Source organism: Colwellia sp. Bg11-28 (assembly GCF_002836245.1).
GTDB lineage: Bacteria > Pseudomonadota > Gammaproteobacteria > Enterobacterales > Alteromonadaceae > Colwellia > Colwellia psychrerythraea_A.
Window position 1 is genome coordinate 230,686 of the sequence record NZ_PJBA01000018.1, and the last position, 57,671, is coordinate 288,356.

Genomic DNA, 57,671 nt, shown 5'->3' on the forward strand with positions numbered 1-57,671 from the left:
AGAACTGATATATTGTCGAGTATAAAACTTTACTTGCTCTTCAGCTTTGGGATCATCGAAATGCAAACTATTAACCGTATCTTGCATCATGTTAGAACTTAAAAGGTAAGACTGTTTTAAATAGTTATAAACAGGATTTTCAGACCATTCACTGTCTTTAAACCTTTTATCATTACGTTCCTCTGACACCACTGACTCAACTTTTGAACCCAATAATGCTTTAGTCGCATTTTGCCAAAGCTCGGCTTGTTGAGTCATAAAAGACATTTGTTTACTAAATAACTCAGCAGTATCAACTTGTACCCCTTTTGATAAAAGTTCAGTTAATTTCTCTGAATCCATCATTGAATTTAAATTTTCTTTATCAGAACCACTTAAAACCTGTTTAACCATGGTGTTAAATATCTCTGAGTATTGCTCTAAAAAATCAGCTACTTCTTTCTGCTCATTCGATTCCATAATATATCCTTGTAAATGGTCTGGTTATAATTTATTTGCCTTTAAAGCAGCCCAAAGTTAAAAATTTTAAATGTTTTTTATAAATTATTAATAAACAATTTACAAACAATAATAATAAGATACAAACTTATTTGATAATTATCTATTTTAACGGCCTTCATCAACCCTAACGATAAACATAGCGTGCGTGTCTAGTGTATGGAGAATACTTAGGATACCTTTATTTTTGACGCGGTGCAGCAAGAAATTATTGACCAAGGTGATTTTGCTAGGTACACTCGCTCCAAACATGAATGCTGCGCTGCAATATAAAAATAACGATTGGAACCTTAATTTACTCTAAATAATGAAAGAGGAACCTTAATTAACGCTAACGGAAACTAATCAATCAGTAATATTAGGGTATTGGCTTTTTTTTAAAATTTTAAGAGCAATACGAAAGATAATACTCGTTGAAAATTTATTTGAAGGATAAAACACATGATGTATCAAACTTACGACCTATATAGTCGCTCCGCCGAAATGATGAATGGTTTTATCTCAGTGAATCAACAATTACTGACTCATCCGTTTAACCCGTTTTCAAACACCCTACTGGGAAAAAGTATCAATGCAGCACTTGATAGTGCCTACCATCATACTAAAGTTTACGATAAACAACCTTTTGACATTAAAACAACAATAATTGATGGTGAAACGGTTAACATTGACGAACAAGTTATTTTAGCAAAACCTTTTTGTAATTTAATCCACTTCAAACAAGATACTAAAGTTCAACAACCTAAACTATTTTTGGTTGCTCCACTTTCAGGTCATCATGCAACGTTATTAAAAGCCACAATAGAGCGTTTAATTTTAGATCATGACGTTTACATAACTGATTGGCTAGATGCTAAAAACGTTCCTTTATCTGAAGGCAACTTTGATTTTGATGATTATGTAACTTACCTTATCGAGTTTATGAAGGAAATTGGCGAAGATACCCATGTATTAGCGGTTTGCCAACCTGCAGTTCAAGCATTAATAGCAACCGCTGTATTGGCTAAAGATAAAGATGCCGCTACACCTAAATCTCTAACAATAATTGCAGGCCCGATTGATACCAGTATCAATCCAAACGAACTCAATAAATATGCCAGTAGTAAAGATTTAAGTTGGTTTGAAAATAACGTCATAATGACGGTGCCTGAGCGTTTTCCTGGTGCAGGAAGAAAAGTATATCCGGGCTTTATTCAATTAACTTCTTTTATGGCGATGAATATTGAAAATCACGTCAAGAAACACACTGATTATTTTGGTCATGTTTTTCATGGCAAAGAAGATAAACAAGAAAGTCACCGTGATTTTTATGATGAATACTTAGCTGTATTAGATCTTAATAGTGAGTTCTATTTAGAAACTCTAGATCGTGTTTTCATTAATCAAGATTTAGCGAATGGTAAAATGACTTACCATGGTGAGCTTGTTGATTTATCAGCAATAACTGATACTGCATTACATACCATTGAAGGGAAAAATGATGATATTTGTTCATTAGGCCAAACTCAAGCAGCACAGGCTTTATGTTCTGGTATTCCAGAGCAAAACAAATTGGATCAAGTTTTTGATGGTGTAGGCCATTTTGGAACGTTTAGTGGCTCGGCTTTCCGTGAAAGAATAGCACCGAGTATTGCAGAATTTATTCAAAAACATAAATAACTCTCCTCTGAGAGAACTATGTTATTAAGTAAATATAAAGTAGGTTTTTATCAAACCTACTTTTTTTATTTTATAATTTAGACAATTAAACTATCTTGCTACCCAACCACCGTCTAATACCATGGTTTGTCCTGTCATATTTTTAGCGAGATCACTGGCTAAATAACTTACTGAACCACATATTTCTTCTATATCAATAAACGCTTTTTTCGGCATTGGCGCCAGCATAATATTATTAACAACTTCTTCTTCACTGATACCATGCTCTTTAGCCGTATCTGCAATTTGTTTCTCAACCAGTGGCGTTTTCACATAGGCAGGACAAATAGTATTAATAGTAATATCTTGATCTCCTGTTTCTAACGCAATAACTTTAGAAAAACCGATAATCCCATGTTTAGCTGCAACATAGGCACTTTTGAATGGAGAGGCGACTAAGCCATGTAAAGAGCCAATATTAATAATACGGCCAAAATTATTAGCACGCATTAAAGGTAATACCGCTTTAGTCATCATTGCTGGGCCAACTAATAGTACATTAGTAATCAACTGCCACTTCTCTGCGGGAAACTCTTCTAATTTCGAAACATATTGAATACCTGCATTGTTAACTAATACGTCAATGCGATTATTAAATTCTTCCGCACGAGCAATAACATTATCAATGTCTGCTTGCACAGTAACATCAAGTTTAAACGCTAACGCATCTCCTCCTGACTGGTTAATACTTTGTGCTACATCTTCAGCCACAGATAAATTTATATCACTAATAAGGATTTTATAACCTTGCTTGGCTAAATCTTTTGCTATTCCTAAGCCAATACCACTGACAGAACCCGTTACTAAAGCCGTTTTTTTAAGTGTCATATTTTATTCCATTAGTTTGTTTGTATTCTAAACAGAATATAACGATAGTTTGTTAATGTTAACTAAACACTTCAATTATTTACTTTCTAACTATACCCATGTTACCTCAAGATGCCGGATTCAGCTGGAATTAGAAACGCCTTTAGGCAAGGCATTGATTGAAGAGAATGGTTCTCCCTTCTCGAAATTAATCACGTAGTATAAAGCGTTTCTAAACCAGCCCTTTGGGGAAGTCCGAGCAAATCATGCTATTCGTTGCATCTGTTTTTAAGGGAACAACCCTTAATAAAAAGATGCTCCTTGATCATGAATCGCTCAGGCATCCTGAAACTCGTATCTTGAAGTATCATGGGTATATACGTTTAAGCTGAAATAGCCTCATACAGTCTAGACAAGAAACGGAATAACTTATACCAATAAATTATATACGAGTGAGGCGTTCACTTATCAACCAGTTATCGTGTACAAAAACAACTCACCCTATAATGAGTACCAACTCCCCCTTTTAAGACAAATAAAAGTCGACTTTACAGCCAAATATAAAATTTAATTTTGCACATACTACGACTAAAGTTAATTAGTTGAATGATTCAGCTTGATATATGATAAAAATTGAGCAAATAGCTCAAAAAATATAAAGTTTAGAAACCTCTATGTACAAATATGAAATATAACAAGGAGCACAGTTATGGGACGCATTGCATTAGTAACAGGTGGAACTCGTGGAATAGGCGAATCAATTAGCATTATGCTGAAAGAGCATGGTTATACTGTCATAGCAAACTACGCTGGCAATGATCAGGCAGCTCAAGAATTTTCAGAACGAACAGGTATCCGAACTTCTAAATTTGATGTCAGTGATTTTGAAAGTGTAACTAAAAGCATTAATGATATAGAGTCTGAAATTGGGTCAATTGATATTCTTGTAAATAATGCAGGAATTACAAGGGATGGCACTATGCATAGGATGGACTTTGAAAAATGGAATGCCGTTATTCAGACCAATTTATCCTCATGTTTCAATACCTCTCGCGCTGTCATTGAAGGAATGAGAGAACGATCATTTGGGCGCATTGTTAATATAGGATCGGTTAATGGACAAGCTGGTCAATACGGTCAAGTAAACTATGCGGCAGCTAAATCTGGTATCCATGGATTTACTAAAGCATTAGCACAAGAAGGCGCAGCAAAAGGCATTACAGTTAATGCTATTGCACCAGGTTATGTTGAAACAGATATGGTTCGCGCGGTACCTGAAGACGTTTTAGCAAAAATTGTTAAAACAATACCGGTAGGACGCTTAGGTCAACCCGAAGATATTGCTCGTTCAGTATTATTTTTAGTGGCCGATGAAGCGGGTTTTGTTACTGGTTCGACCCTATCCATTAATGGTGGTCAGCACATGTACTAACTATAAAAGTATCACCATACTACTTTTATAAAATTAACGTAGATGAGCAATCATCTACGTTTTTTGTTTATACGCCCTTAAACTCTGCAATCTAATCAATAAACTCAGTAATCGGTACCGTGAACGGCCTGTATTACCAATTTTAAGAGCTAGCGTTTGGTTTAGCTTTAGCCAAATAAAGAAAATAAGCAGAGGAGATACCCGCAGAGGCAAAAATCATACACATCACCATGATTTGATATCTTGCGGCAATAAAAGGAGAAACCCCCGAGAGAATTTGTCCTGTCATCATGCCTGGCAGAGAAACAATTCCAACCGCTAATAGTGCATTTACGTTGGGGATCATTGATGCTTGAAAGGCAATATTTCGAGCCTGTTTATAGCTCACCTTATTTGCCAATTCAGAGTAAAAACGCTCTCCAGATAAACTAATACTATTCATGCTACTGGCAAATACCATACCTGCAAGAGGTATAAGTGTTTGGGCGTGATACCAAGGAGATAGTTGTAAAACACCTTGGGTGATAATTAATAACGTTAAAACACTACTAATTGAAATAGCGAATACCGCTCTTTGGAACAGCTCACGTTTAGGTGCTTCGATGTTATTTAATGCTATCCAGCTAGAAAAGAAGACCATTATAATCAGTAACATTAGTACTAACCAAGCGCTATCTGACTCAAATACATAACTAAGAAAAAAGCCTACTAACAATAATTGCACCAACATTCGCGCTAGGGCATGTATTGTTCTTTTTTGTGGTAACGACCAGCTAAATTGTATAAAGATGACCACCAATACAGGAATAAAAGCTAAAGCTAACTGCGGTAATTCAATTATTGCCAGTGATTTTTCCATCAGTAGTTCTCATTACTTTTCAGCTAAATAGCTGTGATATTTTCAACCATGAATTGCACCGTGCGTTTACCACGAAATTCATTAACATCTAATCGGTAAGCTAAATGTACCTGTTTTACTTGAGCGTTCGGCCAAGTCTTAACATCAACATTAAAAGCAATACCATCAAAGATTTCACCCTGTTTTTCTACCACTATTTTAAGATGCTTTTCGCCAACAATACGCTGCTGTACCAATTTAAAAGTGTCATCAAATAATGGCTCAGGGAAGTTTTGCCCCCAAGGACCAGCGTCTCGCAATTTTTCGGCAAAATCTAAACTAAGATGTTCAAGCATAAGCTCGCCATCAGATAAAATAATACTCTGCAAATCTTCTTCTTTTAACCATTTACCCGCTAATTCATTAAATAGTTGCTGAAAACGCGCAAAGTTACCGTGTTTTATAGATAAACCTGCCGCCATTGCATGGCCACCAAACTTAAGAATAATATCTGGGTGTTGACTGTCAATATGCTCTAATAAGTCTCGAATATGCAGGCCAGGAATAGAACGCGCCGAGCCTTTAATTTCTCTCTCGGAAACATCAACTGAGTCATCATCTTTGCCATTAGCAAAAACAATACAAGGACGATGAAATTTCTCTTTTAACCTGCCAGCAACAATACCGATAACACCTTGATGCCAGTCTTGTTGATAAAGGGCAATCGCATTAGGTAGATTATCTTCATCAAACTTAAGAGAAGTAAGTACTTGCTCAGCTTCGGCTTGCATACCCTGCTCTATTTCTCTGCGTGTTTTATTGAGATCATCAAGCTCTGCAGCCATCACACGAGCACTAGACAAATCAGTAGCAAGTAAACAGTTAATACCGTAAGACATATCATCTAACCGACCTGCAGCATTAATTCTCGGGCCGAGGGCAAAACCAAAATCACTGGCAACGAGCCTTTGCTGATTTTTATTCGCAATTTCAATAAGCGCTTGAATGCCAGGTCTAGTTTTCCCTGCACGAATACGCTTCAAGCCTTGCTCTACTAAAATTCGGTTATTAGCATCCAATGAAACCACATCGGCTACAGTACCTAAAGCAACCAAATCTAATAGTTGAGCAATATTAGGCTCAGCAATACCTTGCTCTGAAAAATAGTTTTGCTCACGGCAATACTTTCTTAAAGCTAGCATTAAGTAAAAAGCTACCCCCACGCCGGCAAGAGCTTTACTCGGAAAGTTACAACCATGCTGATTAGGGTTAACAATGGCGTCGGCAATGGGTAATGAATGTCCTGGCAAGTGATGATCCGTAACAATTACCTGCATACCTAAATCTTTTGCACGTTTAACACCGGCAATACAACTGATGCCATTATCCACCGTTATTAACATTTGCGTATTTTGCTGTGCTGCAATGTCAACAATCTCAGGGGTTAGGCCGTAGCCATATTCAAAACGATTTGGCACAATAAAGTCATGATTGTTACTGTTAAACAGGCTCAATGCAGTCATCATTAAAGCAGTACTAGTCGCACCGTCGGCATCAAAATCTCCAACAATAACAATACGTAATTTATTCACTAGCGCGTCATGTAATAACTGACAAGCTTTGTCCATGCCCATAAGCGCTGTTTCATCGACCATACCTTGTAGATGAGCAACATTAAGTTCAAGCTCTTGCGCAGATTCCATACCACGGCTAGCATAAATTTGTTTTATGATTTCAGGTAGGTTATCAGGCAAATGGTCGGTAGCTACTTTCACTCGGCGAACAATTGTTTTACTCATACTATTCGGTCTCAATTTTGCTGGTGATAATTATAATTGTAATAACGTTTATAGCTTATTTTTACTATAAAAAAAGTACTTGGTGAAAATCAGCAAGTACTTTTAAAGGTTTATCTATAAGGAAAATAGATTAAGTGTTTTTCAACAATTCTTCTAATTGCTCTGGTGGTTGGTAACCAGGAACCATCATACCATTTGATAAGATAATCGCTGGCGTACCGCTTACACCAATTTGACGACCAAATTTAAACTGAGCTTCAATTGGTGCTTCACAAATACGATACGCAATACCAGTACCCGATTTAGCTTTAGTTAACGCTGTTGCATTATCTTCACTACACCATACTGAACGTAAATCTTTGAAACCTTGAGTTAAGTTACCGTTTTGGTCTTTAATACCTGCTCGTGGATAAGCTAAATAACGAAAGGTGATACCGCGAGCATTATAGTCTGCCATTTTTTCGTGCATTTTACGGCAATAACCACAGGTAATATCAGTAAAGACTGACACCACGTATTTTTCATTCTCAGCTTTGTAAACGATCATGTTATCTTCAAAGCTTTTCAATCCCTCTAGACGGACTTTAGCTAAGCTCTCTTCGCCTATATCTTTCACGGTAGAGCCTAAATTGTAGACTTTTCCTTGAATGAAAAACTCACCATCATAACTTGCATAAAACAAACCTTGGTTGGTAACGAGTAAAGCAATACCCGGTAATGCTGTTTCTTCAACTTTAACAACAGTTAATCCTATAGAGCTGTTAATTTTTTCTTTCAAAAAATCTGCATCAAGCGCAATTTGATCACTTACTGGCTTGGCCAATGTAGCTGGTACATTAGTTTGTTCGGCTGCATTGGTGTATTGCAACAACAGGGGTAAAGTGAATGTGGCAAGTAGAGCACTAATAATGAATGTTTTAAACATAATGATTCCTAACAACTTCCTAACAGCTTTCGAATAAATGAAAGCAATAAATCGATAATAATGAGTCTAATGGTCGTGTTCATATGAATAGACCTAGATATAAGCAAGGAAATTACAGCCATGAGAGATTATTTGCAACTTAAAATAGCCAGTAAATTGAATTAACTTGTAAACAAAGATAATTGTTTTTGCTAAAATCCCGTTTAATATAGTTCGTATTAAAATAAAAACTGGAAATAGCATAATGAAAATTGGTTTATTTTATGGCTCAACCACTTGTTACACTGAAATAATTGCCGAAAAAATCCAGGCGATAATGGGTGCCGACTTGGTTGATATATTCAATATCAAAGATCAGCCATTAGCCCTTTGTCTTGATTATGACTTTATTATTCTAGGTATATCCACCTGGGATTATGGTGAGTTGCAAGAAGACTGGGAATCGATGTGGAGTGATATCAGTCAAATAGATCTTTCGGATAAAATTATTGCGCTATATGGAATGGGCGATCAAGTTGGTTACACTGAATGGTTTCAAGATGCACTTGGCATGTTACACGATCAAGTAATCGCACAAGGTGGAACGGTTGTTGGTTATTGGCCAAATCAAGGTTATGACTTTACCGCATCGAAAGCATTAACGGCTGATGGTAGCCAATTTGTAGGTTTGTCTTTAGATGAAGATAGCCAATATAACTTGACCGATGAGCGCTTAGATACTTGGTGTGAACAAGTATTACTAGAGTACAGTAGCCTACTTTAGATATTGTCCGTTTATTCAAAATATGTCCTTGGAAAATTTACTCCGTCAATTACTCAGCCCTTGCGATAAATAGTTACAGCAAGGGCTAAAACCACTATAATTGCCGGCATATTATCATTATACCAATCTCACTAATTAATTAATCATTTCTACTGGTTAAAATTACCAATGACTTCGTTATTTATTTAATAATTAGAACAACTAGTTATTTAAATAAATGTCTTGTATTTGGCAATTTTTTCTACGTATAAAGTAGATCAATTATTTAATGAAATGGGTATTATTAACTCTTAGTGAACTATCCCTTATGTTTGAGCAATTCGATCTAGACTCAGAATTATTAGCCAGTATTAATAAAATTGGTTACACCAAACCTACCTCAATTCAAGAACTTGTCATCCCTCAAGCGATGGTTGGCAAAGACGTATTGGCATCAGCGCCGACTGGCACAGGTAAAACTGCCGCATTTTTATTACCTATTGCTCAGCATTTATTAGATTATCCACGTACCAAACCTGGTTTCCCGCGTGTATTAATTTTAACGCCGACTCGTGAGTTAGCGATACAAATAGGTGAAGACAGTGAACAGCTTACCGAGTTAACGAAAATTAAAACCGGCGTTATTACCGGTGGTGTTAACTACGGTAGTCATGCTGATATTTTAACGAGCACAACCGATATTTTAGTCGCCACACCAGGTAGATTATTAGAATATATTGAAAATGAACAGTTTGATGCCCGTGAAATTGAGATATTAGTGTTAGATGAAGCTGACCGCATGCTCGATCTTGGCTTTAGTGAAACCATTAATCGCATTGTTGCTGAAGCACGCTGGCGTAAGCAAACCATGTTGTTTTCAGCGACTCTTGAAAGTCCAGGCGTACAACTTTTTGCCGAAGAAGTGCTTAATGAGCCAGTTTTCTTAGAATCAAAACCATCTCGTAAAGAAAAAGCCGTCATTCATCAGTGGCTTCATTTAGCAGATGATGCGAACCATAAGCTAAACCTACTAGTAAACACCTTAAAACAAGAAGGCGTAGAACGTACCGTTGTTTTTGCTAATAAGCGTGAAACCGTGCAATACCTTTCAGGTAAGCTTTATGCTGAAGAGTTACCTTGTGTTTGGTTAGAAGGAAAAATGCCACAAGATAAGCGTAACAAGGCAATAGAACGTTTTAAAAAAGGTGAAGTTAAAGTGTTGGTGGCAACAGATGTTGCAGCACGTGGTCTTGATATAGATGATATCAGTCATGTTATTAATTTTGATATGCCACGTAAGGTCGATATTTATATTCATCGAATTGGACGTACTGGTCGCGCAGGTAAAAAGGGTACAGCTATTTCCTTAGTTGAAGCCCATGATATGGGTGTTATTGGTAAAATAGAACGTTATACCAAAGAACGCCTGTCACGCCGATTTATTCAAGAGTTAAGACCAAAAAACAAAGAATCTCGCGTGGTAAATAAAAAGGCAAAAATTAAACTTACGACCTCTCAGAAAAAAGCTAAAACCAAAAAACAAGTGAAGAAAAAGGCTAAGCGAGCAAAAGCAGCTAAGTAACCCTTTACCAAGTTATACCCAAGCAACTTCATGTAGCTTGGGTATGTCCCTGCCATACAATAGTTACATTATTGTGACACTTTTATTGCACTTAAGCCTTGGTATGTAATATTTCTGTCATAAAGCAATGCTGTAATAGCGCCGCATTCACTTTATGGATGAAGTTATAGCAAACGCATTAAATAACAACCTAACATTAACTTGTTACTTAATCTGTTTGGTATTGAATAGTCCGACATTTATGAGGGTTTTGCTCAAATGCTGAGTAATGTCCTAATAATTGGGTCTTCAACTTTATGATAGTAATTAATATGAAAAATCAGCCATTAACAAATAAAACATCCCCACGAGTTAAAACAATCATCACACTTGCTGTGGCAACGTCACTTAGTATTTCATTTGCGCATGCAAAAGCGAATGTAGAACGTGAAAACAATGAAATAAGCACGAAAGCAACCCAGGACACTAAAGTAAATAAAAGCACTGAAAGTAGCTTTGAAGATGCTTGGGATTTTACTGACTTATATGATAATGAACAGGGTGATTACCTTAAATTGTCTGGTCGTTTGCAATTAGACTCTACTTGGGTTGATAGCGACCAAGGCGATTTTAACGACACATTATGGCGTCGATTTCGCTTCGGTTTTAAAGGCAAGTACGGAGAATTTAAAGTTGCTTTAGAAGCAGATGTAAATTTAAACGATTCATTAAGTGATGCTTATAATCGATTAACTGATGCCAATGTTAGCTGGTCATTAGATAAAGACACCGAACTTAAATTCTTAAAGCAATCTACCGGTTTCACTTTAGACGGTAAGACTTCATCTAAAAAGCTACTGACACCACAGCGCAACAACCTAACAAATAATTTATGGTTTACCTCAGAGTACTTTACCGGCGTTAGCGTAAAAAGTAAGCTCGCTGATGATTGGTCGTATAAGACAGGGGTATTTTCTAGTGACGGCTCTGATGAAATATCGATTAACGATGCCAGTTACTTCGCTATGTTTTCGACCAGTAAAAAGTTAGCAAAAAATAACCTTTGGGACAAAGGTGAAGTTAGCTTTGATTATGTCTATAACGACACCCATGAAGACGGTAATACCCGTGACTTCTCTCAAGTTATTAGTACTTCAAGTAAGTTTAAACAAAACGACTGGGGGTTACAGAGTGATATATCTTGGGGTAAAGGTGATTTAGGCCAAAGTGATCTCTTTGGTATTGTCGTCATGCCAACCTATCAACAAAGTGAAAAAATTCAGTGGGTTGCTCGTTATACCTACTTAAGTAGCTCAGAAGATAATGGCGTTCGTTTAGGCCGTTATGATAGTAAAGTAGTTGATGATTATGGTCAAAGCAGCGTAGATGGTGAGCGCGGTGACAAATACCAAGAAGTATATGCTGGCGTTAACTGGTTTATAAACGAGCATAAATTAAAACTTCAAGCTGGCTTACAGTATGCAAAAATGGATGATAATGCCAATGATGGTGGCGCTTATGATGGCTGGAGTTTTACCCTTGCTATGCGTAGTTACTGGTAACAATATAAAAATATAAGCACATAAAAAAGACCGGGTTGCTTGTAGCAAACCCGGTCTTTTTTATATTTATACCCAAACTACTTGGAAATACTGAGCTAACTATCCTCTTGTTCTTCTTTCGCAACTAAGCGATATAACTTAGCACCAATAAAACCACCAACAATGGGCGCAACCCAGAACAACCATAATTGCGCTACAGCCCAATCACCAACAAACAATGCAACACCGGTGCTACGTGCAGGGTTCACTGACGTATTCGTTACCGGAATACTGATCAAATGAATTAAGGTTAAACACAAACCAATCGCGATAGGTGCTAAACCTGCAGGGGCACGTTTGTCTGTTGCTCCCATAATGACAAAAATAAACATCATAGTTAATACGACTTCAGCGACAAGGGCAGCTGTCATAGAGTAACCACCAGGTGAGTGTGATCCATAACCATTTGACGCGAAACCAGCTGATAAATCAAAACTTGGTTGACCACTCGCTATAAGGTATAAAGCGCCAGCGCCAAGAATCGCGCCAATGACTTGTGCAATGATATAAGGCATTAATTCATTAGCAGGAAAACGTCCTCCAGCCCAAAGACCTACCGATACTGCGGGATTTAAATGACAACCCGAAATATGACCTATCGCATAAGCCATAGTTAGCACGGTTAAACCAAAGGCGAATGATACACCAAGTAAACCAATGCCTACATCAGGAAACCCTGCGGCTAGTACTGCACTGCCGCACCCACCAAGAACCAACCAAAAGGTACCAATACATTCTGCTATATATTTATTCATTTTCATTCCTTTACCAGTTAATAAATTTATATTTAAGAGCTGTGATAATTAATAAACAAAAAGTCGCGTAAAATACCCTTTCATTGCTCGCTTTAGCGAATATCTACTTTAACCAAATAAATCACCAAGTTTATCTTTCAATTTATCTTTAGCTTTATCTTTAACTTTGTCTTCTAACTTCTTTTGTTGCTGTTTGACAATATCTGAGTTTTTTAAGTCCGCTAACGCTTTATCTGAATCAGTTAATAGCGCTTCAAGGTCAAGCAACTCTGCAGATTGACTATCACCTAGTTTCAAGGCATTGCTCAATTTTTCATTTAGGCCTTTATTAACTTTCTTTTTAAAGCCATCCAGCTTAGCAGAAACCTGCTGTTTGAAAGCACCGGTCAGTGCGTCATTTAATGACGAAGCGATAGTAAAACTTGGCTTGCTAAGCTCGCCATTGACGCCAACATCAACAGTCAAACTATCTAATGATTTAATGGTATCAAGTAACAACTTGGTAATTTTTGACTCAGCCTCACCTTGGTAGCTCGCTTGTTTAAGTGAGAATTGATTAGTTGCCTCAACGTCACCATTAACCACGCTAAAACTGCCTATACCATCAAGTATCCCCGCACTTAGTGATAAGCTTAACGCTTTGCTTTGTGTTAACTCAGTATTAGATAATGTTCTGTTATTAACAAGCCACTCACCGTTCGCGCTAAATTCACCTGATTGCGTTAACTTAAAGTTGCTACTCAATTTAAGCTCACCATTATCAATTGAATTAATATTGATAAGACTATCTTTACCTCTTATCCAGTGTTGATGCGTAAGCTCACTGCCAGTGATTTTGACTTCACCCTGTTCGAGCTTAATTGAGAACAATGCCTTCTTAATTAATATAGCGGGTAATGGAGAATCTTCTTTAAAAAAGATAAAACGTCCGTCAGCGTGAGATTTTACTTCACTCGTTGTGCCATCACTTTTCATATCAGTCATAAGCGGTGATATTTGTTCATAAGCCCATTGTGCTTTTTGTACATAGCCTCTCGCTTTTTCACCAAAGAGAATATGAGCAAAGTCTTCCGTATCAATACTATCTAACTGGTATTTTTTTTCTATTTGTTGCCAATCCTTTGTCGGGGCATTTTTTAACGCATCGATTTGCTGAGCTAATACTTCTTTGCTGTTTAATACTTGCTCTTTAGCTTTTTTAATAAGGGCTTGATCGGTCTTAAATTCAACTTTAATTTTATCAAATTCAGTTTTTATTTTTTCGATATCAGCAAGTGAGCTAACTTTCATTTTACCTAGCGCTTCTACTTTATCTTGGTAAGACTTTAATTTAGCTTTACTGGGTAATTGTGTTTTCAACGCTTTAAGCTTGGCTTGCTCAACTTTATAGCTATTTTTTAATTCATTACTGGCTTTAACCGTTAACAAATTACTGTCATCAAGTAGTGCTTTAATATCAGGTAATTGCATATCCACTTCTGGCAGCATTGCTTTTGCTTGATCTGATAAGCTCTCTTCTGCTTTATCACTTACGTCATCAACATAAACTTTACCCGCTTGAGATCTAACACCAGAAAACGCTAATTGGCTTACTTCGAGTTCATCAATAATAATTTTACCAAATAGGTATTGCCAAACATCAACAGCCGCAGTAGCGCGCTCAAAACTAAATAAGTTCTGTGTGGGGGAATCTTTATCGGTGACTTGCAAACCTAGAACACTTAATTGTAAAGGCGAATATCCAAGTTGTACTTCTGCCACATTCACTTCAGCACCAAAAGCACTCTCTGCAGAGCTCACAATAGCGCTTTTGACTAAGCTTTCAGCAAATAAATACAACAAACCAGCAACTAATGCACTTAATAGAACAAAGGCAACCATTCCTTGCCAACGAATAAACCGTGCCATTACAGGCCTCCTTTAGTTAGGCTAGATTCACCTGTAAAACTGGTATACAAACCATAAAACTTAGATGCTTTTAATGCTTTAACAATTCTAAATTTCTCAAAAAACGTCATGATATGTACTCGATACTTCTCAATAATAAACTTACTGATAAAATATATTGGTGCACATAAAACAGCGCCTAAAACAAACGCACCTAATACATAGGTGTGATGCCAATGTGCTAATTTAAACAAGCTGAGTTGGTATAATGAAGTAAAGAAATCAGTCAAGCTTGATTGTGTTAGTAGGGATTCACCCACTTGAACAATCAAGGGAGATAATAAATAACTCAGACCAGAGAAGAAACCGGCCGCAAGGATAAAACTACCTAAATGCACTCGGATGATTAATACAAAAAATATTATGACAATATTATGCAAGGTTAAGATTGGCGATAAACCAACGATAAAACCTAACGCTATTGCTAAGGCTATTTGCCTAATGGAACTATCACTGTTTAAGGCATGTAGTAGCTTTGCTAGTAAAGTTAACATGTCACCTCCTGTTAAAATGTTTAAAATTTGTCATCATCAATACCAATAAACCCAGTTGGTTATTGTTTTAGATGATTATTAGCTTTCTTTACGAGTAAAAACCCAATCATTGTCTTTAGACATAGCTTCGTTATATTGATAACCCGCTAAATCAAATGTTTTGATTTGCTCTACGGATGTTAGCTTATTCTGAATGATGTAACGCGCCATCAGTCCGCGTGCTTTTTTAGCAAAAAAACTGATTATCTTATATTGACCGTTTTTCCAATCTTTAAAGGTTGGTGTAATTATTGTAGCGTTTAACGATTTTTTCTTTACTGATTTAAAGTATTCGGTTGAGGCAAGGTTAATAAGCACATCATCATCTAGCTCACTCAAGGTTTTATTCAGTTCATCGGTAATAATCTCGCCCCAAAACTGGTATAAATTATCACCTCGACTGTTACCAAGCTTACAGCCCATTTCTAAACGGTAGGCTTGCATTAAATCAAGGGGCTTTAATAAACCATATAAACCTGACAGGATTCTGAAATTTTTCTGCGCAAATTCAAAATCTTCATCACTAAAAGATTGCGCATCAAGTCCAGTGTAAACATCACCATTAAAGCTCAATATAGCTTGTCTTGCGTTATCTTGAGTAAAAGGTGTTGACCATTGCCCAAAACGTGCAGCATTTAAACCAGCAAGTTTATCACTGAGTTTCATCAAGCTTGCGATTTCACTTGGTGAAAGTTTAATGCAGTCATCTATTAATAATTGGCTTTGCTCAAGCAAACCAGGTTGACTAAATTTTTCTGTAGCCAGAGGAGATTCAAAATCTAATTTTTTCGCAGGTGAAACAACAAGTAACATATTTTTAAGCCGATTTTTGGGAGTACTTAATAACACGTAATATATCATAAGCTTTAAGTAAGTTAACAGCGTTTAATCAATGCTAATCTGTGTCTAATTAATGCAATTTGGCGTAACTTACAAACAGAAATACAATATCTTGTTAAAAATAGCGCAATAAAGGGTGCTTTTTTATTTTTATGTTGTAATATTTCACCAGCTACATTCATTATCGAATTTAGAAATACATAGTAATCACATTTCCGGAACACAATTAAGGTAACGCCATGACAAATTCTTCTTCACAGCTTGCACAATTAAAACAAATGACCACTGTTGTGGCTGACACAGGTGATATTGAGGCTATTGCAAAATTTCAACCTCAAGATGCGACAACAAACCCATCGCTTTTATTAAAAGCAGCTTCTTTACCTAATTATCAAGGGTTAGTTAAAGACTCTGTTGCCTGGGCTAAAACACAATCTGACAATGCAGAACAGCAAGTTATAGATGCTGCAGATAAACTTTCAGTATTAATTGGCCTGGAAATTCTAAAAATTGTCCCTGGTCGTATTTCTACTGAAGTGGATGCTCGATTATCTTTTGATACCTCTGCATCTATTACTAAAGCCCACAAACTGATTGCTATGTATAACGAAGCAGGCATTAGTAACGATAGAATTTTAATTAAACTTGCCTCTACTTGGGAAGGAATTAAAGCAGCAGAACAACTTGAGCAAGAAGGTATTAACTGTAACCTAACTTTGTTATTTAGCTTTGCACAAGCACGCGCATGTGCTGAAGCAGGCGCTTATTTAATATCTCCATTTGTTGGTCGTATTTTAGATTGGTATAAAAAAGATACCGGTAGAAATGACTATGCAAGTAATGAAGACCCTGGTGTTGTTTCTGTTACCAGTATTTTTAATTATTACAAGCTACAAGGTTTTAACACCGTAGTAATGGGTGCCAGCTTTAGAAATATCGGCGAGATTCTTGAATTAGCCGGCTGTGATCGTTTAACAATCAGCCCACAGTTAATGGAAGAACTAGCAAACAGCACAGACACGGTAATCCAAAAGTTAACGGCTTGTGAAGCTACGGCAGAAAAAGAAGCCGCTTTAAGCCAAGCAGAGTTCCGCTGGCAGATGAATGAAGACCCAATGGCAACAGAGAAACTTGCTGAAGGTATTCGTAACTTCACCATTGATCAGGTCAAGCTTGAAAAGCAATTAACAGATTTACTCTAAACGGTAGTTAATTACTTTTCCGACATAAATTAGTTATTTTAAGGGCATATTTTATTATAAATATGCCCTTTTTAATTTCAAAATATAAAGTTCCTAGTGAAAAGCTTGGTAAGTTACGTTGGTCATATCAATCATTAAAAGAAAGTTTCGTTAAAAGATCCTGCTATAAGAAATTTAGCTAAAAAAATCTATCTACATTTTCATACTCGCTTGAGCCGTTGTGAGAAGCGTAATAACCAAGTGAATAGATAAGCATGACCAACAAGAGGCATCAAGATACAATCAGCTGAACTTATGTATATCAATGAAGTTTTATATCTGAAAAATAAGAACTTGTTGACAAAATTGAAACACCCGTTTAAATTTTGTGTTCACCTTTATCATCAAATAAACTCAATGCCAAAAAATGTTATAAATTTTGCCCACGCAAATGGATTCCCCGCAGGTAGCTATCAAACGTTATTTAATTACCTCCCTGATGATACACAAGTTATCGCATTGGATAAGTATGGCCATGATCCGAGAATGCCCATTAACCATAACTGGCAGGCCCAAGTTGAAGAATTAATAAATCATGTTGAATCACAACAAGTTGATGGCAATAAGGTCATTTGTCTTGGCCATTCATTTGGTGGTGTGATTTCTTTTATTGCTTGCTGTCAAAGACCCGACTTATTTAAAGGGCTTATTATGCTAGACCCACCTGCATTAAGCGGGGCTGGCGCACTTGCTGCTAGATTATTAAAGAAAACTAAATGGATAGATAAATTTAGTCCTGCAGGTCGTGCTAAAAACCGTCGTAGTCAGTGGCCATTAGGGTCAGATATTGGTGCGTTATTTTCTGGAAGGAAACTGTTTAGATCATTCGATAGTCGCTGTTTAGCTGATTATATAACCCATGGTATTTGTAAGCGTAATAATCAATTAGAATTGAGCTTTGATGCGCAAGTTGAAGCGAATATTTTTAGGAATATCCCTTCGAATTTATCCAGTTATAAAAATAAACTAACCGTGCCAGCAACTTTGGTATACGGTGACACTACCGATGTTTTCCCTCATCACATTTTTAGCCGCTTTGTTAAACTTAATAAGCATATAAAACTTAAAACGGTTACAGGCGGACATATGTTTCCTCTGGAAAGTCCTGAACAAACAGCTTTGTTAATCACTGAGATTATAAAAGATTTTCCTGATACTTAACTATTAAGGTTTAAAACTATAAGCATAAAAAAACGCGACCTAAGTCGCGTTTTTAATATCTAATATTCATCTATTCAAATAGCATTCATAATGATTAATACTGAAGCTAGTGGTTAAAAGAACTAGGCGCTTGCACGGAGCTGACGATAGTCAGTGAGTACATGCTACGAAGTAATTTTATTCACTGGCAAAATATTGAGCATTATTGGCCTTTAACTTCTGACAAGCCGTTAAAGATTGCTTTATCACCTAAGAACTCTTCAATACGTAATAATTGATTGTACTTAGAAACACGGTCAGAACGACATAAAGAACCAGTCTTGATTTGACCTGCAGCAGTACCTACCGCTAAATCAGCGATAGTTGCATCTTCAGTTTCACCTGAACGATGAGAGATAACAGCAGTAAAGCCAGCATCTTTAGCCATTTTGATAGCAGCTAACGTTTCAGTTAATGTACCAATTTGGTTAAATTTGATTAAGATAGAGTTACCAATACCGTTTTCAATACCACGCGCTAAAATCTTAGTGTTTGTAACGAATAAATCATCACCAACGATTTGAACTTTATCACCTAATAAATCAGTTTGGTATTTGAAACCATCCCAATCTGACTCGTCTAAGCCATCTTCAATTGAAACGATTGGGTATTCTTTACAAAGCTCGCCTAAGAAGTCAGAAAATTCGTTAGCCGTAAATTGCTTGCCTTCGCCAGTAAGGTCGTAAATACCTTTGTCCGCATCGTAAAACTCAGAAGCAGCACAATCCATCGCTAACGTTACGTCTTTACCTAATTCGTAACCAGCAGCTTCAACAGCCACTTTGATTACAGCTAATGCATCGGCATTAGATTCTAAGTTAGGAGCAAAACCACCTTCATCACCAACAGAAGTACTCATACCTTTTGAAGATAATACTTTTTTAAGTGCATGGAAAATTTCAGCACCCATACGTAAAGCTTCACGGAAACTTTTAGCGCCAACAGGTTGAACCATGAATTCTTGGATATCAACGTTGTTATCAGCATGTTCGCCACCATTGATGATGTTCATCATTGGTAATGGTAATGAGTAAACACCTGGCGTGCCATTTAAGTCAGCGATGTGTTCGAATAATTGAACTTTCTTTTCGTTTGCAGCCGCTTTAGCATTTGCTAAAGAAACAGCAAGAATTGCGTTAGCGCCAAATTGTTCTTTATTTTCTGTGCCATCTAAATCGATCATGATTTGATCAATGTTAGCTTGGTCTAAAGCACTTTGACCAATAAGAGCTGCTTGAATGTTAACGTTTATTGCTGCAACAGCTTTTAAAACACCTTTACCTAAATAACGTGCTTTATCACCATCACGTAATTCAAGAGCTTCACGTGAGCCTGTTGATGCACCAGAAGGAGCTGCGGCACGACCAAAAGCACCTGATTCAAGATATACATCGGCTTCAACGGTTGGGTTACCACGAGAATCCATGATTTCACGTGCTAAAATTTTGCTAATCTTTGACATTATCATTCCTACTAATTTTGATGACGCTCAAACAAACTGCTGAGCAATAAAGTTAATTTTTAATCTTGCTATGGCCACAGCTAAATATAATTATGCAGCCTAATATTCTTCCTAAACTTAAAACAAAAACCGCAGCAATAGCTACGGTTTTATATGGTTTCTTCGGTTAGCTTTTTTGCAGTTTAAAACTCGCTGCAACAAAGCTTTCGAATAACGGGTGACCATCACGTGGAGTAGAATTAAACTCAGGATGGAATTGACCCGCAATAAACCATGGATGATCCGCTATTTCAATCACCTCAACTAAACTTTTATCTGACGATAAACCCGAGAAAATCAAACCTGCTTTGCTTAATTGTTCTCGGTAGTTATTATTTACCTCAAAACGATGACGGTGTCTCTCATTGATTGTTTCACTACCATATACGTCGCAAGCCTTGGTACCTTTCACCAAGTGGCACAATTGTGAACCTAAACGCATAGTACCACCTAAATCTGATTGCTCATTTCGGTACTCAACTTGGCCTTCTTCGTCTAACCATTCACTGATTAAACCAACCACTGGGTGTGGAGTTTCGCTATTAAATTCAGTACTGTGTGCATCAGTTAAACCGGCAACATTACGAGCAAATTCAATTAAGGCTACTTGCATACCTAAACAAATACCTAAATAAGGTACTTTGTTTTCACGCGCATATTGTGCCGTTAAAATTTTACCTTCAACACCACGTTCACCGAAACCACCAGGAACTAAAATAGCATCCAAGTCAGCTAAGATTTCAACACCTTTGACTTCTACATCTTGCGAGTCAATGTATTTAATATTTACAGTGACTTGGTTTTTAAGACCTGCATGTTTTAACGCTTCGTTTACTGATTTGTACGCATCAGGTAATTCAGTGTATTTACCAACCATACCAATAGTCACTTCACCGATAGGATTTGCTTCATGGTAAAGCACTTCTTCCCATTCAGTTAAGTCGGCTTCAGGTACATCTAAACCAAATCGCTTAACAACTATTTCATCGGTACCTTGAGCTTTTAATAAAGCAGGAATCTTATAAATACTGTCTACATCACGCATTGATACAACCGCTTTCTCTTCAACATTAGTGAAGAGAGATATTTTAGCGCGTTCAGCGTTAGGAATAGCGCGGTCTGAACGACATACTAAAATGTCAGGAAAAATACCGATAGAGCGTAAATCTTTTACTGAGTGCTGTGTTGGTTTAGTTTTGATTTCACCTGCTGCTGCTAAATATGGCACTAAGGTCAAATGCATAAACATAGCACGATCACGACCTACCTCTAATGCCAATTGACGAATAGCTTCTAAGAAAGGTTGTGATTCCATATCACCAACCGTACCGCCTATTTCTACCATGGCGATATCGTAACCTTCAGCACCTTCAATAACACGACGTTTAATATCGTTAGTGATATGAGGAATAACTTGGATGGTAGCGCCTAAAAATTCACCTTTACGCTCGCGGGCTAACACATCTTGGTAAATTCGCCCCGAAGTGAAGTTATTACGTTTGGTCATTTTGGTGCGGATAAAGCGCTCATAATGGCCTAAATCAAGATCGGTTTCTGCGCCATCTTCGGTAACAAAAACTTCGCCATGTTGTATAGGGCTCATGGTACCTGGATCAACGTTAATATACGGATCTAGTTTCAGCATGGTAACTTTTAAACCACGCGCTTCAAGAATTGCTGCCAATGAGGCTGCGGCAATGCCTTTACCAAGAGACGATACTACACCGCCAGTTACAAAAATATATCTAGTTGTCATGTCTACACCGATGTCAGAAAAACAGAATTTTGTGCTTAATTGGTTAATATATATAACTTTATTTCAAGCTAACTTTTATAAATGACTCTATATACTTGCATATTAGTAAGACTAAAACACAGTAATTAGTGTGAATATTAAGTTGTTGAAATAGGAGTTTTGCCAAACAAGCAGGACGGGAAAGTATTATACGTAAAAGCTAAAGGAACAACAATAACAACAAGCCATCACAGCTATAATTTTGTCTATTTTTTATTATTTTTATCGTTAACTTAATTTGCATTGATACTTTTTTATAAGTAGTTGCGTATAATAATGGAACTTACCTGAATTAAGCCTTAGATTGACTTTAAAATGACTATAGAAAATTTAAACAACACCTTATCCGCCATTGACGATATTAATCGCCAAGACCCAAATATAATTTTGCTTAATGGTGAGAACCAAGCAAAAGAGTTAGTTTACGGACAACAAATGACTGACTGTTTAAAACACTATTGGCCTGAAGCGAATGAGTTATTAAAAATAGCAGTTAGAGCACAACATATAAAGCGTTGGCAGCTAAAGCGTACTGAATTTTCTGAAGGAAAAGCCGGTTACTATCAATGGCGAATTGCCCAAGGTAAGTTTCATGCAGAGCTAACAGCAAGCATTATGATTGAACAAGGTTACACTGTAGAAGAGTCTGAGCAATGCGCTGCGATTATTAGAAAAGAAAACTTAGGCACTAATAATGATAGCCAAACCTTAGAAGATGTCGCCTGCTTAGTTTTTCTTATGCATTATTTTGATGAGTTTGCCGCAAAATATACCGAGCAAGATAATGAAGCTAAGATTGTTCGCATTGTGCAGTTAACATGGAAAAAAATGTCTGAACAAGGACATGATATTGCTTTAACTTTAACGCTGCCGGATCATTTAGCTGCCATAGTTACCAAAGCGCTTAGTTAGTCGATTTATTAGCCATGCTCTTGATACTCAAAATGATAATGCTGATTTCTCTAGTTTAATGTATATAGTCATTACAACGGTAGAGTCAGCACCATTTGTTTATCATTAACTTATTAGTTATTTACTCTCAGGTAAGCGCAATAGAAAAATAAACGGACCAATAACCAAAGCGACGACAAGCGCTGTTAACATTACACTTTGCAACATAAAAGCCGACCAACACACTGAGAGAATCATAGTTAATAAAGCGATGCGTTTAGCCTTTCTAGGAATACTCCGATACTTTTGCCAATCATGAATTAATGGCCCAAATGTTTTATTGGCTAATAGTTTGCGCTGCATTGCTGGTGAAGATTTAGCAAAGCAGGCAGCTGCTACCAGTAAAAATGGTGTTGTTGGTAATATAGGTAATATCACGCCTAAAATTGCTAAACCAACAAAAAATATTCCCGTTACTTTTAGAATTAACACTTTACCTTTATTTCCAGCTTGGGCTAATTGATATTCCATTTCTGAACTCAAATAATAACTCCCTTTACTCATTAATTATAAGTGAAAGAATAGAACAAATATTCACCTCATTTAGCCATACATTACATGTGAGCGCTACTTAACTATCGAGGTGTTATTGGTATCACGACTTTTTCGAATCAAAGCATTGTCCGCCAACATTGAATCTTTTTGATTAATCAAGGATTTTGCTAACCTGTCATAAAGCAAAACATTAACCGTTGCCGCTAGGTTCATGCACCCCACCGTTGGCACATAAACAACATCATCCGCTATATCAATGACTTCTTGTTTTACCGAGCTATCTTCAGGGCCGAAAATATAAACAGCCTCTGGGGGATGAATAAAATGCGGTAACGGCGTTGCGCCTTCAACTAAGTCTACACAGATGATTTTAGCAGACGATGGAATACTTTCCAGTGAGTCTTTAATACCTATAAAACTTTCTACCTGCAATAACGGAATTTTATCTTGCATGTTGAAAGTATCAGTTTGTAATGTTTTTTTATGATACTTGGCGGCTTGTGCATATCGATTACCATTATAAATGATTTGATCCGCTTGATAACAACCTGCTGCACGTATCACTGCACCAACATTCGTTGGGGTTTTTGGATTAGTCAACGCTATGGTAACGTGCGCTTTATTTAGTTCGTTTTTCTTAGTCATATTTTCGGTCATATTCATTATCTTATTTCTGGCTATTAACTTGCTTTTCTTGGATTTTAACTTGCTGCCAATAGCTTTCTAATTCAGCTAAGTCATGTTCAGTAAAGCTTTTGCCTGATTGATTTACTTGTTCTTCAACCCCAACGAAGCGCTTACTAAACTTTTTATTCGCCTGGCGAAGTAGCGTTTCTGGATCTTCTTTGGCATGGCGACATAAGTTTACTACCGCAAACATTAGATCACCTAACTCTTCGGCTAATGCTTTCTTATCGAGCGTGTCCGCTTCTAACTCGTCTTTAACTTCTTGTACTTCTTCTTCAATTTTAGCGAAGACATCAGGCATGTTATCCCAATCAAACCCCACATGAGAACAGCGTTTTTGAATTTTAGCTGCTTGTGATAACGCGGGTAAGTTTTTTGGAATATCTGCCAAAATACTCAATTTATCAAGAACCGCATTTTCACCCATCTGTTGTTGATTTTTTTGCTCTCTTTCTAGCGCCTTTTCATTTTCCCAATTGGCTTTAATTTCTTCATCGGTTTGCAAACTTGCCTGAGCAAATACATGAGGATGACGTCGGATGAGTTTTTCACAGATTGCTGCTATCACAGTATCTAAGTCAAAGTGCTGCTGTTCTTTGCCTAATTCGCTATAAAAAATCACCTGAAAGAGTAAGTCTCCCAGTTCTTTCTCAAGCTCGATGAAATCACCCTGCTCGATTGCATCAACCACTTCATAAGCCTCTTCTAGCGTATGACTTGTTATGGAAGCAAAGTCCTGCTTAATATCCCAAGGACATCCTGTTGTAGGATCCCGTAATTGAGTCATAATCCAACGTAATTTTTCGATTGAGGCTTGTTCATTTAGCATTATATTTTACTTCTTCGTTTTATTATATTTGTCATTATTTAATACACCCGATTTAGTTACTTTCCAGAGCAACCCCCGAGTAACTAAAGTCGTCTTACTTGGGTAACATCATCTAATTGACGTAACTTATCCAAAACTCGCGTTAATAACTCACTGCTTTCGACTTCTAATTTCAAGTTCATACTCATCGTCTGTTTCACTTTGTCAGTATGACTATCCATGCCAACAATACTGACTCTTTCATTAGCAATAATGGTTGAGATATCTCGTAACAAGCCCTGTCTATCGCTGCCGATAATTTGTGCGGTGGCTTGGTAACTTATTTTATTCTCACTTCCCCATTGTACTTCAACTAACCGCTCGGGTTGTAAGGTAAGGGCATTGGCCAATTGTTCACAATCCTGACGATGTACAGAAATACCTCGACCTTGGGTAATAAACCCCGAAATTGTATCACCGGGAACAGGCTGGCAACACTTAGCCATATGCGTGAGCAAATTACCAACGCCAGAAACAGTAATACCATTATCGTCTTGCGCTAAAGCTTTACTGGTTGTCGTTTGTTTGACTAAACTTTGCGGATCTATTTCAGGTTTAGGCTTTAATTTACTATCCAGTTGGGTAAAGTGGTTGATAACTTGCTGTAATCTCGCGTTACCACTACCTATAGCAGCATAAAGATCATCAACAGTTTTCATATTAAAGCGTTTTGCTGCCGCTAATAAGTCCGTAGATGCTAAATCATGTTTAGCTATTTCGTTATCAAATAATTCTTTACCCAGTGCAATGTATTTATCTCTATCGAGTAACTTAAAAAAGTGCTGAACTTTTGCACGAGCCCGTGAAGAGTGGATATAATTTAAATTAGGGTTAAGCCAGTCTCGGCTCGGGTTAGGTTGTTTACTGGTAAGTATTTCTATCTGATCACCCGTTTGCAATCGGTGGGTAAAAGGTACTATTTTTCCAAATACTTTTGCACCAATACAGGTATGGCCAACATTAGAATGAATATAATAAGCAAAATCTAAAGGAGTTGACCCCATAGGTAGATCGATAACATCGCCACCAGGAGTGAAGACATAAATTCGGTCCTCAAATACCTGGCTTCGTAATTCATCAAGTAACTCGCCACTTTCAGCGACATCATCTTGCCATTGCAAAATTTTTCTTAACCAGCCAACTTTATCATCAAAACTATTACTTTTACCGCTAGCATTTCCTTCTTTATAACGCCAATGCGCCGCAACACCAAGCTCAGCATCATCATCCATTTGCTTAGTTCTAATTTGCACTTCAACCGACTTACCTTCTGGCCCTAAGACAACCGTATGTATTGATTGATAGCCATTAGCTTTAGGTGTCGCTACATAATCAGAAAACTCTTTTGCAATATGCTGCCATTCAGTATGAACAATGCCTAAAGCTGAATAACAATCTTGAACTTTTTCAACCACCACTCGTACAGCTCGAACATCAAACAGCTGGTCAAAATCAAGTGATTTTTGCTGCATCTTCTTCCAGATACTGAAGATATGCTTAGGACGTCCATAAACCTCACCTTTAATAGCTAAAGCATTTAACTCGCTATTTAAGTGACCAACAAAGCTGGCCATGTATTGCTCGCGTTCCAGTCGAGTTTCATCTAAAAGCTTGGCAATTTTTTTATAGACTTGTGGGTGAAGGTAACGAAAGGAAATGTCTTCAAGTTCCCATTTTAATTGACCTATTCCTAAACGGTTCGCTAACGGTGCGTAGATATTCGCACTCTCTTTTGCCACCAGCACCCGTGTTTCTTCATCACTATTTTTCTTTTCACGTAAATCACATAAGCGCTCAGCTAATTTGATCACGACCGCACGTACATCATCCACCATAGCCAATAACATACGACGAATATTGTCTATATTTTGTGGGGCCTGATCGCTTGACTGACTACTTTGTTGGCGTAATGCTTTAATGGCTGCCATTTGCTCAACACCTTGACAGAGCATTAGGATATCTTTAGAAAAGTGTTCTTTAACAAATTCTATTTCAATAATGTCATTTGCTAATAATGGTGAGATAAAAGCCGCGACTAACGAATCAGCATCGAGGTTCAGACTACTTAAAATCTCAACCATTTCCATACTTTTATGAAGCAATTGCTGTTTCTCAGTACTCTCAGGCTGATAACAGTTCGATACCTGTAACCATAAAGCTGACAAAGCATTTTTTTTGATATCGGTTAACGCTAAATCGGTTAGCCAATGCTCAAAGCTTTGCACTGTTATTTGATGTGATTTACGCACGGAAACCATGGGTATTCCTTTATCTTTGATTGGTTAGCTTAACATTGAAATTTAAGGGTTTTCTGATATATAATGCAAGCTAGTTATGAGTAAACAATACCATAGTCTCAACATGCTTTGTTTGTGAAAACATATCCATGAGCGATATTTTCTCAAGCTTATACCCCTTAGAAATAAGTATTGCACTATCTCTCGCTAAGGTTGCTGGATCGCAGCTAACATATAACACGCAGGGTATTTTTAGTTCAGCGATTTGACTCACCGCTTGTTCTGCGCCCGCTCTTGCGGGATCAAGCAATACTTTATCAAAAACTTGTCCTTGTACCCAAGGCTCTAATAGCCAATAACTATTTAAATCAGCTTGGTAAAACTGACAATTATCAAGTCCATTAACAAGTGAGTTCTGAGTGGCTTTGTCCACCATGGTTTGCATTCCTTCAACACCAACAACGCGTTTTGCGTGTTTTGCCAGCGCTAAACTGAAATTTCCAAGACCACAAAACAAGTCCAAAACATTATCGGTAGCTAAAATATTTAACCAAGCTAAGGCTTGGCTTATCATGGCATTATTAACTTGATGATTAATTTGAATAAAGTCATTACTCGAAAAGTAAATTTTACTGGTATCAGCTAATTCATAGGAAAGTTCAAAAGAGTCTCCCCCTTTGATATCAGCTAGCGGCAGTTGCTTGTTACCATCATCAATAATGACATGCCAACAATGTCGCTGGGCATATGATTGCCAAAGCCCGATGTCAGTATCGTTCATAGATTTTAGCTGTCGAACAACGACTACAACTTGATTATCTTTTTGTATTTTATCTGCTGAGTTTGTATCACTTATATCAGCTTGAATTACTTCTATATGGCCAATGGCAGATTTTACAGTAAGTTGTGCCAATAACTTTTTTAGTAAAGGGAAAATAGCATTAAGCGGTTCAACTAAAACAGGACATGACTTAATTGCTGCTAATTGATTGGTTGATTTTTGCCTAAAACCAATGGTCGCTTGAGCATTTTTATCGAATTGCACGCCTATGCGAGCTTTACGACGATAATGCCATGGAGAGCTTTTAATTGCGGCCTGCCAAGGCAAGTGTGCTGTATTAATTGCAGGAGTCATATTTTGAGTACTAAAGCTTCGAGAAAACAGATCTGCAACTTTTTGTTGCTTAAAAAGTAACTGTTCCTCTAAAGCAAGCATTTGCAAATCGCAACCGCCACAAAGACCAAAGTGCTGGCATTGGGGTATAACTCTACTATCACTTTGTTTATCAATTGAGATAAGTTTAGCACGAGCATACTTACTTTTTTGCTCAATAACTTTTACATCAACAATTTCATTGGGTAAAACGCCCGCTATAAAAATTGGCTTATTTTGCCACCGGGCAACACCTACACCATTCATGTCAAGTTTATCAACGGTGACGGTCAATCGTTGATTAGACGTTTTTGGTTTTACTGCTGCTTTAAAATAATTTGCCATTTTCACCCTAGAACTTACGATAATATAATTAACCAATTAATGCTTATTTTGAAGTAGCTTAGCCATCTACACTATAAATTTATCGCAGCTTATGAGATTATTTATGTTAAGTTGGATAATCATTTAGATAGCTAATTATTTCAGTGGGTATTTTACCCTAAATTCATCACAAAAGTTCAACAAAAAAATGCATAAAATAAGCCTGAAAGACTGGGTTATCATACTCACTATAATACCAACCACCTTAATCGGTTTTGGTTTAGCTAGTTATTTTTCTTATAGCCGCTCTGTTGAACTTAATGACTTTCTCGAACAACGCGCTAAAAGCATTATTGAACCGATTGCCATTGCCAGTAAAGACCCTTTATTGAGCAAGAACAGAGATAAACTTCGTCAATTGATCGGCTTTACTCACCGTAATCAATCAAGCATTGTAAAAAGCATTGTTATTTTTACTGAAGATAACCAGGTTTTTGTTACCAGTGCTTACCATGGTGATACCAATTTAATGCGACTAAAAGCTGGGGTAGAGTTACCACACCACACGAATACTGAAACATTATCTGATTATATAATTTTTAGAACCCCCATTATTGATGAGAACTACAACAATCAAACCAACGCAAATATTACCGCAATGGCCAGTTCTGAATATAATTATGCTACCAATAATTCAAAACCAGTAATTATTGGCTATATAGCCATGCAAATTGATAAAAGCCATCTTAATTTTCAGCAACAAAGCCAATTTATAGTCGCATTTGCTTTTGCCTTACTAGGCTCATTACTTAGCGCTATTTTTGCAATTAGGCTCATTAAGAAAGTAACGAAGCCTATTAACTCTATGGTGCAAGCAATTGAGCGAATAAGAGAAGGGAAATTAGAAAGTAGAGTGAGTGGTCAACTCATTGGTGAGCTGAATTTTTTAAAAAATGGTATTAATGCCATGGCGCAGTCACTCGACGGTTACCAAAATGAAATGCAGGCCAGCATAGATCAAGCAACAATAGACTTACGAGAAAGTTTAGAACAATTTGAAATTCAAAATGTCGAACTCAGTATCTCCAAGCGTAAAGCGCAAGAAGCCAACAGAGTAAAATCAGAGTTTTTAGCTAATATGAGTCATGAGTTGCGAACGCCACTCAATGGAGTAATAGGCTTTACCCGACAAGTACTAAAAACGCCACTCACTGAAAATCAACGTGATTATTTACAAACAATTGACCGCTCTGCAAACAACTTATTAACCATAATTAATGATATTCTCGACTTTTCAAAACTTGATGCCGGCAAAATGGTTACTGAAAACATTCCTTTTTCTTTAAGGGAATCGATTGATGAAACCCTTACACTATTGGCGCCATCAGCCCATAAAAAGAATATTGAATTATCTATAAACCTTCCACAAGAACTACCTGATTCTCTTGTTGGTGACACCATGAGAATAAAACAAATTATCACCAATTTGGTCAGTAATGCGATAAAATTTACGCCACAAGGCTCTGTTGCTGTCGATATAACCAGTGAAGAAATAAGTCAGAACAATATAAAATTAAAAGTCATTGTTACCGATACCGGTATTGGTATGACAACCAATCAGCAAAGAACCATTTTTGATGCTTTTACGCAAGCAGATCAAAGTATCACCCGCTTATATGGTGGTACTGGGTTAGGTCTGGTAATTTGTCAGCGACTTGCCCAAGAGATGAATGGCGATATAGGTTTTAGCAGTGAAAAAAATCATGGCTCAAGTTTTTGGTTTACTTTCCAATGTGAGATTAATGCAATGCCGTTAATGTTGGAATTAGATAATCAGCATTTAGCCAATAAAACTGTACTCTACTTTGAAGAAAATAATCATAGTAGAGAAGCAACCAAAAACTTGTTAAAGCACTGGAAAATGCGTGTTACTAGTGTAATAAATAGACATGAATTATCACAAGTACTCTCACATAGCAGTCAGACCCAACGAGGTTTTGACTATGCACTTATAGGCCATAATCAAACAGCAACAGCACTAAGTGAATTGAAGAAAACGATTGCACAAGTACAGCCAATTTCCAGCAATATCCACTTAGCTTTAAATAATACATCACCAAGCTTGCAAGAGGCCTTGATTGCCAGCGGTGCAATAAGTTGTATGAGTAAACCTCTATCACCAACAACCTTAAGCCGAGTACTACAGCCAGTTATGGAAACTAAGGCCGAAAAGCTCACTTTGAATGCAGCTATGGATAAAGTATTACCGATAAAAGTACTAGCTGTTGATGATAATGAGGCTAACTTAAAATTAATTAAGGCATTGCTGTTAGAGCAAGTAGCTGAGGTTGTTGAAGCCGACAATGGCATGTCAGCCGTAGAACTTTGTAAAGTAGAAAATTTTTCTTTAATTTTCATGGATATTCAAATGCCGATTATGGACGGCATTAGTGCTCTAAAAGAAATAAAACAGTTAACTAACAATAATAACACTCCCATCATAGCCGTTACTGCACATGCATTGAGTGGTGAAAGAGAAAAAATGCATCAACAAGGCTTTAATGCTTACATGACAAAACCAATAGATGAAACGATGTTACGTCATATTATTTATGAATATTGCGATTTCGATCACCTAGTCAATTCAACGGTTCCTGTAATTTCAACTGATGTTATTAACCAGGTTGAGTCTGCTTCAAAGGTAATTGATTGGCCTTTAGCACTAAAGCGTAGCGCCAATAAAGCTGATTTAGCCAAAGAGATGTTATTAGGTTTAGTCGAAAGTTTACCCGAAACTCAACTCAGCATCCGTGAAGCAATTGACGTTCAAGATATCGCTCAAATAAAACGTCTGGTTCATAAACTCAATGGCGCTTGTTGTTATACTGGAACCCCAAATTTAGCCAAAATCACTATTCAATTAGAAACCCAATTAAAAATGGGCTTGAGTACTGAAGAGCTTGAACCTGAGTTTTTAGAGTTTTTCGAACATATAGAGCAGGTATTATTTGCCGTACCTGAAGCGCTAAAAGAAATGAGTGAAAATAGTCATTAGTTGAGCAGAAAAGAGTAAGAAACTATTGATGTTATTTTACTAGGGGATAACTGGTGTTTTGTTAATTAATAGCTTTTTTTAGTTAGCGAATGGTGATGTTTGGTGATGTATCTATATCACCATCCTCAGTAATCACGGCAATACCTCCACTACATTGAAGCACAGCTAAACTATGTCCATTTTCATTACGAACGAAAGTAAGCTCATAACCAAATTTTCCTAGGCTGCTAGCAGAAAATTTTTGCGCCAATGATAATTTATTCCACCAAACAGACTGCTCCGGAGACTCCTTTCTACGCTCGAGCATTGGCTTCATCTGTGTTTCCATCATTAATTCCCACCTATTTGTATGCTGAATCCTTTATACAGCGTATTCGTTAAAGTGTAGACCATAATTTCTAAAGTGTAGACTATAATTTTAACAAAGATACAATAAGTGAGTTTTTAAATCATACCTAACGGTAACTATAGATCCCCGTCACCAATCAAGATGCAGGTTTCAGAGCGCTTGAGCACTTTGAATGGTAAAGGGTATATTAAGTATTATAAGTTCTTGCTTCTAACATCAGCTGTTTCATATCTCTAACAGCTTTATCTAAGCCATCAATAGCCGCACGCGCTATTATGGCATGGCCAATATTCAACTCGATAATTTCTTTAATAGCAGCAATAGGTTTGACATTAAAATAATTTAAACCATGACCTGCATTAACTTTTAATCCTAAGTTATGCGCATACTTAATACCGACAGTTAGGCGCTCAAGTTCTATCAGCTGCTCTTCTTCTGAGCTTAGATCTGCATAATGTCCCGTATGTATTTCTATATAAGGAGCTTTACTGGCAACCGCAGCATCAATTTGTGCTTTATCCGCATCAATAAATAAACTTACAGCGATACCTGCAGCTGTTAATTGCTCTGTTGCTTTAGTTATCTTATCTAACTGCCCTACAACATCTAAACCACCTTCAGTAGTCAACTCTTCGCGTTTCTCAGGAACTAAACAACAAAATACTGGTTTCACATCACAAGCTATCGCTATCATTTCATCAGTGACAGCCATTTCAAAGTTCATACGAGTATGTAATGTTTGTTTTAAAACATGAATATCTCTATCTTGGATATGACGCCTATCTTCGCGCAGGTGCACAGTAATACCATCTGCTCCGGCATGCTCTGCAACGCTTGCAGCATAAACTGGGTCAGGATAATTAGTACCACGCGCCTGTCTTAAAGTGGCAATATGGTCAACGTTTACACCTAATAATAATTCAGACATTTTTAATCTCTTTTTAATTTTTTATAATATTTTTCTAACTAGCTCAACTGTATGCTTTGTTTGCAAAAAGTTTACGACTATTTAATGGCTTATTCCCTAACAACTGGTTGATAACCTGTCTCATTAGTAACTTGAAAGTATAACTAACGTCTTCAGACATTCCATTTTGGTATAGAGATCCCCGCTGGGCAATCGCTTGTAAATGGGTTTTATCGAAGCATTGAGTGCTGTTTTTTGGAAAAGGATCATATACAGGAACAAAGCCTTGCTCGGCGATATAATGAAAGTAATTAACATCGTGCTCAAATACAGGGCTAAAGTCAAATGACAATCCCAACTCTTCAAGCAGCGCTAATTCAAATAAACGTAATTGCGGGGCAATTTCTTCGCCTTGAGCTAAGGCTGTCAAAGTTGTTTGATATTGAGAAAATAAGTGCTGACAAGCAATTTGCTCTGTTAATAAACGAATCAATAATTCATTGATATAAAAAGAGCTAAACAGGCTATACTTTACCAGCGAATATGACTTTGAAATTGAGTCTATTTGAGTAATATACTTAACATTACCCTGACCTTTCAATGTTAGTTTTAGCGGTAAAAAAGGCTGAATTAAGCCTTTTTTTATAGAACGCTTAGATTGACCAACATATACTAAAGCCGTCACCTTACCATCTTGCTCTGTTAATAAATCAACTAACTGCTGGTTTTCCCGGTACGGGCGACTATGTAAAACAAATGCGTTTTGTTCAATCATTTATCGCATTCCAACTAGCCTGAGTAATCATCACCATAACCTAAGCTGCGTAATGCTCGTTCATCATCTGCCCAGCCTGATTTCACTTTTACCCAAGTTTCGAGGAAAACTTTACTCTCAAATAAATTTTCCATATCTCGTCTAGCTTCTTGACCAATAGTTTTTAAACGCTCACCTTTATTACCAATAACCATGCGTTTTTGGCTATCTCGCTCTACTAATATGAGCGCATTTATATGAATAATGCCCTTATCATCCATCTTAAACTGCTCTATCTCTACCGTAATAGAGTAAGGTAATTCATCACCAGTAAAGCGAATTAGCTTTTCACGAATGATTTCAGAGGCCATAAAACGGCTAGAGCGATCAGTGATATGATCTTCAGGAAACCAGAAGACTCCTTCTGGAAGGGATGTTAAACATAATTGGCGAATGGTATCAACGCCATGGCCTTTGGTCGCACAAATAGGAACAATATCTCTAAAGTCATGCATAGCACCTAATTTTTGCAAATGAGGTAATAACTCATCTTTATCGGGTATGTTATCTGTTTTATTAACGACCAATATACATGGTGTGCCACTTTGTTTAACTTTAGATAACACTAGCTCATCATCTTTTGTCCAATGAGTGCCTTCAACTAAAAACATTATTAACTCAACTTCTGCAATTGAGCTACTTGCAGCACGGTTCATCAATCTGTTTATAGCGCGTTTTTCTTCCGTGTGTAAACCAGGGGTATCTACCAATACTGCTTGTCTATTTTCTTCAGTCAAAATTCCTAAAATACGGTGACGAGTTGTTTGCGGTTTTTTAGAAGTAATACTAATTTTTTGCCCTAACAAGGCATTCAATAACGTTGACTTACCAACATTTGGGCGACCGACAATAGCAATTAAGCCTGCATAGGTATTCGAGGTATCGTTGTGCATAATTTATTTTCTCGTGCTGCTTTTTTTGCTTGAGCTGCTTGGGTTACTTTTAGTATGTCGGGGATTTGCTAATTTAGCTTGTTTTGTTGGTTTTATTTTTACTTCTTTTTCTTGTTCTCTTTCTTTTTCAATTAAAGCAAGTATCTGCTGCGCAGCTTCTTGCTCTGCTTTTCGACGACTTGTTCCTTTAGCGATAACTACTTCACTGATCACTGACGTTTGGCAACGAACGGTAAATTCTTGGTTATGTGATTGTCCCGTTGTATCAATTACTTCGTAAGTAGGAAGAGGGATCTTTCTTCCTTGTAAAAATTCTTGCAGCCGAGTTTTAGGGTCTTTTTGTTCATTACCCGGTTTAATCACCATCAAGCGTCTTTCAAACCAACTTAAGATAAGTGCTTTACAACACTCGATATTTGAATCTAAATATACAGCACCAATAATGGCTTCAATCGCATCTTCTAATATAGATTCACGATGATGACCGCCACTTTTTAACTCACCTGGTCCTAATATTAAGCACTCACCCAAGTTAAAGTCTCGTGCAACTTCAGCTAACGTTACCCCTTTAACTAGGCTAGAACGCATGCGAGTAAGATCACCTTCGTCATGCTTTGGAAATTTATCATAAAGCGCTTCAGCAATAACAAAACCTAAAATAGAGTCCCCGAGGAACTCAAGTCTTTCATTATGAGCACCCTTGGCACTTCGATGTGTAAGTGCTTGCACCAATAATAATGGTTCATTAAATTCATAACCAAGCTTTTTGGTTAATCTAGCAAGATTGTGAGGATTAATTTTCACGATGTAACTCTTTATGCCATGTAAAATAAGTAGCCATGTTAAATAATTGCGCCGATGCGATCAAAACGTACACCTGATGGTAACCATTGAGGTAAAATACTGTCTTCGCTTCTATCGAAGTCGAAACTCATCCAAATAGCAACAGCCTCACCGACAAGATTTTCTTCAGGAACAAAGCCCCAAAAACGTCCGTCTAAAGAGTTATCACGATTATCACCCATAACAAAATAATGCTTAGCTGGTACCAAAAATTCATCCGCGGCAGTACCTGCTTGCGGGAAGTAGTGAGCTACCCGAGGTAAGGTTTGGCTATCATTTAAAACTTGATGGCTTTTATTTAACATCTTAGATTCGAATTCATTCATACCAAGTTCAGCATCTGGCCCTACATATTTACCAACAAGATTTTGTTGTATTTGCTCAAAATCTGGGCATTTAGTATCAGAGTCTTGACAAGCTCGCTTGATATAAAGTGATTTATTTCGGTAAATAATTCGATCACCTGGCAAACCTATTACACGCTTAATAAAATCGACTTTTGGATCTTGTGGATACTTAAAAACAACAACATCACCGTGTTCAGGTAAGCCGTTTTCAATAAACTTATGTCTTAACACTGGATCTTTTAAGCCATAATTGAATTTATTCACCAGAATAAAATCACCATCAAGTAATGTTGGCATCATTGATCCTGATGGTATTTGAAAGGGTTCGTACAAAAATGAACGTAGAATTAAAACAAACGCGATCACTGGAAAAATTTGCACCGCAGTATCTACTAAAGGCGACGGCTCTGTTAACGTTGCTAGTGCTTGTGGTGTTAATTCGGCTGCACACAACTCTTTTGCTGATAATTGTGCGGCAGTAGCTTTCAATTTTCGCTGTGGTGCCAAATAAAACTTATCAGTAAACCAAACGATTCCAGTTAATACGGTAATTATCACTAAGATAATGGAAAAATAAACGGCCATACACTTCCTATTTTAAAGTCCTATTAGGCTAAATCCTATTAGGGAAGTTTTAGCGACAAGTATTTATTTACTGTCGCTACTTTAGAAATTAACTTAACGGCTTAAACTAACTATCAAGTTTAAGAACGGCTAAAAATGCTTCTTGTGGTACTTCAACATTGCCCACTTGTTTCATACGCTTTTTACCATCTTTTTGCTTTTGTAGAAGCTTCTTCTTACGACTAATATCACCACCGTAACATTTAGCGGTAACGTTTTTACGTAGTTGCTTCACGGTCGTACGCGCTATAACATTATTACCAATAGCGGCTTGTATAGCGATATCAAACATTTGACGATGTATCAGCTCTTTAAGCTTATCTACCAGTAATCGTCCACGTGCCACTGAGTTTGCTCTATGAGTAATCATAGCTAAGGCATCAACGCGATCGCCATTAATCATGACATCCACTCGAACCATGTCTGCCGCTTCAAAGCGGATAAAATGATAATCTAATGAAGCATAACCTCGACTTGTTGATTTAAGCTTATCAAAAAAGTCCATTACCACTTCAGCCATAGGAAGCTCATAAGTAACAGCAACTTGGTTTCCGTGATAAATTAAATCTTTTTGCACGCCGCGTTTTTCAATACACAAGGTAATGACATTGCCTAAATATTCTTGAGGTACTAAAATATTCGCTTGAACGATGGGTTCTCGAATCTCCTCAATATTATTAATTGCAGGAAGATCTGCAGGGTTATCAATAGAAATAACATCACCGTTAGTAGAAGCTATTTCATAGTTTACTGTTGGCGCTGTGGTAATTAAATCTAGATCATATTCACGAGCTAGGCGCTCTTGAATAATTTCCATGTGCAACATGCCAAGGAATCCAATACGGAAACCAAAACCTAGTGCAGAAGAATTTTCTGGTTCAAAAAATAAAGACGCATCATTTAAGCTTAATTTGTTAAGCGCATCTCTGAAGTTTTCATAATCATCTGAACTTATTGGGAAAATACCAGCATAAACCTGTGGTTGCGCTTTTTTGAAGCCAGGTAAAGCATTTGCTGTTTCTTTCTTACTGATAGTGATGGTATCACCTACTGGCGCACCATGAATTTCTTTAATACCAGCAATGATAAAACCAACTTCGCCAGCTCTTAATACACCAGTATCTGTTTGTTTTGGTGTAAATATACCGACTTTATCAATTTGGTGAACTTGTCCAGTAGACATCACCAACATTTTATCGCCTTTTTTAACTTCACCATTGATAACACGAACAAGTGAAACAACACCTTGGTAATTATCAAACCATGAGTCAACAATTAGCGCTTGTAGTGGCGCATCTATTTGACCTGCAGGGGAAGGTATATTTTTGACGATAGTTTCTAAAACATCTTCAATGCCGATACCAGTTTTAGCTGAACAAGTTACAGCATCTGTAGCATCAATACCTATGATGTGTTCAATTTCTTCACATACGCGCTCTGGATCAGCTTGAGGTAAATCAATTTTATTCAAAATTGGTAAAACCTCTAAATCCATTTCAAGTGCGGTATAACAGTTAGCAACGGTTTGTGCTTCAACGCCTTGTCCGGCATCAACAACGAGTAATGCACCTTCACAAGAAGCTAATGAACGTGATACTTCATAAGAAAAATCAACATGTCCAGGCGTGTCGATAAAGTTTAGCTGGTAAATTTCACCATCTTTCGCTTTATAATCTAAGGTAACACTCTGCGCTTTAATTGTGATGCCACGCTCTCGTTCAATATCCATTGAATCAAGCACTTGCGCTTCCATTTCACGTGCTTGTAAACCACCGCAATGTTGAATTAAACGGTCAGAAAGTGTTGATTTACCATGATCGATGTGGGCAATAATTGAGAAGTTTCGAATATTTTTCATAAAAGGCAGTCAAATAAAAAGCGTTAAAATAATATTATGGCGTGATTTTAACGAATTTACTGCCTTGGGGCTATCTTTTGTTCAGATATCTTTTGTTTCAAGCCGTAACAGGCTAATACCAGTTACCATTCAAAGTGCAGGATTTCAGTGGGAATTAAAATGATTATAGGCAAGGGAAATAATTTAAACATATTTATTCTATGGTTTGATTATTTAACGCCGTATAACGTCATTTTAAACCCATCGAAGAAGCGCTTGAGCAACATCACTTCATCGTTGCTGTGATTTATAAGGACGCTACATGGATGTAGCTTATTAGAGAATGCAGGAGCATATTCTCCTGAATAACCATTATTTCATCACAGCGCCTTGAATTGAAACTGCTCAAAGACTCTGAAACATGCATCTTGATTGGTAACGGGTATAGACTTTATTTAACTATGTTTGGTGAAGGGAGTACTTCAATAATTTTCGGTTGTAAATTTTCACTTTGTTTACCCTGTTTTTGCTGAAATTTAGCAAACCGGTACCCTAAATATCCTCCAATAAGACCAAGCCCTAAAGCAAATAATTCATGGGGTAATATTTGTTGTTTTAACAACCATTGCCCTAAAGCGGAAAAAGTAATTAGACCAAGTAAAGGTAATAAATAAACTTGACCAGCACTCGATAAAATATGTTTTTCAGGTAAGGCTAAAACAACGCAATCGCCTTCCTTCAACGGTACTCCCGTGACACTGATATCATAGGGCAAGGTTAGGGTAAGTTTAGCTTGTGGCAATGCTTTAGCAATTTGCCCACTACCACAAGTATCTACTTGCGCACAACCACTGCAAGTAGATTTTATTTGGCTGGTAACGGTAACTTGCCCTGCTTCGATAGCGACAACATTAGCCAATTCTTTAATCATCTTGCTGTTCTCCTTTCGAGCCCTGAGCATTGTTATTTACATTATCAATCACAGCTGGGGCGATTGATTCAGCAATTTTTTTGGCCGTTGCTAATGGGATATTACCAACAATGCCAACTTCTATCCCTTGCAGAATATGATTAAAAACTATTGTGGCACCATCGCTGGCATATTCAGGCGCTCTAAATTTTTCTTGGCTAGGATTAACATAAACAGATACCTCAACTAGACCATCGGAAAATAGCATAAATTCAACCGCTTTTTCATTACCTTGATTATGACTATTTAATCTATGTTGATTAGACTTTACCACTGAAAACCCTTGAGGTAGCCAGTCAACTTGCCATGAGAGTGCCTTATTTTGTTGTTGTGTTAATTCAACAACCTTTGGTAATTCCGTTAACTGAAACTGTTCTAGGTTATCTGTTAATTGCTCATTGACTTCGATATGAGTAAATTGAATTTGCTCTAGTAATTGCCCTTGACGTGTCAGTACCGCCATTTTTAACAACAACCCGGTTTTCTGATCAAGCCAAAGCCAATAACTAAAACGATATTTATCTTTTGATACGATGCGAACAAGTTGAGCCACACGCCCTAAAATCCGGCTACGTCCAACAGAAATAAAACGATAACTCTCTTCTAGTTCACTGATATTACCGCGAAAAATGCTTGGAATTGGGCTTCTAACATCACTAGAAATTATGGAGTATGGTTCTTGCTCAGGTTCGATATAACTAACAATCTCACCTTGTCGTAAAACATCACGGCGAGGACCATTGAGTCGAGTAAATATTTCTAATTCTTGCTCATTATCACCAATACCATGCAACCAATGATAGGGCTCTGCTTGGTTATTTTTAACAACAACAAATGAAGTAGAAAAATTGAGTTGACGAAGTGAATTGGAGAGTCGCTCTAGGGAAAATTTCGCAGACTCTGTATCAGCAGTTATTGCTGATACATTAAAGCTTAACAGCAATAATAAAAATGCCGATAGTTTCATATATTCTCAAAAAATGATGGCTGAAAGTAAAATTATACCAACTAGTATTATCAACTAATTCAGCCAATCAAGCTATTTTATATTGCTGCCTAATTTAACTTGTTGATTATGATCTTTCAAAAGTGCTTGTAAGCGGCGCTGTTGCGCAATTCTATCAGAAGCTAATTGTTCATTCATTGCTTGCTGAGTTTGTTGCTTACTTTGTTGACTTTGCTGAGTTTGACTAGATTGGACATTGAAGCTAACAGGGTTTGCATAACCTGATAAAGGTACAGTTTGTACAACCTGACTTGGCGTAACAATGGAATTGTCAGTCACATTATTTTGAACACCTACAATCATTAAAGCAGCAGCAGAAGCGGCTATGGCAACCTGGCCCATCGGCTTAATCAAACTGGAAATTTTTGCTTTAAAACGATTTGTTGCATCTACTACACTGTTAGTCTGTTGAGCTGCTGAATGATTATTGATAGAAACATTTTCATCAGTAGCTAGATGGCTATTTTTTCCAGAGGTTTTCATAGAGGAATTGGGCGATAAAATAGTTGCCTCTTGCGCAATCGCAGCAGAAATAGTTTCACTTAAATCTAGTTGCAACGATTGTGGCACTTCATCGCGTAATACATCACCGATTAAATGATAATTTTGCCACGTACTTGATAAGTGTTCATCCTTGAGCATGTTATCAACTAAATGCGCACTGATACTATCATCTGTTGATGGAGAGTAATTATCGACTAATGAAGATATTGACTCTGTTTTAATTTCACTCATATTTTACCTTAAAAACACTTAGTTAAATTCTGCTTTGACAAATGACTTAATTATTTTTCTGCAACAAGGGTCTAATCTTCTTGTCGATAGCATCACGTGCTCTAAAAATACGTGAGCGCACTGTGCCTACGGGACACTCCATTATCGTCGCAATTTCTTCGTAGCTTAAACCCTCAATTTCTCGAAAGTTAATTGCTAAGCGCAGATCATCAGGGAGTGACTCCATGGTGCTAAAAATTACTTTTTTAATTTCAGCTGTTAGTAATATTTTTTCTGGTGAAGCATTTTCTCTTAGCGCATCACCAGTATCATAAAGTTCGGCATCACTAATTTCGACATCATTACTTGGTGGCTTACGACCTAATGCTACACTGTGATTTTTGGCACAGTTAACAGCAATACGATATAGCCAAGTATAAAAAGCACTATCGCCTCTAAAGTTAGGTAATGCTCGATATGCCTTAATAAAGGCTTCTTGGACAATATCAGGTACATCGCTATGATTTTTAACATAACGACTGACTAAATTTGCAACTTTATGCTGATATTTAGTAACCAACAGATTAAACGCATTTTTATCGCCACGCTGAACCCGCTCAACTAACTGTTGATCTATATTTGGTTCGCTCTTTTGAGCCGTATCCTTTAACACTGACAATTGATTTGTACTCATATTTTCCATTGGCTCATAACAAACGCATAAAATAAGACTAACGTTTTTCAAAAAAGTTCTATTTATTTCAATCTTTTTTAATAATTAGAATTATTGGCTTGTCAGCAATGACATTATTAATTACCAGACTATACCCATGCTACCTCAAGATGCGGGTTTCAGGACTACAGAGCAACTCTTGATCAAGGCGTATCTTTTTATTAATGGTCGCTCCCTTAATAATAGATACAACGATGAGCATGATTTCCTCTGTAGCCCCCGCAGGGCAAGTTTAAAAGGCGTATAATCCGCGTTATTGATTTTGACAATAGAATAACTATTCCCTTCAATCAATACCTTGCCTATAAGCCTTTTAATTCTCGCTGAATCCTGCATATTGAGATAGCATGGGTATATAATTAAACGTTAATTAAACGCTATTATCTGGCGACTTATACCCATGTATTATAGAATACCTGAAAATCCCTTACTTATATATTCGCTTTTATAGCTGAACTTAATCAAAAAGTATGACTCAACAAAACAATTGTGATGTTTTAATCATTGGCAGTGGCGCCGCAGGTTTAACTTTGGCACTCCATTTAGCTCAAAATGCCGATGTCGTCATTTTAAGTAAAGGCCCATTAAACGAAGGCTCCACCTTTTATGCTCAAGGTGGGATTGCGGCGGTATTTGATGAAAACGATAGTGTTGCTTCCCACATTGAAGACACCATCGTTGCTGGTGCAGGTCTGTGTGATGAAGAGACGGTTCGATTTACCACTGAAAATGCTAAGTCTTGTTTAGAGTGGTTGATAGACCAAGGCGTTGAATTTGATAAAGAACAAAGTAGTAAGGGCGAATCACGTTATCATTTAACTCGTGAGGGCGGACATAGTCATCGCAGAATCTTGCATTCAGCGGATGCAACAGGCCAAGCAATTCAGACCACTTTAGCCGATCAAGTAAGACAACATTCCCGTATTAGAATCTTTGAACGTTTCAATGCCATTGATCTTATTTGCCAACCGAGCACTACTGGTAACCAACCCAAACAATGTATTGGTGCCTATATTTGGAATAGAAATACCGAGAAAGTTGAAAGTATTTACGCACAAAAAACTATTTTAGCCACAGGCGGTGCGAGTAAAGTTTATCAATATACTTCAAATCCCGATGTTGCTAGTGGTGATGGTATTGCGATGGCATGGCGAGCAGGCTGTCGCGTTGCGAATATGGAATTTAATCAATTTCATCCTACCTGCTTATTTCACCCTTCTGCTGGAACTTTTTTACTTACCGAAGCACTTCGCGGTGAAGGCGCTAAATTAAGGCGTCCTGATGGCAGCCGTTTTATGCCTGCTTTTGACGAGCGCGCTGAATTAGCACCCCGTGATATTGTTGCGCGAGCGATTGATTATGAAATGAAACGTTTAGGTGCAGATTGTATGTATCTAGATATCAGTCATAAGCCCAGTGATTTTATCAAACAACATTTTCCAACCATTTATGAAAAAACTATGTCCCTTGGCATAGATATCACTAAGCACCCCATTCCTATTGTTCCGGCCGCACATTATACTTGTGGTGGAGTAATGGTTGATCATCAAGGTAAAACAGATATTAGCCAACTTTATGCTATTGGCGAAATGTCATATACCGGCTTGCATGGTGCAAACCGTTTAGCGAGTAACTCGCTACTTGAATGTCTCGTTTTTGCCCGCGCTGCTGCCATAGAGATTGGTGAAACCTTAGTACAAAGTAATCACTATTTAACCCTACCTCATTGGGATGATAGTCGTGTAACAGACTCAGATGAAGAAGTTGTCATTCAACATAACTGGCACGAGCTTAGATTATTTATGTGGGATTATGTAGGTATTGTACGTACTACCAAACGTCTAGAGCGCGCATTACACCGTGTTGAATTGCTTCAACAAGAAATTGAAGATTATTATCAAAACTTTAAAGTAAGTAATAATTTACTTGAGTTAAGAAACTTGGTGCAGGTGGCAGAGCTTATAATAAGGTGTGCCATGGAGCGTAAAGAAAGCAGGGGTCTACATTACACTTTAGATTATCCTGACTTATTAACAACAGCTAAACCAACAATACTTTCGCCAGTATAATAAAAACGGCTTAAGTCAAAGCCGTAGCTATTTTAATTGGTTGATCACTCTGGCCAAGCGAGAAAAATCTTGCTCATGTAAGCTATCCCTAAAGATGAAAAACTGTTTAGGGTATCCTTTACCATGAGTACGATGTTGGGCAGATGCACTGCTATTTGGCATAAGAACTAACCAACAGCCAATAAAACTGAGCCTACTTTCAGCTAATAATTGATAACTTATTGTCTCGTTATCAAGCACAATCACCCCCGTATTAGTCAAGATGAATGAGCTGGTTATAGGCTTGTTATCACCAATTGATAAGAATAAGCTAAGTGATATAAGGCTGAGAACCGCAAGCACTAAAGCTAAATTATAATGAAAGGTAAAGCTAACAAGAATAACTAAGCAAGTTAATATTCCTATAAAGCTATAAACTGCTAGCTTGTAACGGGAACTTCTTACATTGATATTATACTTTGACGCGTTTGAGTATAAGTTGGACCATTGCGTTGAGCTCTGTATCTTCACAAACTTCATGTCCCATAAACCATGCAAATAATTCAGGATCTTGACCGGTAAGTAAACGTTCAAAGGTAAACTGATCTTTCGTTGATAACTCATCATATGCTTCATCAACAAAAGGAATAAACAACACATCTAACTCTAACATACCGCGACGACAGGCCCATTTTAAACGAGCTTTATTTACTTTTAAAAGATTAGTCGAGTTTTCATTATTTGTCACTGTAGTGCTTGAAGCTTCGTTACCAGACATAAGTACCCTTTCTTGATTAACACAATTGATTAGCCTCCATATTGTAACAATAACTCACATGGCACAGCTATTAAAAATGCTAATTATCATTAATAAAAACTGTCCTCGAGTTGTTTTTGCTATTTTCGCCCCTATTCTATAGTTAACCTTTAATATATAAGCATAGCTAACCCCGCGCTTTCTCATAGAGTTCATTATGACAATTACCACCAGCAAACAATTTCCATCTCTAGCACAGCTACCAGAGACATACCTTATTGAACTTAGTGAATTTGGGGCAATTTCTTTATCTGGTGAAGAGCAAAGTAAATATTTACAAGGGCAAGTAACATGTGATGTTAATAGCATAACTGAGTCAAACTTACTTGTAGGGGCTCACTGTGATGCAAAAGGAAAAGTATTTTCTGTTTTCCGATTAATTAATCGCTCATCTGCTCACCTATTATTACAACCAACAGCTAGCATTGAAGGTTCACTTAAAGAACTGAAAAAATTTGGTGTTTTCGCTAAAGTTACTATCGATATTGCTGAAGAACTAGGCTTTATAGCTTTAATTGGCAAACAAGCAAGTTCCCTAATACAGCAAGAGTTCTCTCAAGTTCCTGATAGCTTAACGCCAGTAGTGCAAGTTGGTTCAACTAGTTTAGTCTATCTTTCTGGTGAACAACCGCGTTATATCATTATTGATGACAAAGCCACTATCACAGCAATCACTGAAAAATTAGCACTACCTACTTATTCACAATCAGTATGGGATTTATTAGAAATAACCCAAGGTTTTCCTATTTTAACAGCAAATACTAGTGGTCATTACGTACCTCAAATGCTTAATTTACAAGCGATTAATGGTATAAGTTTCACTAAAGGTTGCTATCTAGGACAAGAAACTGTCGCTAGAATGCAGTATTTAGGAAAAAACAAACGTGCATTATTTTGCTTAAACTCTCAACTTGAGCAACCTTTTCAATCGGATGATGTTATTGAAAAGCAATTAGGTGAAAACTGGCGAAAAGCTGGCGATATTCTCGCCCATTATCAAGCTGATGATGGTAGTTGTGTCATTCAAGCGATATTAGCGAATGATGGTGACTTGCCTCTACTGCGCATTGCTTCTCAAGCTGATTCCGTAGTAACAAATCAAACATTACCTTATACCCTTATAGCTGAATAACTCTTACAGCTGAATAAACTCAAATTTTTAAAAAATTAGGATGAAACATGAAAATAGCTAAAAATAATGTCGTTGTTATGCACTATGCAGTATCTGACAGTGAAGGCACTTTAATTGATAGCTCGTACGAAGATAAACCAATGGCTATTATCCAAGGTAGTGGATATTTAATCCCTGGCTTAGATGATGCCCTTGTCGATCATCAAGCTGGTGATAAATTTGAAGTTGCTGTTGCTTGTGATCAAGCTTACGGCGAACGTCATGATGATTATGTACAAACGGTACCAAGGGAAGTACTTGCTGGTGTTGAAGATCTTGCTCTTGGTACCCAGCTACGTGCAACAACTGATGATGGTGAGCAAACGGTTATTGTTATTGACGTGCAAGATGATGTTATTACTGTTGACGGTAATCATCCTCTTTCAGGCTTAGACTTAAGCTTTGACGTTGAAGTTATCGAAGTACGTGAAGCCACTGCTGAAGAACTTGAACATGGCCATGTTCATAGTGAAGGTGGTTGTGGGCACGACCACGAATAAAGTTTTCTGATTAGTTTGTAACATGCTACAAACTATCGGACATAAAAAAACGTAACCTTACGTCTAAGGTTACGTTTTTTTTCGCTGAGTTTTTGCTAAATGTTATTAACAAAAACTCGTGCTAATTATTCAGTTATGCTTTTTCTTTTTCTTTTACTTCTGATTTATCTTCTGCCACAACAGTTTTTGATAAAAACATATCGCGTAATTTAGTATCAACATCTTTAGCCATTTCAGGATGTTCATCTAAATATTTAGCAGCATTAGCTTTACCTTGACCAATTCTTTCACCATTACAGCTATACCAAGCACCTGCTTTCTCTACAAACTCATGCTTAACGCCTAATTCAATTAACTCACCTAAGTTGTTAATTCCTTCACCGTATAAAATTTGGAATTCAGCTTGTTTAAACGGTGGCGCAATTTTGTTTTTAACGACTTTCACACGCGTTTCATTACCAACGATTTCATCACCGTTTTTAACCGCGCCAATACGACGGATATCTAAACGTACAGAAGCGTAGAATTTTAACGCATTACCACCGGTCGTCGTTTCTGGGCTACCAAACATAACACCAATTTTCATACGAATTTGGTTAATGAAGATAAGCATAGTATTAGATTTTTTCAAATTACCGGTAAGTTTACGCATCGCTTGTGACAACATACGTGCTTGCAAGCCCATATGTGAATCACCCATATCGCCTTCAATTTCAGCTTTAGGTGTAAGCGCGGCAACAGAGTCAACTACAATAACGTCGATAGCACCAGAGCGCGTTAACATATCAACAATTTCTAGAGCTTGTTCGCCGGTATCAGGTTGAGAAATTAATAACTCATCAATGTTAACACCTAATTTTTCAGCATAAACAGGGTCAAGAGCATGCTCTGCATCGATAAAAGCACAAACTTTACCATTGCGTTGTGCTTCAGCAATAACTTCTAAAGTTAACGTGGTTTTACCGCTTGATTCAGGACCATAAATTTCAACAACTCGACCCATTGGTAAGCCGCCAGCACCTAAGGCGATATCTAAGCCTAATGAACCCGTAGAAATAGTTTCTACATCCATGGTGGTATTATCACCAAGCTTCATTATTGAACCTTTACCGAATTGACGTTCAATTTGGGCTAAGGCTGCTGATAATGCTTTTTCTTTATCGTCTTTCATAGATTACTCCGCGAGCAGTTGTGTTATTTCGTTTTGATGAGACAAGTATACTGTAAGTTCGTACAGTATCAAGTTTTATTGCAACTTTTTTTATTTTTAATAAAAATTTAACTTAACGTTACTTTTAATCAATTGAAATATAAAGAATAAAAGCGTAACAATAACTTTTTATAATTCAAACAGAAAAAGTTACTTCTCTCTTTTAATCCTGATATATAACTTCGTTTACACAGTACTTTATCAATCATGAATATTTCGATTTAATAGACAATACTAATGTGCTAATTTTTCACGTCCAATACTAACAATTTGCTCTGAAATCTTTTTGTTAACCCCTTTTACTAGTACCCAACTGTGCCAATATAATGTCTCTACTAATTCCTTACCAGGGCATAAACTTATTAATTGACCCGCGATTAACTCTTGCTCTATTTGCAATTTGGGTATCAAGCAATAAGCAACGCCCTGCTTCGCTAACGGGATAAACGCTTCTGATGAACGAACACTATGACAATAATACTCACTGGCTGCCAAGTTAAAGTGTTTTGCAATATAACGTACGTGCATATCATCTTTATGATCATAACTTATCGCTGGCGCCATCTTTAATGAGTTTTGGTTTACCCCTTCCGGAAAGTATTTTTTAGCAAAAGCTTTACTGGCCACCAAACAATATTCCATCTCACCAAGCTTGAAAGAGCGATAACCTTTTAAGGGTTTTTCAATAGTGCTTACTGCGCCAATAGCTTGGCCGCTTCGTAACTTATCTAAAGTTCTCTCTTCATGTTCAATAATTAAATTCAACTCAACTAAGTGATTTTTAAGTACTGGTGTAATTGCATCAATAAACCAGGTAGCAATACTGTCTGCGTTAACCGCTAGTGAGATTTTCATCGGCTTAATTGGCTGATCTGGAGATAATAGTGGTACCAGCTCATGCTCAAGTTGTTTCACTTTTTTAAAATGACTTAGTAATTGTTCACCTGCGGGTGTCGCGACGATAGGTTGATTACGAATAAGAACCGGTTGTCCAACATGCTCTTCTAACGCTTTAATGCGTTGAGATATTGCTGATTGTGAAATGAATAGTTTTTGTGCCGCCAACTCGAAGCTTTGTAGTTCGATAACTTCAGCCAGCGCAGCAAGCAGTTTATAGTCAAAATTTGCCATAATCTCACACAATCCTTCATAAGTTTTGCTAATGATAGTTAATTATTATTAATTATATTTAAATAGAGGATTAATGCAAACTAGCGCTTATCAAATCTACAGACTATTTATCGAGTACCATTATGAGCTTATTAGTTTTAGCAAAAGGTTTTACCCTAACATTAAGTATGATCATACCTATTGGTACGCAAAACTCTATGTTAATCAATCAGGGCATTCATCAAAATCATCATAAAATGACCGCCGCTCTTTTTGTTCTTTACGATGCTTTATTAATAAGTATGGGCGTACTTGGCGGTAGCATTTTACTGTCACATAACGCCACTTTATTCAATGTACTCACTTGGGGTGGTATCTTGTTTTTAAGTGTTTATGGCCTATTGTCGATGAAATCTGCATTTGTGCGAAGTAAGAATACTGCTGATACTATTTTGAAAAAGAAATCAGCAAAAATTATTTTTCTGACAACCTTGGCCGTTACTTTTTTAAATCCACATGCTTACATTGACACCGTAATGGTTATTGGCAGTGTTGGCGGGCAATACTCAGATGAGGTAAAAGTGTATTTCCTTATTGGTTGTATTTTTGGTTCGTTAACTTGGTTTAGCTGTTTAGCATTTGGCGCAGCCAAACTTTCAAAACAATTAAGCAAACCAAAAGTAAAAATGACGATAGATATAATTATTGCTTTAGTAATGTGGTTAATTGCTTGGTCGCTGTTTACTACATGGATGGCCAGATAATCCCAGTAGCACGGAATAATTATTAAAAAGTGAAGAAATGCTAATACTGCTTATGGCATAATCTAGGGAAATACCGCTAGGTATAAATATCCCTAGTATTAAGCTATTAATAACATAAGAGTTTTAGCATTTCATGACCACTGCCACAAAAGATCTTTCATCACACACCCCTATGATGCGCCAGTACTTAACTATTAAGGCTGAATTTCCACATACTTTGATCTTTTATCGCATGGGTGATTTTTATGAATTATTTTTTGACGATGCCAAAAAAGCTTCTGATTTATTAGATATATCACTTACCGCTCGAGGTAAAACTGGCGGTAATGCTATTCCAATGGCGGGTGTGCCATATCATGCGGCTGAAAACTACTTAGCGAAGCTAGTCGCCCTAGGTGAATCGGTCGCTATTTGTGAGCAAATTGGCGATCCTGCCACGAGTAAAGGCCCAGTAGAGCGAAAAGTCGTACGTGTTATTACACCCGGTACTGTTAGTGATGAAGCACTGCTAGTCGACAGGCAAGACAATCTCATTGTTGCCATCGTCGATAATCAATCCCCAAATGCAAAACTAAAAATAAGCTCAGCACCCGCTTTTGGTCTTGCTTATTTAGATATGGCCAGTGGTCGATTTGTACTCACTGAACCACAAACTGCTGAACAACTCCAAGCTGAACTTCAACGTTTATCTCCTGCAGAATTACTTTATAGTGAATCTCTACAAGACTTTAGTTTAATCGAGCAAAGAAAAGGTTTACGTCGTCGTCCAGAGTGGGAGTTTGATCTTGATACTGCCATTAGTTTATTGAATAAGCAGTTCGATACCAAAGAGTTAACTGGTTTTGGTGTTGATGACAAGCCTTTAGGTCTGGCTGCTGCAGGTTGTTTATTTCAATACGTCAAAGATACTCAACGTACTGCCCTGCCTCATATTCGTGCCATTGTTTGTGAGTCTGCCAATAAAGGTGTAGTACTTGATGCAGCCACTAGACGAAATTTAGAACTGACCCAAAATCTACAAGGCGGTTTAGATAATACCCTTGCTGCTATTTTAGATAAATCTTCCACACCAATGGGGTCTCGTTTACTTAAACGCTGGTTACACTTTCCATTACGTGATTTAACGGTTCTTAATAACCGCCAAAATACGGTGAGTGATATCATAGCATTAGATCTTATCACGCCTATTCAGCCATTATTAAAAGGCTTGGGTGACATTGAACGTATTGTTTCTAGAATCGCCTTAGGCTCTGCAAGGCCTCGTGATTTTGCTCGTTTACGTCATGCTCTACAACAATTACCAGAGTTACAGAATGAGTTAAAAAGTGGATTAACAGAATCCCCTACTAACTACTTAGCCACTATTGCTCAGCAAAGCCTGCCAATGCCTCAACTAGAAGGCTTGCTAGTACATGCCATTGTTGAAAACCCACCCGTACTAATACGTGATGGTGGTGTTATCGCACCGGGTTATAATAACGAGCTTGATGTACTACGCGATTTAAGTGATGGTGCGACTGAGTTTTTAGCGCAACTTGAACAACGTGAAAAAGAACGTACTGGTATCCATTCATTGAAAGTAGGTTATAACAGGGTTCATGGTTTTTTTATTGAAATGAGTCGTACCGCCGCCGTTGATGTACCTGATGATTACATTCGCCGCCAAACATTAAAGAATAATGAACGTTTTATTACCGAAGAATTAAAGCAACATGAAGAGAAAGTACTTAGCGCTCAAAGTAAATTTTTAGCCCTAGAGAAATCACTCTATCAAGAGTTATTCGATAAAGTATTACCTGATTTAGCGCAACTGCAGCAATTAAGTCAAGCCATTGCTGAGCTCGATGTATTAACTACCTTCGCAGAACGTGCACTAGCGCTAAACTACGTAAAACCTAGCTTAGTTGAAGAACCAGGCATTAGTATTGATGCTGGTCGTCATGTTGTCGTTGAACAAATGACTAACGATGCCTTTATCGCCAACCCAGTGTTGTTAACAGAACAGCGAAAGATGTTAATTATTACTGGTCCAAATATGGGCGGTAAATCTACCTATATGCGCCAAACGGCCTTAATAGTTTTACTTGCTCATATAGGTTGTTATGTGCCTGCTGACAACGCGACCATAGGTTTAGTTGATAGGATATTTACCCGAATTGGTGCTTCAGATGATTTAGCCAGTGGCCGCTCAACCTTCATGGTCGAAATGACTGAAACGGCAAACATTTTACACAACGCTACGGATAAAAGTTTAGTGCTGCTTGATGAGATTGGCCGTGGAACTAGTACTTACGATGGCTTATCACTCGCTTGGGCTTGTGCTGAAATGTTAGCACTTAAAACCAAAGCTTTTACTTTATTCGCGACCCATTATTTTGAACTGACTTTACTTGCCGGTCAAATTTCAACCTTAGCCAATGTGCACTTAGATGCCATGGAGCATGACGATAACATCGTCTTTATGCATGCAGTACAAGAAGGAGCGGCTAGCAAAAGTTTTGGTTTGCAGGTAGCACAGTTAGCAGGTGTACCAAAAACAGTGATCAAGCGTGCTAAACAAAGGTTAAGTGAATTAGAGCAACAGCAAACGCCAAGCATACTACCAGCACCTATACAAAATGATGCCTTTGAGCAGCTCAGTTTCGCCCCTGAAGAGCATTCAGTGGTAACAACACTTATTGATACCGATATTAATGAGCTAAGCCCGAGACAGGCACTAGACTTATTATTTAGCTTAAAAGAACAACTCTAAGCTAATCACTAATGACCTATTTTAGCTAGTTGAGTCTACAAACTCAGCTGGCTAAAGTTACAATAAGTAAACCGCTATCAGGTTTAATAAAGTACACACTTAAGAAATATGGTCTTCAGGAACGAAAAAAGCCTCAGCAGGATTAGTGCTGAGGTTTTATCTTTTTATGGTGCCCCGACCCGGATTTGAACCAGGGACACGAGGATTTTCAATCCTCTGCTCTACCAACTGAGCTATCGGGGCATTCTTTATCGAGTCGAACTCTCTAAAGAGCGCGTATAATATAGTTAAAAATTATCAGTGGCAACCGTTTTGTAAAAAATATTGTATTAAAAGTAAAATTTATTGATAGTGGTTAATTAACATACCGTTAAGCGAGTTAAAACGGCTTAAATAACAGCACTAGTGGAATTAAAGCTCAAACTCACTAAAATCTAAATCAGTATCTGGTGTTGTCTGAGTTTTACTTGGGGGATCAAGTAACGATGGCTGCATATCAGCTTCATTTTCTTGTATGGCGATGATCAGTTTTTCCTTTGGTTTTTGCTGATTTTTCTTACGCTTTTTTCGTTGAATGCAACGTTTTATGACTTTTTGTTTTTCATCGTTGTTAAAAGTTTTCCATTCTAGTCGTTCATCACGCGAGCGCATGCAACCTAGGCAATGACCTTTCTCATCCGACTGACAAATGCCGACACAGGGGCTAGGAACGTCAAAAAACTCTAATTGCATTTAACCTCCTCCCTAATACCTATTTTAGTAAGTTATTACTCACTTATGCTGGTTAAAGTGCGCCAAGACCGCATTATTCTCAATAGTAATAGCTAGCTACTTTGCAATTTTTGTCTTACCTTGTTTTATTTTCACTACGCTCAACAAGATCACAAATATAATAAAAATGGTGTTGGAATATCTAAAAAATAAATAAAAAAAATGCGCTGTAAGTTAAGTATAACTTATCAACGCATTTTTATAATAGCCAGTTAAAACTGGCTCTAAAATTTTTTAAAAGCTAAATTTACGCTAACTTATCACTAACAATATGATAATCAGGGTCTTCAATTATATTAAGCTCAACTAACTTATCTGCCTTGTGCAACAGTTCTTTACACTCTTTATTTAAGTGTTTCAAATGCATGTTTTTGTTACGCGATAAATAACGCTCAGCCAAAGTATCAATTGCTTCAATAGCAGAGTGGTCAACAACACGTGCATTTTTGAACTCAACAATAACATCATCACTGTCGTCTTCTGGCGTAAATTGCTCAAGGAAATTAGCAATTGAACCGAAAAATATTGGCCCATTCACTTCATATACTGTTGAGCCATCTTCATTAACGCTACGGTGAACTAGAATATGTTTCGCGTGTTCCCAAGCAAAAACTAGCGCGGATACGATAACACCAACGATAACAGCAACAGCTAGATCTGAATAAACAGTAACTCCTGAAACCAATATAATAACAAAAGCATCTGCTTTAGGTACTTTGCCTAAGATACGTAGACTTGACCACTCAAACGTACCAATAACCACAATAAACATTACGCCAACTAATGCAGCTAGTGGTATCGCTTCAATTAAGCCAGAAGCAAACAATATAAAACCTAATAAGGCTAAAGCTGCAGTTATACCAGATGCTCTACCACGACCACCTGAGTTTACGTTGATCATAGACTGACCGATCATCGCACAACCACCCATACCGCCAAAGAAGCCTGTAACAGTGTTAGCTGCTCCTTGAGCAATACACTCTTTATTACTGCGACCACGTGTCCCAGTTAATTCATCAATTAAAGTCAGTGTTAATAAAGATTCAATAAGACCAATTGCCGCAAGAACAAGCGCAAAAGGAAGAATAATTTTAAAGGTTTCGAATGAGAACGGAACTTGAGGAATCGAGAAAGTTGGTAAACCGCCAGCGATTGAAGCAACATCACCAACAAGTTTAGTATCAAGGCCAATACCAAAAACTAATAACGACACACCCACAATAGCCACTAAAGTAGAAGGTACTGCTTTAGTAAGTTTAGGGAAGAAGTGTATAATTGCCATTGTCAGAAGGATCAAACCTGCCATGGTAAATAATGGTGTACCTTGCATCCATTCAAGTTCACCAGCAGCGTTAGTTACTTTAAATTGCCCTAACTGAGCTAAAAAGATAACAATCGCTAAACCATTAACAAAACCTAGCATTACAGGGTGCGGTACTAAGCGAATAAACTTACCTAATTTAAATATTCCCGCCAGAATTTGTATTACGCCCGTGAGCACCACAGTGGCAAATAGGTATTCAACACCATGAATGGCAACTAAACTTACCATTACCACAGCCATGGCGCCCGTGGCACCAGAAATCATTCCAGGTCGACCACCAAAAATAGCGGTAATTAAACCAACTATAAAAGCAGCATATAAACCAACTAAAGGCTCTACCCCGGCAACAAAAGCAAAAGCTACCGCTTCAGGTACAAGTGCTAACGCAACTGTTAGACCTGATAACACATCATTTTTCAAGTTAGACACTTTACTGGCGTGTAATTCAAACATTTTTATCTCATTGGGTTTATCGCTAATAGTTAACTTTTCCGGTTAAATCATTGGCGAAGACGAATTGGCGAACATGATTCATTTATGTTTAATTAACGTTAAACATAGACAAAAACAAACAAGTTTTACGTGATTTTTAGGGGCGGGAATACTATAGAAATAAAGAGGAAAAGTCAATATTTGCTTACTTTTACAACACAAGTAAGCAAATAAATTTTACACTGACAATTAAATTAATTGTTAGCTGCTTCACGTTGCTCTAAAAAAGCTTTTATTTCATCTCTAGAGCTTAAAATATGATGCTTTAATACCGCAACAGCTTCGTCAACATCGCCGGTTTTACAAAAAGCTAATAGCTGATTGTGTTCAGGTCCTGCTTTTGAAATGCCACCTGCCCACAATAAATGCATACGAATATATCTATCCGCATTTTTATTTAAGGTATTAACTAAATCTTGTGTTTGTGGACGATTAGCCGCCGAGTATAAACAATTATGATAGCGAGAGTTCAGCTCGCTCCAGGTATTTGCGGCATTTTCCTTACCAAGGGCTTTATCTAATTGGCCTAAAATCTCACTTGCCTCAGCTAGCTTTTCACTAGTTAATAGTGGTAACGATGCAGCTAATAAGTGCCCTTCAAGCATTGCTCGCAATTCAAAAAGCTCAACAACATGCTTAGCGTTAAGTTCAGTTACTGTGGCGCCTTTATGTGGTTCAAAGACAACTAAGCCTTCTCCTTCAAGCTGCAATAAGGCTTCTCTTACCGGAATACGACTTACATTTAATTCGGTCGCTAACGCCGCTTGACGAAGTGATTCGCCCGCTTTCAACTCACCACTAAGAATTTTTTCTCTAAGTGTTTCAACCACTAACTGTGTTCTTGTTTTATATACTATAGTCATAAAGTTTTTCCGAACAATATTAGCAACTATTAAGGAGTCAGTAGTATAACACCATTAAAAATGTACTTTTACCGTTTAAATTATCTAAAAAAGGCAGAAATTTATCCGCCTTTTTACTATGGTTAACTTGAATAAATATTATAGCTAGCGATTAACGGTAACTACTCAACTATCCAATAAGTTTCTTTCTTTTGACCATTGCGTAAATATTTAAAAGTAACTCTATCGCCTTTTTCAAAGGTAGCTAGATGCTTCTTAATTTGAACCGCTGATGCCAAATCAATAATAGCACGACCGCCCACTTCCAGCAGTATGTCACCACCAAGTAAAATAGGACTGCGACCAATGACAACACTAAGGTTACCACCTTTAAAGCCTAATTTATCTGCTAAAGTACCTGGTATAACATGCTGAATTAACATGCCGTGGCCTGCTGTATTGTTAATAGCATACGACTGTTTTTTATTAAGTAACAATGGAATAAAACCCGAGAATGTACCTGGGTCACTATCAATTATATGGCGTACGGTATCAACTGAAACAACAAAACCTAAGCCATTGCTGCCACCACTTTTAGATAATATATGGCTAACAATACCAACAATTTCACCATTGAGGTTAAACATTGGACCGCCAGAATTACCTTGGTTAATTGAAGCATCAGTTTGTAATAAACGTGGCACTAAGGTTCTGCCCGGTATTGCGTTACCGTCACGAATACCACTTAGATAGCCAACAGATAAACTGTGGCTAACACCAAAAGGTGCACCAATAATAATAACCTGTTCACCAATTTGATAATCGTTACTTTTAGCTAATTTTAATGGTTTAGCTGTGCTAGGAACTTCCCCTGCCTGAATCATCGCCAAATCAATAAGCGGCTCTACCCAAACAACATGACCGGTAGTTTTAGTGCCATCAGCAAATTCAACTTCAATTGCTGTTGCTTTATCAACAACATGAGCTGCTGTTAAAATACGACCTTCGCTACTTACTAAAGCTCCTGACCCTAATGAATTTGCAGTTTTTGCTTTATATGCTACTTGACCAATTTTTGGATCAGCTAGTGATTGTACATGTAATTCAACCACTGAAGGGTTGACCTTCTTATATAGTGTTTGAATCGAATTTTCTTTGACTTGAAATGCTTGGATTGGTGTTCCACAGCCACTTAAGAAGAAAATACTAAGAAATAGAAGAGCTCTGCTCATTGAAAAATCCGCCTATGATGAAATTGATAACAGTGTAACTAAGTGTAATCTTTTTATCATTCTTTTTATGTACTTGAATAGATAAATAGTCGAGTTAAGATGATATAGTAAAGGTGATTATATATACCCAAGCCACTTGAAGCTGCGTGTTTCAGGACGCCTGAGTAATTGATGATCAAGGCACCTCATTTCATTAATGGTTATCCCCTTAAAAAATGAGGCAACGAAGAGTATAAATTACTCAGGTGTCCCCGTAGGGCTAGTTTAGAAACGCTTTATGCTACGTTATTGATTTCGACAAGAGAACAACCCTTATCTTCAATCAATGCCTTGCCTAAAGGCGTTTCTAATTCCAGCTGAAACCTGCATCTTCATGTGGTTTGGGTATGAATAGGAACAGAACATGGAAATTATCGCCATACTGGCGTTACTGTCATTGGTTTGGTTGCTCTGGCAATTAGTTAAAGCAAAACGCTTTACTCGTTTTAAACAACAAATTGATTCAGAATTAAAAGATAAAGTCATTGCTAATATTATTGAAGAATTGGCATCAACTCGCTGTGAACAATTTCCTAATAATGATTGCCATCAAACTGCAACATTAGCTTATTGGACTCAATATAAAAGCCGCATATTGCATGCGGCCTTAGCACGTGAAATTATTGACCAACAATGGTTAATTGACAGCGGAAACTTACGTAACGCCCAACATTTGTTTTTCATTGAACGTCAATATTTACCCTTACCAAGTCAAAGCGAAGCCTAATTCGGCAAACTAAAACTTAGCAAAAGGTTTAACCAAAAAGTTAAGCCTTTTTAGCAAATTGTAAATCCCATACACCATGACCTAGGTTTTGACCACGATTTTCAAACTTCGTTAACGGACGAGAATCTGGGCGTGGCACATAATCATTACTTTCAGACAAGTTGTTATAACAGGGTGCACTTTGCATATCTTCTAGCATACATTCTGCATAATTTTCCCAGTCTGTTGCCATATGGAATACACCACCAACTTTCAACTTTTGTCTGATCGTTTCGACAAACTCAGCTGAAACTATTCGGCGCTTATGATGCTTTTTCTTGTGCCAAGGATCTGGAAAGAACAACTGAACGGT

At 37.3% G+C, this 57,671-nt stretch carries 51 protein-coding genes and 1 tRNA gene (2 of these 52 only partly in view); 15 read left to right on the forward strand and 37 right to left on the reverse strand.

Going from position 1 to position 57,671, the window contains the following annotated elements; all coding sequences use genetic code 11:
- Nucleotides 1–459, reverse strand: the beginning of a protein-coding gene (locus CXF79_RS18330) for a PHA/PHB synthase family protein (protein ID WP_101157046.1). The gene continues 1,305 nt to the left of window position 1, outside the view; only the first 459 of its 1,764 coding nucleotides appear in the window; the start codon lies at nt 457–459; the stop codon falls past the left edge of the window.
- A gap of 480 nt (nt 460–939) precedes the next feature.
- On the opposite strand from CXF79_RS18330, the gene CXF79_RS18335 reads away from it, so the two are divergent.
- Nucleotides 940–2,157, forward strand: a complete 1,218-nt coding sequence (locus CXF79_RS18335; RefSeq protein WP_011044826.1) for a polyhydroxyalkanoate depolymerase — start codon at nt 940–942, stop codon at nt 2,155–2,157.
- Between the two features lie 90 nt (nt 2,158–2,247).
- On the opposite strand, the gene CXF79_RS18340 is transcribed toward CXF79_RS18335, so the two are convergent.
- On the reverse strand, nt 2,248–3,024 hold the full coding sequence (locus CXF79_RS18340) for a 3-hydroxybutyrate dehydrogenase (RefSeq protein WP_011044827.1): 777 nt from the start codon (nt 3,022–3,024) through the stop codon (nt 2,248–2,250).
- A 688-nt stretch (nt 3,025–3,712) separates the two neighbouring features.
- Here CXF79_RS18340 and phbB point away from each other — a divergent pair.
- Nucleotides 3,713–4,435, forward strand: coding sequence for an acetoacetyl-CoA reductase (gene phbB, locus CXF79_RS18350; protein WP_011044828.1), 723 nt, complete (start codon nt 3,713–3,715; stop codon nt 4,433–4,435).
- Nucleotides 4,436–4,577: 142 nt separating this feature from the next.
- Here phbB and CXF79_RS18355 read toward each other — a convergent pair whose 3' ends face one another.
- From CXF79_RS18355 to dsbC, 3 genes are all read right to left on the reverse strand, one after another.
- A complete protein-coding gene (locus CXF79_RS18355) occupies nt 4,578–5,294 on the reverse strand; it encodes an ABC transporter permease (protein WP_101157048.1) in 717 nt (238 codons plus the stop codon).
- Between the two features lie 23 nt (nt 5,295–5,317).
- Complete coding sequence (gene recJ, locus CXF79_RS18360; RefSeq protein WP_011044830.1) at nt 5,318–7,072, reverse strand: single-stranded-DNA-specific exonuclease RecJ; 1,755 nt, start codon at nt 7,070–7,072, stop codon at nt 5,318–5,320.
- Nucleotides 7,073–7,202: 130 nt separating this feature from the next.
- The gene (dsbC, locus tag CXF79_RS18365) at nt 7,203–7,997 is read right to left on the reverse strand and encodes a bifunctional protein-disulfide isomerase/oxidoreductase DsbC (protein WP_011044831.1); all 795 of its coding nucleotides are present in this window, start codon (nt 7,995–7,997) and stop codon (nt 7,203–7,205) included.
- A 244-nt stretch (nt 7,998–8,241) separates the two neighbouring features.
- On the opposite strand from dsbC, the gene fldB reads away from it, so the two are divergent.
- From fldB to CXF79_RS18380, 3 genes are all read left to right on the forward strand, one after another.
- Nucleotides 8,242–8,760 carry a flavodoxin FldB gene (gene fldB, locus CXF79_RS18370; protein WP_011044832.1) on the forward strand — a complete coding sequence of 173 codons (519 nt, stop codon included), beginning with the start codon at nt 8,242–8,244 and terminating at the stop codon, nt 8,758–8,760.
- 307 nt (nt 8,761–9,067) lie between these two features.
- Entirely contained in the window at nt 9,068–10,321 is a 1,254-nt protein-coding gene (srmB, locus tag CXF79_RS18375; RefSeq protein ID WP_011044833.1) for an ATP-dependent RNA helicase SrmB, read from the forward strand.
- Between the two features lie 311 nt (nt 10,322–10,632).
- Nucleotides 10,633–11,862, forward strand: a complete 1,230-nt coding sequence (locus tag CXF79_RS18380) for a porin (protein WP_101157050.1) — start codon at nt 10,633–10,635, stop codon at nt 11,860–11,862.
- 95 nt (nt 11,863–11,957) lie between these two features.
- Here the strand turns inward: CXF79_RS18380 and aqpZ are convergent, their stop codons facing one another.
- From aqpZ to yaaA, 4 genes are all read right to left on the reverse strand, one after another.
- The gene (gene aqpZ / locus CXF79_RS18385; protein WP_101157051.1) at nt 11,958–12,656 is read right to left on the reverse strand and encodes an aquaporin Z; all 699 of its coding nucleotides are present in this window, start codon (nt 12,654–12,656) and stop codon (nt 11,958–11,960) included.
- 108 nt (nt 12,657–12,764) lie between these two features.
- Nucleotides 12,765–14,564, reverse strand: coding sequence for a TIGR03545 family protein (locus tag CXF79_RS18390; protein ID WP_101157053.1), 1,800 nt, complete (start codon nt 14,562–14,564; stop codon nt 12,765–12,767).
- A complete protein-coding gene (locus CXF79_RS18395; RefSeq protein WP_011044837.1) occupies nt 14,564–15,097 on the reverse strand; it encodes a DUF2062 domain-containing protein in 534 nt (177 codons plus the stop codon). The genes CXF79_RS18390 and CXF79_RS18395 overlap by 1 nt, the downstream gene beginning before the upstream one ends.
- 78 nt (nt 15,098–15,175) lie before the next feature.
- On the reverse strand, nt 15,176–15,949 hold the full coding sequence (gene yaaA / locus CXF79_RS18400; RefSeq protein WP_011044838.1) for a peroxide stress protein YaaA: 774 nt from the start codon (nt 15,947–15,949) through the stop codon (nt 15,176–15,178).
- A 266-nt stretch (nt 15,950–16,215) separates the two neighbouring features.
- Here yaaA and tal point away from each other — a divergent pair, with 266 nt between their 5' ends.
- Together tal and CXF79_RS18410 are read left to right on the forward strand one after the other, a co-directional pair.
- Nucleotides 16,216–17,178, forward strand: coding sequence for a transaldolase (gene tal, locus CXF79_RS18405; RefSeq protein ID WP_101157055.1), 963 nt, complete (start codon nt 16,216–16,218; stop codon nt 17,176–17,178).
- Between the two features lie 396 nt (nt 17,179–17,574).
- A complete protein-coding gene (locus tag CXF79_RS18410; RefSeq protein WP_198560102.1) occupies nt 17,575–18,378 on the forward strand; it encodes an alpha/beta fold hydrolase in 804 nt (267 codons plus the stop codon).
- 202 nt (nt 18,379–18,580) lie between these two features.
- Here CXF79_RS18410 and eno read toward each other — a convergent pair whose 3' ends face one another.
- Nucleotides 18,581–19,879 carry a phosphopyruvate hydratase gene (gene eno / locus CXF79_RS18415; protein WP_011044842.1) on the reverse strand — a complete coding sequence of 433 codons (1,299 nt, stop codon included), beginning with the start codon at nt 19,877–19,879 and terminating at the stop codon, nt 18,581–18,583.
- 166 nt (nt 19,880–20,045) lie between these two features.
- Nucleotides 20,046–21,674 (reverse strand): CTP synthase, encoded by a 1,629-nt coding sequence (locus CXF79_RS18420; RefSeq protein WP_101157059.1) that lies wholly within the window; start codon nt 21,672–21,674, stop codon nt 20,046–20,048.
- 354 nt (nt 21,675–22,028) lie between these two features.
- On the opposite strand from CXF79_RS18420, the gene CXF79_RS18425 reads away from it, so the two are divergent.
- Entirely contained in the window at nt 22,029–22,625 is a 597-nt protein-coding gene (locus tag CXF79_RS18425; protein ID WP_101157061.1) for a DUF4202 domain-containing protein, read from the forward strand.
- 117 nt (nt 22,626–22,742) lie between these two features.
- On the opposite strand, the gene CXF79_RS18430 is transcribed toward CXF79_RS18425, so the two are convergent.
- The 5 genes from CXF79_RS18430 to rlmD form a co-directional block, all read right to left on the reverse strand.
- Complete coding sequence (locus tag CXF79_RS18430) at nt 22,743–23,147, reverse strand: YbaN family protein (protein WP_232769247.1); 405 nt, start codon at nt 23,145–23,147, stop codon at nt 22,743–22,745.
- 84 nt (nt 23,148–23,231) lie between these two features.
- The gene (locus tag CXF79_RS18435) at nt 23,232–23,816 is read right to left on the reverse strand and encodes an RNA methyltransferase (RefSeq protein WP_101157063.1); all 585 of its coding nucleotides are present in this window, start codon (nt 23,814–23,816) and stop codon (nt 23,232–23,234) included.
- 10 nt (nt 23,817–23,826) lie between these two features.
- Complete coding sequence (mazG, locus tag CXF79_RS18440) at nt 23,827–24,675, reverse strand: nucleoside triphosphate pyrophosphohydrolase (protein ID WP_101157064.1); 849 nt, start codon at nt 24,673–24,675, stop codon at nt 23,827–23,829.
- Nucleotides 24,676–24,758: 83 nt separating this feature from the next.
- Nucleotides 24,759–26,972 (reverse strand): GTP diphosphokinase, encoded by a 2,214-nt coding sequence (relA, locus tag CXF79_RS18445; protein ID WP_101157065.1) that lies wholly within the window; start codon nt 26,970–26,972, stop codon nt 24,759–24,761.
- A gap of 70 nt (nt 26,973–27,042) precedes the next feature.
- Complete coding sequence (gene rlmD, locus CXF79_RS18450) at nt 27,043–28,449, reverse strand: 23S rRNA (uracil(1939)-C(5))-methyltransferase RlmD (RefSeq protein WP_101157066.1); 1,407 nt, start codon at nt 28,447–28,449, stop codon at nt 27,043–27,045.
- Nucleotides 28,450–28,636: 187 nt separating this feature from the next.
- On the opposite strand from rlmD, the gene barA reads away from it, so the two are divergent.
- Nucleotides 28,637–31,483 (forward strand): two-component sensor histidine kinase BarA, encoded by a 2,847-nt coding sequence (gene barA, locus CXF79_RS18455; protein WP_101157068.1) that lies wholly within the window; start codon nt 28,637–28,639, stop codon nt 31,481–31,483.
- Between the two features lie 82 nt (nt 31,484–31,565).
- Here barA and CXF79_RS18460 read toward each other — a convergent pair whose 3' ends face one another.
- From CXF79_RS18460 to rpoE, 11 genes are all read right to left on the reverse strand, one after another.
- A complete protein-coding gene (locus CXF79_RS18460) occupies nt 31,566–31,799 on the reverse strand; it encodes a hypothetical protein (RefSeq protein WP_232769248.1) in 234 nt (77 codons plus the stop codon).
- Between the two features lie 220 nt (nt 31,800–32,019).
- The gene (gene pdxJ / locus CXF79_RS18465; protein WP_011044855.1) at nt 32,020–32,760 is read right to left on the reverse strand and encodes a pyridoxine 5'-phosphate synthase; all 741 of its coding nucleotides are present in this window, start codon (nt 32,758–32,760) and stop codon (nt 32,020–32,022) included.
- Nucleotides 32,761–32,803: 43 nt separating this feature from the next.
- Nucleotides 32,804–33,514, reverse strand: a complete 711-nt coding sequence (gene recO, locus CXF79_RS18470) for a DNA repair protein RecO (RefSeq protein ID WP_011044856.1) — start codon at nt 33,512–33,514, stop codon at nt 32,804–32,806.
- A 14-nt stretch (nt 33,515–33,528) separates the two neighbouring features.
- A complete protein-coding gene (era, locus tag CXF79_RS18475) occupies nt 33,529–34,446 on the reverse strand; it encodes a GTPase Era (RefSeq protein ID WP_011044857.1) in 918 nt (305 codons plus the stop codon).
- A 3-nt stretch (nt 34,447–34,449) separates the two neighbouring features.
- Nucleotides 34,450–35,244 (reverse strand): ribonuclease III, encoded by a 795-nt coding sequence (rnc, locus tag CXF79_RS18480; RefSeq protein WP_041738109.1) that lies wholly within the window; start codon nt 35,242–35,244, stop codon nt 34,450–34,452.
- 44 nt (nt 35,245–35,288) lie between these two features.
- The gene (gene lepB / locus CXF79_RS18485; protein WP_101157070.1) at nt 35,289–36,221 is read right to left on the reverse strand and encodes a signal peptidase I; all 933 of its coding nucleotides are present in this window, start codon (nt 36,219–36,221) and stop codon (nt 35,289–35,291) included.
- A gap of 106 nt (nt 36,222–36,327) precedes the next feature.
- Nucleotides 36,328–38,118: a translation elongation factor 4 gene (lepA, locus tag CXF79_RS18490; RefSeq protein ID WP_011044860.1), complete on the reverse strand. Its 1,791-nt coding sequence runs from the start codon at nt 38,116–38,118 to the stop codon at nt 36,328–36,330.
- A gap of 430 nt (nt 38,119–38,548) precedes the next feature.
- Nucleotides 38,549–39,028, reverse strand: a complete 480-nt coding sequence (locus tag CXF79_RS18495; RefSeq protein WP_011044862.1) for a SoxR reducing system RseC family protein — start codon at nt 39,026–39,028, stop codon at nt 38,549–38,551.
- Nucleotides 39,021–40,034: a MucB/RseB C-terminal domain-containing protein gene (locus CXF79_RS18500; RefSeq protein ID WP_101157072.1), complete on the reverse strand. Its 1,014-nt coding sequence runs from the start codon at nt 40,032–40,034 to the stop codon at nt 39,021–39,023. The genes CXF79_RS18495 and CXF79_RS18500 overlap by 8 nt, the downstream gene beginning before the upstream one ends.
- Nucleotides 40,035–40,106: 72 nt before the next feature.
- Nucleotides 40,107–40,808 carry a sigma-E factor negative regulatory protein gene (locus CXF79_RS18505; protein WP_011044864.1) on the reverse strand — a complete coding sequence of 234 codons (702 nt, stop codon included), beginning with the start codon at nt 40,806–40,808 and terminating at the stop codon, nt 40,107–40,109.
- A gap of 46 nt (nt 40,809–40,854) precedes the next feature.
- Complete coding sequence (gene rpoE / locus CXF79_RS18510) at nt 40,855–41,481, reverse strand: RNA polymerase sigma factor RpoE (protein WP_011044865.1); 627 nt, start codon at nt 41,479–41,481, stop codon at nt 40,855–40,857.
- A 509-nt stretch (nt 41,482–41,990) separates the two neighbouring features.
- Here rpoE and nadB point away from each other — a divergent pair.
- Complete coding sequence (gene nadB / locus CXF79_RS18520; RefSeq protein ID WP_101157076.1) at nt 41,991–43,589, forward strand: L-aspartate oxidase; 1,599 nt, start codon at nt 41,991–41,993, stop codon at nt 43,587–43,589.
- A gap of 27 nt (nt 43,590–43,616) precedes the next feature.
- Here nadB and CXF79_RS23895 read toward each other — a convergent pair whose 3' ends face one another.
- Nucleotides 43,617–44,108: a protein YgfX gene (locus CXF79_RS23895; protein ID WP_332871612.1), complete on the reverse strand. Its 492-nt coding sequence runs from the start codon at nt 44,106–44,108 to the stop codon at nt 43,617–43,619.
- Nucleotides 44,041–44,346, reverse strand: coding sequence for an FAD assembly factor SdhE (locus tag CXF79_RS18530; RefSeq protein WP_049757932.1), 306 nt, complete (start codon nt 44,344–44,346; stop codon nt 44,041–44,043). Before CXF79_RS18530 ends, CXF79_RS23895 begins: the two co-directional genes overlap by 68 nt.
- Nucleotides 44,347–44,542: 196 nt before the next feature.
- On the opposite strand from CXF79_RS18530, the gene ygfZ reads away from it, so the two are divergent.
- Both ygfZ and CXF79_RS18540 read left to right on the forward strand, forming a co-directional pair.
- Nucleotides 44,543–45,517, forward strand: coding sequence for a tRNA-modifying protein YgfZ (gene ygfZ / locus CXF79_RS18535; RefSeq protein ID WP_101157080.1), 975 nt, complete (start codon nt 44,543–44,545; stop codon nt 45,515–45,517).
- A 47-nt stretch (nt 45,518–45,564) separates the two neighbouring features.
- Nucleotides 45,565–46,056, forward strand: coding sequence for an FKBP-type peptidyl-prolyl cis-trans isomerase (locus tag CXF79_RS18540; RefSeq protein WP_011044869.1), 492 nt, complete (start codon nt 45,565–45,567; stop codon nt 46,054–46,056).
- 133 nt (nt 46,057–46,189) lie between these two features.
- On the opposite strand, the gene recA is transcribed toward CXF79_RS18540, so the two are convergent.
- Nucleotides 46,190–47,227 (reverse strand): recombinase RecA, encoded by a 1,038-nt coding sequence (gene recA, locus CXF79_RS18545; protein ID WP_011044870.1) that lies wholly within the window; start codon nt 47,225–47,227, stop codon nt 46,190–46,192.
- A gap of 273 nt (nt 47,228–47,500) precedes the next feature.
- Nucleotides 47,501–48,397 carry an ArgP/LysG family DNA-binding transcriptional regulator gene (locus CXF79_RS18550; protein WP_101157082.1) on the reverse strand — a complete coding sequence of 299 codons (897 nt, stop codon included), beginning with the start codon at nt 48,395–48,397 and terminating at the stop codon, nt 47,501–47,503.
- A gap of 122 nt (nt 48,398–48,519) precedes the next feature.
- Here CXF79_RS18550 and CXF79_RS18555 point away from each other — a divergent pair, with 122 nt between their 5' ends.
- Both CXF79_RS18555 and mutS read left to right on the forward strand, forming a co-directional pair.
- Nucleotides 48,520–49,140 (forward strand): LysE/ArgO family amino acid transporter, encoded by a 621-nt coding sequence (locus CXF79_RS18555; RefSeq protein ID WP_011044872.1) that lies wholly within the window; start codon nt 48,520–48,522, stop codon nt 49,138–49,140.
- A 133-nt stretch (nt 49,141–49,273) separates the two neighbouring features.
- Entirely contained in the window at nt 49,274–51,892 is a 2,619-nt protein-coding gene (gene mutS, locus CXF79_RS18560) for a DNA mismatch repair protein MutS (protein ID WP_101157084.1), read from the forward strand.
- 167 nt (nt 51,893–52,059) lie between these two features.
- Here the strand turns inward: mutS and CXF79_RS18565 are convergent.
- The 5 genes from CXF79_RS18565 to CXF79_RS18585 form a co-directional block, all read right to left on the reverse strand.
- A tRNA-Phe gene (locus CXF79_RS18565) sits at nt 52,060–52,135 on the reverse strand.
- 168 nt (nt 52,136–52,303) lie between these two features.
- Nucleotides 52,304–52,624 carry a DUF1289 domain-containing protein gene (locus CXF79_RS18570; protein ID WP_011044875.1) on the reverse strand — a complete coding sequence of 107 codons (321 nt, stop codon included), beginning with the start codon at nt 52,622–52,624 and terminating at the stop codon, nt 52,304–52,306.
- Nucleotides 52,625–52,910: 286 nt separating this feature from the next.
- Nucleotides 52,911–54,440, reverse strand: a complete 1,530-nt coding sequence (locus tag CXF79_RS18575; RefSeq protein WP_101157086.1) for a SulP family inorganic anion transporter — start codon at nt 54,438–54,440, stop codon at nt 52,911–52,913.
- A gap of 233 nt (nt 54,441–54,673) precedes the next feature.
- Nucleotides 54,674–55,342: a GntR family transcriptional regulator gene (locus CXF79_RS18580; RefSeq protein WP_011044877.1), complete on the reverse strand. Its 669-nt coding sequence runs from the start codon at nt 55,340–55,342 to the stop codon at nt 54,674–54,676.
- 161 nt (nt 55,343–55,503) lie between these two features.
- Entirely contained in the window at nt 55,504–56,553 is a 1,050-nt protein-coding gene (locus CXF79_RS18585) for a S1C family serine protease (RefSeq protein WP_011044878.1), read from the reverse strand.
- 403 nt (nt 56,554–56,956) lie between these two features.
- On the opposite strand from CXF79_RS18585, the gene CXF79_RS18595 reads away from it, so the two are divergent.
- Nucleotides 56,957–57,319, forward strand: a complete 363-nt coding sequence (locus CXF79_RS18595; protein ID WP_011044880.1) for a hypothetical protein — start codon at nt 56,957–56,959, stop codon at nt 57,317–57,319.
- Nucleotides 57,320–57,359: 40 nt separating this feature from the next.
- On the opposite strand, the gene trmB is transcribed toward CXF79_RS18595, so the two are convergent.
- Nucleotides 57,360–57,671, reverse strand: partial view of a tRNA (guanosine(46)-N7)-methyltransferase TrmB gene (gene trmB, locus CXF79_RS18600; RefSeq protein ID WP_101157088.1) — the 3' end only. It continues 423 nt past the right edge of the window; 312 of the gene's 735 nt are visible here — the last part of the coding sequence; the start codon falls outside the window, past its right edge — the gene reads right to left on this strand; its stop codon occupies nt 57,360–57,362.

Coding starts and splice junctions, on each gene's coding strand:
- CXF79_RS18395 (WP_011044837.1), bottom strand. CDS start 15,097: ATGTTAACTTTACTAGCAAAGCTACTACATGCCTTAAACAGTGATAGT.
- CXF79_RS18495 (WP_011044862.1), bottom strand. CDS start 39,028: ATGATTAAAGAATTGGCTAATGTTGTCGCTATCGAAGCAGGGCAAGTT.
- CXF79_RS18380 (WP_101157050.1), top strand. CDS start 10,633: ATGAAAAATCAGCCATTAACAAATAAAACATCCCCACGAGTTAAAACA.
- pdxJ (WP_011044855.1), bottom strand. CDS start 32,760: ATGTCTGAATTATTATTAGGTGTAAACGTTGACCATATTGCCACTTTA.
- tal (WP_101157055.1), top strand. CDS start 16,216: ATGACAAATTCTTCTTCACAGCTTGCACAATTAAAACAAATGACCACT.
- era (WP_011044857.1), bottom strand. CDS start 34,446: ATGCACAACGATACCTCGAATACCTATGCAGGCTTAATTGCTATTGTC.
- mazG (WP_101157064.1), bottom strand. CDS start 24,675: ATGCTAAATGAACAAGCCTCAATCGAAAAATTACGTTGGATTATGACT.
- aqpZ (WP_101157051.1), bottom strand. CDS start 12,656: ATGAATAAATATATAGCAGAATGTATTGGTACCTTTTGGTTGGTTCTT.
- rpoE (WP_011044865.1), bottom strand. CDS start 41,481: ATGAGTACAAATCAATTGTCAGTGTTAAAGGATACGGCTCAAAAGAGC.
- eno (WP_011044842.1), bottom strand. CDS start 19,879: ATGTCAAAGATTAGCAAAATTTTAGCACGTGAAATCATGGATTCTCGT.
- CXF79_RS23895 (WP_332871612.1), bottom strand. CDS start 44,108: ATGAAGTTTGTGAAGATACAGAGCTCAACGCAATGGTCCAACTTATAC.
- CXF79_RS18540 (WP_011044869.1), top strand. CDS start 45,565: ATGAAAATAGCTAAAAATAATGTCGTTGTTATGCACTATGCAGTATCT.
- recO (WP_011044856.1), bottom strand. CDS start 33,514: ATGATTGAACAAAACGCATTTGTTTTACATAGTCGCCCGTACCGGGAA.
- recA (WP_011044870.1), bottom strand. CDS start 47,227: ATGAAAGACGATAAAGAAAAAGCATTATCAGCAGCCTTAGCCCAAATT.
- CXF79_RS18550 (WP_101157082.1), bottom strand. CDS start 48,397: ATGGCAAATTTTGACTATAAACTGCTTGCTGCGCTGGCTGAAGTTATC.
- CXF79_RS18585 (WP_011044878.1), bottom strand. CDS start 56,553: ATGAGCAGAGCTCTTCTATTTCTTAGTATTTTCTTCTTAAGTGGCTGT.
- CXF79_RS18355 (WP_101157048.1), bottom strand. CDS start 5,294: ATGGAAAAATCACTGGCAATAATTGAATTACCGCAGTTAGCTTTAGCT.
- lepB (WP_101157070.1), bottom strand. CDS start 36,221: ATGGCCGTTTATTTTTCCATTATCTTAGTGATAATTACCGTATTAACT.
- CXF79_RS18570 (WP_011044875.1), bottom strand. CDS start 52,624: ATGCAATTAGAGTTTTTTGACGTTCCTAGCCCCTGTGTCGGCATTTGT.
- dsbC (WP_011044831.1), bottom strand. CDS start 7,997: ATGTTTAAAACATTCATTATTAGTGCTCTACTTGCCACATTCACTTTA.
- CXF79_RS18530 (WP_049757932.1), bottom strand. CDS start 44,346: ATGTCTGGTAACGAAGCTTCAAGCACTACAGTGACAAATAATGAAAAC.
- lepA (WP_011044860.1), bottom strand. CDS start 38,118: ATGAAAAATATTCGAAACTTCTCAATTATTGCCCACATCGATCATGGT.
- fldB (WP_011044832.1), top strand. CDS start 8,242: ATGAAAATTGGTTTATTTTATGGCTCAACCACTTGTTACACTGAAATA.
- ygfZ (WP_101157080.1), top strand. CDS start 44,543: ATGACAATTACCACCAGCAAACAATTTCCATCTCTAGCACAGCTACCA.
- CXF79_RS18580 (WP_011044877.1), bottom strand. CDS start 55,342: ATGACTATAGTATATAAAACAAGAACACAGTTAGTGGTTGAAACACTT.
- CXF79_RS18335 (WP_011044826.1), top strand. CDS start 940: ATGATGTATCAAACTTACGACCTATATAGTCGCTCCGCCGAAATGATG.
- CXF79_RS18420 (WP_101157059.1), bottom strand. CDS start 21,674: ATGACAACTAGATATATTTTTGTAACTGGCGGTGTAGTATCGTCTCTT.
- CXF79_RS18460 (WP_232769248.1), bottom strand. CDS start 31,799: ATGAAGCCAATGCTCGAGCGTAGAAAGGAGTCTCCGGAGCAGTCTGTT.
- CXF79_RS18500 (WP_101157072.1), bottom strand. CDS start 40,034: ATGAAACTATCGGCATTTTTATTATTGCTGTTAAGCTTTAATGTATCA.
- CXF79_RS18435 (WP_101157063.1), bottom strand. CDS start 23,816: ATGACCGAAAATATGACTAAGAAAAACGAACTAAATAAAGCGCACGTT.
- CXF79_RS18595 (WP_011044880.1), top strand. CDS start 56,957: ATGGAAATTATCGCCATACTGGCGTTACTGTCATTGGTTTGGTTGCTC.
- mutS (WP_101157084.1), top strand. CDS start 49,274: ATGACCACTGCCACAAAAGATCTTTCATCACACACCCCTATGATGCGC.
- CXF79_RS18425 (WP_101157061.1), top strand. CDS start 22,029: ATGACTATAGAAAATTTAAACAACACCTTATCCGCCATTGACGATATT.
- nadB (WP_101157076.1), top strand. CDS start 41,991: ATGACTCAACAAAACAATTGTGATGTTTTAATCATTGGCAGTGGCGCC.
- CXF79_RS18555 (WP_011044872.1), top strand. CDS start 48,520: ATGAGCTTATTAGTTTTAGCAAAAGGTTTTACCCTAACATTAAGTATG.
- phbB (WP_011044828.1), top strand. CDS start 3,713: ATGGGACGCATTGCATTAGTAACAGGTGGAACTCGTGGAATAGGCGAA.
- CXF79_RS18340 (WP_011044827.1), bottom strand. CDS start 3,024: ATGACACTTAAAAAAACGGCTTTAGTAACGGGTTCTGTCAGTGGTATT.
- CXF79_RS18390 (WP_101157053.1), bottom strand. CDS start 14,564: ATGGCACGGTTTATTCGTTGGCAAGGAATGGTTGCCTTTGTTCTATTA.
- CXF79_RS18410 (WP_198560102.1), top strand. CDS start 17,575: ATGCCAAAAAATGTTATAAATTTTGCCCACGCAAATGGATTCCCCGCA.
- yaaA (WP_011044838.1), bottom strand. CDS start 15,949: ATGTTACTTGTTGTTTCACCTGCGAAAAAATTAGATTTTGAATCTCCT.
- relA (WP_101157065.1), bottom strand. CDS start 26,972: ATGGTTTCCGTGCGTAAATCACATCAAATAACAGTGCAAAGCTTTGAG.
- recJ (WP_011044830.1), bottom strand. CDS start 7,072: ATGAGTAAAACAATTGTTCGCCGAGTGAAAGTAGCTACCGACCATTTG.
- CXF79_RS18575 (WP_101157086.1), bottom strand. CDS start 54,440: ATGTTTGAATTACACGCCAGTAAAGTGTCTAACTTGAAAAATGATGTG.
- srmB (WP_011044833.1), top strand. CDS start 9,068: ATGTTTGAGCAATTCGATCTAGACTCAGAATTATTAGCCAGTATTAAT.
- rlmD (WP_101157066.1), bottom strand. CDS start 28,449: ATGGCAAATTATTTTAAAGCAGCAGTAAAACCAAAAACGTCTAATCAA.
- barA (WP_101157068.1), top strand. CDS start 28,637: ATGCATAAAATAAGCCTGAAAGACTGGGTTATCATACTCACTATAATA.
- CXF79_RS18505 (WP_011044864.1), bottom strand. CDS start 40,808: ATGAGTGAAATTAAAACAGAGTCAATATCTTCATTAGTCGATAATTAC.